At 62.5% G+C, this 54,584-nt stretch carries 47 protein-coding genes, 1 pseudogene and 1 riboswitch; of the genes and pseudogenes, 23 read left to right on the forward strand and 25 right to left on the reverse strand.

The annotated features are described in order from the left end of the window. The first annotated feature begins 39 nt into the window (after nucleotides 1–39). The 3 genes from B3349_RS15470 (at nucleotide 40) to B3349_RS15480 (ending at nucleotide 3,379) form a co-directional block, all read left to right on the forward strand. Complete coding sequence (locus B3349_RS15470; protein WP_291590149.1) at nucleotides 40–1,386, forward strand: SIR2 family protein; 1,347 nt, start codon at nucleotides 40–42, stop codon at nucleotides 1,384–1,386. A 537-nt stretch (nucleotides 1,387–1,923) separates the two neighbouring features. Beyond that, nucleotides 1,924–2,457: a restriction endonuclease gene (locus B3349_RS15475; RefSeq protein ID WP_291590067.1), complete on the forward strand. Its 534-nt coding sequence runs from the start codon at nucleotides 1,924–1,926 to the stop codon at nucleotides 2,455–2,457. A 64-nt stretch (nucleotides 2,458–2,521) separates the two neighbouring features. Next, nucleotides 2,522–3,379: a hypothetical protein gene (locus B3349_RS15480; RefSeq protein ID WP_291590069.1), complete on the forward strand. Its 858-nt coding sequence runs from the start codon at nucleotides 2,522–2,524 to the stop codon at nucleotides 3,377–3,379. A gap of 436 nt (nucleotides 3,380–3,815) precedes the next feature. On the opposite strand, the gene B3349_RS15485 is transcribed toward B3349_RS15480, so the two are convergent. The 5 genes from B3349_RS15485 to B3349_RS15505 all read right to left on the reverse strand — a co-directional run bounded on the left by B3349_RS15485 (nucleotide 3,816) and on the right by B3349_RS15505 (nucleotide 7,972). Then, nucleotides 3,816–4,493: an alpha/beta fold hydrolase gene (locus B3349_RS15485; protein WP_291590071.1), complete on the reverse strand. Its 678-nt coding sequence runs from the start codon at nucleotides 4,491–4,493 to the stop codon at nucleotides 3,816–3,818. A 213-nt stretch (nucleotides 4,494–4,706) separates the two neighbouring features. Then, nucleotides 4,707–5,924: a pyridoxal phosphate-dependent aminotransferase gene (locus B3349_RS15490; protein WP_291590073.1), complete on the reverse strand. Its 1,218-nt coding sequence runs from the start codon at nucleotides 5,922–5,924 to the stop codon at nucleotides 4,707–4,709. After that, on the reverse strand, nucleotides 5,921–6,580 hold the full coding sequence (locus B3349_RS15495) for an RraA family protein (RefSeq protein WP_291590076.1): 660 nt from the start codon (nucleotides 6,578–6,580) through the stop codon (nucleotides 5,921–5,923). Before B3349_RS15495 ends, B3349_RS15490 begins: the two co-directional genes overlap by 4 nt. Beyond that, nucleotides 6,577–7,287 (reverse strand): RraA family protein, encoded by a 711-nt coding sequence (locus tag B3349_RS15500; protein WP_291590078.1) that lies wholly within the window; start codon nucleotides 7,285–7,287, stop codon nucleotides 6,577–6,579. Before B3349_RS15500 ends, B3349_RS15495 begins: the two co-directional genes overlap by 4 nt. A 25-nt stretch (nucleotides 7,288–7,312) precedes the next feature. Further along, on the reverse strand, nucleotides 7,313–7,972 hold the full coding sequence (locus B3349_RS15505; protein ID WP_291590080.1) for an RraA family protein: 660 nt from the start codon (nucleotides 7,970–7,972) through the stop codon (nucleotides 7,313–7,315). A 117-nt stretch (nucleotides 7,973–8,089) separates the two neighbouring features. On the opposite strand from B3349_RS15505, the gene B3349_RS15510 reads away from it, so the two are divergent. Then, complete coding sequence (locus B3349_RS15510) at nucleotides 8,090–8,998, forward strand: LysR family transcriptional regulator (protein WP_291590082.1); 909 nt, start codon at nucleotides 8,090–8,092, stop codon at nucleotides 8,996–8,998. A 388-nt stretch (nucleotides 8,999–9,386) separates the two neighbouring features. On the opposite strand, the gene B3349_RS15515 is transcribed toward B3349_RS15510, so the two are convergent. Together B3349_RS15515 and B3349_RS15520 are read right to left on the reverse strand one after the other, a co-directional pair. Continuing rightward, nucleotides 9,387–10,214: an AraC family transcriptional regulator gene (locus tag B3349_RS15515; protein ID WP_291590084.1), complete on the reverse strand. Its 828-nt coding sequence runs from the start codon at nucleotides 10,212–10,214 to the stop codon at nucleotides 9,387–9,389. A gap of 109 nt (nucleotides 10,215–10,323) precedes the next feature. Beyond that, the gene (locus B3349_RS15520) at nucleotides 10,324–10,971 is read right to left on the reverse strand and encodes a YbhB/YbcL family Raf kinase inhibitor-like protein (protein ID WP_291590086.1); all 648 of its coding nucleotides are present in this window, start codon (nucleotides 10,969–10,971) and stop codon (nucleotides 10,324–10,326) included. Nucleotides 10,972–11,468: 497 nt separating this feature from the next. Here B3349_RS15520 and B3349_RS15525 point away from each other — a divergent pair, with 497 nt between their 5' ends. Then, nucleotides 11,469–11,879, forward strand: a complete 411-nt coding sequence (locus tag B3349_RS15525; protein WP_291590087.1) for a VOC family protein — start codon at nucleotides 11,469–11,471, stop codon at nucleotides 11,877–11,879. A 769-nt stretch (nucleotides 11,880–12,648) separates the two neighbouring features. On the opposite strand, the gene B3349_RS15530 is transcribed toward B3349_RS15525, so the two are convergent. Then, nucleotides 12,649–14,334, reverse strand: a complete 1,686-nt coding sequence (locus B3349_RS15530; protein ID WP_291590089.1) for an ATP-dependent nuclease — start codon at nucleotides 14,332–14,334, stop codon at nucleotides 12,649–12,651. Nucleotides 14,335–14,699: 365 nt separating this feature from the next. On the opposite strand from B3349_RS15530, the pseudogene B3349_RS15535 reads away from it, so the two are divergent. Beyond that, nucleotides 14,700–15,296: pseudogene (locus B3349_RS15535) on the forward strand (tyrosine-type recombinase/integrase). 259 nt (nucleotides 15,297–15,555) lie between these two features. Here B3349_RS15535 and B3349_RS15540 read toward each other — a convergent pair. From B3349_RS15540 to B3349_RS15585, 10 genes are all read right to left on the reverse strand, one after another. Then, nucleotides 15,556–16,563, reverse strand: coding sequence for a DUF4365 domain-containing protein (locus B3349_RS15540; protein ID WP_291590091.1), 1,008 nt, complete (start codon nucleotides 16,561–16,563; stop codon nucleotides 15,556–15,558). A 674-nt stretch (nucleotides 16,564–17,237) separates the two neighbouring features. Continuing rightward, entirely contained in the window at nucleotides 17,238–17,750 is a 513-nt protein-coding gene (locus B3349_RS15545; RefSeq protein ID WP_291590092.1) for a CbrC family protein, read from the reverse strand. 257 nt (nucleotides 17,751–18,007) lie between these two features. Beyond that, the gene (locus tag B3349_RS15550) at nucleotides 18,008–19,015 is read right to left on the reverse strand and encodes an LLM class flavin-dependent oxidoreductase (protein ID WP_291590094.1); all 1,008 of its coding nucleotides are present in this window, start codon (nucleotides 19,013–19,015) and stop codon (nucleotides 18,008–18,010) included. Then, nucleotides 18,999–19,853, reverse strand: a complete 855-nt coding sequence (locus B3349_RS15555; protein ID WP_291590096.1) for an ABC transporter ATP-binding protein — start codon at nucleotides 19,851–19,853, stop codon at nucleotides 18,999–19,001. The genes B3349_RS15550 and B3349_RS15555 overlap by 17 nt, the downstream gene beginning before the upstream one ends. A gap of 14 nt (nucleotides 19,854–19,867) precedes the next feature. Further along, nucleotides 19,868–20,860 carry a FecCD family ABC transporter permease gene (locus B3349_RS15560; protein WP_291590098.1) on the reverse strand — a complete coding sequence of 331 codons (993 nt, stop codon included), beginning with the start codon at nucleotides 20,858–20,860 and terminating at the stop codon, nucleotides 19,868–19,870. Further along, nucleotides 20,857–21,864: an ABC transporter substrate-binding protein gene (locus B3349_RS15565; RefSeq protein WP_291590099.1), complete on the reverse strand. Its 1,008-nt coding sequence runs from the start codon at nucleotides 21,862–21,864 to the stop codon at nucleotides 20,857–20,859. The genes B3349_RS15560 and B3349_RS15565 overlap by 4 nt, the downstream gene beginning before the upstream one ends. Nucleotides 21,865–21,875: 11 nt before the next feature. After that, nucleotides 21,876–24,062, reverse strand: coding sequence for a TonB-dependent receptor (locus B3349_RS15570; RefSeq protein ID WP_291590100.1), 2,187 nt, complete (start codon nucleotides 24,060–24,062; stop codon nucleotides 21,876–21,878). 236 nt (nucleotides 24,063–24,298) lie between these two features. Then, nucleotides 24,299–24,553: riboswitch (cobalamin riboswitch) on the reverse strand. 142 nt (nucleotides 24,554–24,695) lie between these two features. Beyond that, on the reverse strand, nucleotides 24,696–25,886 hold the full coding sequence (zigA, locus tag B3349_RS15575; protein WP_291590101.1) for a zinc metallochaperone GTPase ZigA: 1,191 nt from the start codon (nucleotides 25,884–25,886) through the stop codon (nucleotides 24,696–24,698). Nucleotides 25,887–26,411: 525 nt separating this feature from the next. Further along, complete coding sequence (locus B3349_RS15580; protein WP_291590105.1) at nucleotides 26,412–27,386, reverse strand: Bug family tripartite tricarboxylate transporter substrate binding protein; 975 nt, start codon at nucleotides 27,384–27,386, stop codon at nucleotides 26,412–26,414. Nucleotides 27,387–27,420: 34 nt separating this feature from the next. Then, nucleotides 27,421–28,545, reverse strand: coding sequence for a mandelate racemase/muconate lactonizing enzyme family protein (locus B3349_RS15585; protein WP_291590107.1), 1,125 nt, complete (start codon nucleotides 28,543–28,545; stop codon nucleotides 27,421–27,423). A 120-nt stretch (nucleotides 28,546–28,665) separates the two neighbouring features. Here B3349_RS15585 and B3349_RS15590 point away from each other — a divergent pair, with 120 nt between their 5' ends. Both B3349_RS15590 and B3349_RS15595 read left to right on the forward strand, forming a co-directional pair. Next, nucleotides 28,666–29,550: a LysR family transcriptional regulator gene (locus B3349_RS15590; protein ID WP_291590108.1), complete on the forward strand. Its 885-nt coding sequence runs from the start codon at nucleotides 28,666–28,668 to the stop codon at nucleotides 29,548–29,550. A gap of 199 nt (nucleotides 29,551–29,749) precedes the next feature. Next, nucleotides 29,750–30,256, forward strand: coding sequence for an arsenate reductase ArsC (locus B3349_RS15595; protein WP_291590109.1), 507 nt, complete (start codon nucleotides 29,750–29,752; stop codon nucleotides 30,254–30,256). Between the two features lie 207 nt (nucleotides 30,257–30,463). On the opposite strand, the gene B3349_RS15600 is transcribed toward B3349_RS15595, so the two are convergent. Continuing rightward, a complete protein-coding gene (locus B3349_RS15600; RefSeq protein WP_291590111.1) occupies nucleotides 30,464–32,905 on the reverse strand; it encodes a membrane-bound PQQ-dependent dehydrogenase, glucose/quinate/shikimate family in 2,442 nt (813 codons plus the stop codon). A 276-nt stretch (nucleotides 32,906–33,181) separates the two neighbouring features. On the opposite strand from B3349_RS15600, the gene B3349_RS15605 reads away from it, so the two are divergent. From B3349_RS15605 to gorA, 8 genes are all read left to right on the forward strand, one after another. Continuing rightward, nucleotides 33,182–33,817 carry a TetR/AcrR family transcriptional regulator gene (locus tag B3349_RS15605; RefSeq protein WP_291590115.1) on the forward strand — a complete coding sequence of 212 codons (636 nt, stop codon included), beginning with the start codon at nucleotides 33,182–33,184 and terminating at the stop codon, nucleotides 33,815–33,817. A gap of 17 nt (nucleotides 33,818–33,834) precedes the next feature. After that, complete coding sequence (locus B3349_RS15610; protein WP_291590117.1) at nucleotides 33,835–34,512, forward strand: type 1 glutamine amidotransferase domain-containing protein; 678 nt, start codon at nucleotides 33,835–33,837, stop codon at nucleotides 34,510–34,512. A 13-nt stretch (nucleotides 34,513–34,525) separates the two neighbouring features. Further along, on the forward strand, nucleotides 34,526–35,503 hold the full coding sequence (locus B3349_RS15615) for a zinc-binding dehydrogenase (protein ID WP_291590119.1): 978 nt from the start codon (nucleotides 34,526–34,528) through the stop codon (nucleotides 35,501–35,503). 228 nt (nucleotides 35,504–35,731) lie between these two features. Next, nucleotides 35,732–36,706 (forward strand): magnesium/cobalt transporter CorA, encoded by a 975-nt coding sequence (gene corA, locus B3349_RS15620; RefSeq protein ID WP_291590122.1) that lies wholly within the window; start codon nucleotides 35,732–35,734, stop codon nucleotides 36,704–36,706. 140 nt (nucleotides 36,707–36,846) lie between these two features. Next, nucleotides 36,847–37,110, forward strand: a complete 264-nt coding sequence (locus B3349_RS15625; RefSeq protein ID WP_291590124.1) for an MDR/zinc-dependent alcohol dehydrogenase-like family protein — start codon at nucleotides 36,847–36,849, stop codon at nucleotides 37,108–37,110. Nucleotides 37,111–37,147: 37 nt separating this feature from the next. Beyond that, nucleotides 37,148–37,996: a DMT family transporter gene (locus B3349_RS15630; RefSeq protein ID WP_291590125.1), complete on the forward strand. Its 849-nt coding sequence runs from the start codon at nucleotides 37,148–37,150 to the stop codon at nucleotides 37,994–37,996. A 110-nt stretch (nucleotides 37,997–38,106) separates the two neighbouring features. Then, nucleotides 38,107–38,325, forward strand: a complete 219-nt coding sequence (locus B3349_RS15635; RefSeq protein ID WP_291590127.1) for a thioredoxin family protein — start codon at nucleotides 38,107–38,109, stop codon at nucleotides 38,323–38,325. A 148-nt stretch (nucleotides 38,326–38,473) separates the two neighbouring features. Continuing rightward, nucleotides 38,474–39,829, forward strand: a complete 1,356-nt coding sequence (gene gorA, locus B3349_RS15640; protein WP_291590128.1) for a glutathione-disulfide reductase — start codon at nucleotides 38,474–38,476, stop codon at nucleotides 39,827–39,829. Between the two features lie 205 nt (nucleotides 39,830–40,034). Here gorA and B3349_RS15645 read toward each other — a convergent pair whose 3' ends face one another. Beyond that, the gene (locus B3349_RS15645; RefSeq protein WP_291590129.1) at nucleotides 40,035–40,511 is read right to left on the reverse strand and encodes a hypothetical protein; all 477 of its coding nucleotides are present in this window, start codon (nucleotides 40,509–40,511) and stop codon (nucleotides 40,035–40,037) included. 208 nt (nucleotides 40,512–40,719) lie between these two features. Between B3349_RS15645 and B3349_RS15650 the strand changes: the two genes are divergently transcribed. Further along, on the forward strand, nucleotides 40,720–41,154 hold the full coding sequence (locus B3349_RS15650; protein WP_291590130.1) for a hypothetical protein: 435 nt from the start codon (nucleotides 40,720–40,722) through the stop codon (nucleotides 41,152–41,154). 128 nt (nucleotides 41,155–41,282) lie between these two features. Next, entirely contained in the window at nucleotides 41,283–41,636 is a 354-nt protein-coding gene (locus B3349_RS15655) for a hypothetical protein (RefSeq protein ID WP_291590132.1), read from the forward strand. A 1,078-nt stretch (nucleotides 41,637–42,714) separates the two neighbouring features. Here the strand turns inward: B3349_RS15655 and B3349_RS15660 are convergent. From B3349_RS15660 to B3349_RS15670, 3 genes are read right to left on the reverse strand one after another with little or no spacing between them, the layout of a single operon-like run. Next, nucleotides 42,715–43,557: an MBL fold metallo-hydrolase gene (locus B3349_RS15660; RefSeq protein ID WP_291590134.1), complete on the reverse strand. Its 843-nt coding sequence runs from the start codon at nucleotides 43,555–43,557 to the stop codon at nucleotides 42,715–42,717. A 42-nt stretch (nucleotides 43,558–43,599) separates the two neighbouring features. Continuing rightward, nucleotides 43,600–43,923 carry a hypothetical protein gene (locus B3349_RS15665; protein WP_291590135.1) on the reverse strand — a complete coding sequence of 108 codons (324 nt, stop codon included), beginning with the start codon at nucleotides 43,921–43,923 and terminating at the stop codon, nucleotides 43,600–43,602. A gap of 16 nt (nucleotides 43,924–43,939) precedes the next feature. Further along, nucleotides 43,940–44,491 (reverse strand): sugar ABC transporter, encoded by a 552-nt coding sequence (locus B3349_RS15670; protein ID WP_291590137.1) that lies wholly within the window; start codon nucleotides 44,489–44,491, stop codon nucleotides 43,940–43,942. Nucleotides 44,492–44,648: 157 nt separating this feature from the next. Between B3349_RS15670 and B3349_RS15675 the strand changes: the two genes are divergently transcribed. From B3349_RS15675 to B3349_RS15695, 5 genes are all read left to right on the forward strand, one after another. Further along, entirely contained in the window at nucleotides 44,649–45,548 is a 900-nt protein-coding gene (locus B3349_RS15675; RefSeq protein ID WP_291590138.1) for a LysR substrate-binding domain-containing protein, read from the forward strand. A gap of 204 nt (nucleotides 45,549–45,752) precedes the next feature. Continuing rightward, a complete protein-coding gene (locus B3349_RS15680) occupies nucleotides 45,753–46,844 on the forward strand; it encodes a tripartite tricarboxylate transporter substrate-binding protein (RefSeq protein ID WP_291590141.1) in 1,092 nt (363 codons plus the stop codon). Between the two features lie 187 nt (nucleotides 46,845–47,031). Then, nucleotides 47,032–47,520, forward strand: a complete 489-nt coding sequence (locus B3349_RS15685) for an OsmC family protein (RefSeq protein WP_291590143.1) — start codon at nucleotides 47,032–47,034, stop codon at nucleotides 47,518–47,520. Nucleotides 47,521–47,982: 462 nt separating this feature from the next. Beyond that, nucleotides 47,983–48,759 (forward strand): SDR family oxidoreductase, encoded by a 777-nt coding sequence (locus B3349_RS15690; protein ID WP_272971476.1) that lies wholly within the window; start codon nucleotides 47,983–47,985, stop codon nucleotides 48,757–48,759. 286 nt (nucleotides 48,760–49,045) lie between these two features. Beyond that, nucleotides 49,046–50,668, forward strand: a complete 1,623-nt coding sequence (locus B3349_RS15695) for a sensor domain-containing diguanylate cyclase (protein ID WP_291590145.1) — start codon at nucleotides 49,046–49,048, stop codon at nucleotides 50,666–50,668. Nucleotides 50,669–50,781: 113 nt separating this feature from the next. Here the strand turns inward: B3349_RS15695 and B3349_RS15700 are convergent, their stop codons facing one another. Both B3349_RS15700 and B3349_RS15705 read right to left on the reverse strand, forming a co-directional pair. Continuing rightward, a complete protein-coding gene (locus B3349_RS15700) occupies nucleotides 50,782–50,934 on the reverse strand; it encodes a hypothetical protein (protein WP_291590146.1) in 153 nt (50 codons plus the stop codon). Between the two features lie 458 nt (nucleotides 50,935–51,392). Continuing rightward, a complete protein-coding gene (locus tag B3349_RS15705; protein WP_291590148.1) occupies nucleotides 51,393–54,230 on the reverse strand; it encodes an HD domain-containing phosphohydrolase in 2,838 nt (945 codons plus the stop codon). Nucleotides 54,231–54,584: the final 354 nt, after the last annotated feature.

A 54,584-nucleotide genomic window follows, 5' to 3' on the forward strand; every position in this document is an offset into this window, starting at 1 on the left:
ACAAAACTCTGGTCGATTCACATTGCCGACATCATCAACGTGCTTGGTGATGCGGAGTGCCAACCCATTTTGTTCGTCGGCTCCGGTTTTTCGAAACGGTACGCACAAGGTCCGAACTGGGAGGAGCTGCTGGCGATGCTCGCAGAGAAGTGTCCTGAGATTGACAAAGACTTTGCGTATTACAAGCAGACTTACAAAGGGGATCTCAAGGCTATAGGTACGGTGTTTACGGATCTGTACCGCGAGTGGGCGTGGGGCGAAGGCAAGTCATTGTTTCCACCGGAATACTTCGATGCCAGCGCTCCTCCCGATATTTTTATCAAGCACACTGTTGCAGAACTTCTCAAAAATCTTGGCCCTCATGCAGAAGGGTCTTATGGATCAGATAGCCTAAATGCAGAAATAGAGGCGCTTAAGAATATAAGTGCTCACGCGATCATCACGACGAACTATGACCAAGTAATTGAGCCTCTTTTTCCTGAATATGAAGTAGTCGTTGGTCAACAGATTATTCGAAAAGGCTACCTCGCGATAGGAGAGATATTCAAGATTCACGGCTGCTTGACTCAGCCACAGTCTCTAGTTCTAAATGAAGCCGATTACCTACGCTTTGATGAAGATCATAAATACCTTAGTGCAAAGCTATTAACTTACTTTATCGAGCATCCTCTGCTGTTTGTTGGTTACAGAGCTGACGACCCTAATATAAAGGCGATCCTATACGACGTATTCCGTATGGTACGTGCCTCGACTTCAGATATCGTCCCAAACATCTTCATTCTCCAATGGGATCCAACTCTGACGGAGTCTTCGCCGCCACCTGCTCGTGAGCATGTAATTTCTGTTGCGCCGGACATCAATATTCGCATCAAGAGTATTACTTCAGCCTCTTTCGAGTGGGTTTTCAAGGCATTTGGTCAGGCTGGAAACCTCGAAAAAATCAACACAAAACTGCTTCGTGCTCTTATGGCCCGATCGGTAGAGCTAATCCGATCTGACATCCCGAAAAAGCACGTTGAGATTGATTTTACACAACTGTCGCAAGCTGTAGATTCTGGAGAAAATTTTGCAAAACTTTTCGGTGTTACATCGCTGTCAGATCCGTCGAAAGTCAACTTGGACTACAAGTACGCAATCAGCGGTGTTGCACAAGAGCTTGGTTTCACACATTGGTACAACGTGCGCAAGATGATCTCGGCGATTGCCGAGCAGACGGGCTTTAACATTACGTCAACGGACAATAAATATCACATCGCATACAAGCTCGGACATAAGTCAGATCAGCTAACTCACAAGTACACGCAAGCAACTGTGGACCTTTTAAAGCGTTACATGAAAGGTGAGCCGTTAGATCTCAATATGGAAACAGTCCAAGTCGATAAGTAAAACAGCTCTTAAATAAACCGGTGGCATGGAATATTTTTTCATTGCTTTACTCATGCAAGGGATTCAGTCAATAAATATGCGGAATGACCACATTTGAGAATTTCAGGAATTTACGCTTATCCAGCGATTTTCTGCAACAAGCTTGAAGCATCCGCCTGGGCGAATGCCTTCAAGCACTGCTTTTGGCCGAAGCCTGGCCTAGCCACGTCTGTGCGCAGCGCAGCACCGCAAAGCTGACATTCGGGGTTGCACCTTGAGCGTCCGGTTTAGGACAAGCAGTCAACGCAGCAGGCCGTCTTCAGTCGGCCAGGAGTTGTCATCTGGCAAGTGCTCGCGCACGACAGATCCAGGCTAAATGCAGACGATGCCTTTCGCATTTCCAGTGCTCTTTCACCGATGAATGCAAACGCTGATGTACTTGTAGCGTCCTTCAAGCGTCATTTCACTGCACTGTGAAAATCCCTTGCCACTTCCCCGGTAGTGAGCGAGCTAATTTCGGCCATACTGCCCCTACACTAGGTACAACAAGGAGATAACATGTCGAAAAAAATGGATCCATCCTGGAAGACTTATGAGGAGATCGCTGCCCTCGTCTTGAATCAATGCGCTACCGACTTCGGGATTGAGCGAGTTGAGGGCAAGCAAAAGGTCGTCGCCAAAAGCGGCACTACGTTCGAAGTCGACGCCCGCGCCTGGACGGAGGGCGATACCGCACACCTGCTTGTCGAGTGCAAGGAGCACAAGAACACCAGGATAAACCAAGCCATTACCAGCGCTCTCGCTTGGCAAATCTTCGACACAGACGCGAAGGGTGGCTTCTTGGTCTCCCCCAATGGGCTTCAATCAGGCGCGAGGTCAGTGGCCAAAGCTGCCAACATCCACGAGATCAAACTCAACCCTGCGTCCACCGCTTCCGCTTGGTTCGGCGAGTGGCTTGGGAAGCTGCGTGCTGGCTTCACCGACGAGGTGAACATTGGAGTATCCGAACACCTGGAGATCATGGAAATCGATCAGCAAGGAAAAACGACAGTCGTTTACGACTCGGCTAAAGGTGATTCGAGCAAATTCTGACAATTCGCTTGCGGCCGCCTAGCGCCGCAGTAAGGCCTCGGCCTCTTACTAATATGCAACGTCGATGGACCTTAAACCTTACAGCAGCCGACTTGAGAAGTTCTTTGACCAAGTCGCCGTCATTCAACACTATCAGCGACTCTCCGCGAACGTTGCTAAGCAGACGATCGCTGACCTGCAGGCTCGCGACCGAGACTTAACTCTTCTGGACTCGGAGACTCACGAGTTGCTAGGCCATAGCATCAACGTGTTCTCTTTTTACAGTCCATACACGGGAATGATCAGCCCCTACTCGCACGCAAGGCTGACGCCTAAAGAGATGGCGAGGCTCGTCCACCTTCACAAGAACAAGCAGTATCAATGGTTACTCGTCGAGGCCTACGAGTTGTTTGAGGACTTCGTGGTGTCACTCTATGAGCTCGTCAGACGCGACCATACGCATTTTCGCTTAAGCAAGGATGCTAATGCAGTAATGCCCCCGTCAGAACTCAAAAAGAAAGTGCCTCTGATCATCGATATGCTTCGGAAAAAGCTACCTGAACTCGCGAAGATTGAAGTCAACAACCAGATCAATACCAATCTGCGGCTTCATTCCCGTATGGCTGAGAAGTTTCGGCACGTCATCGTCCACAAGAACGGAAAAACTGACAATGTAGAAACGATGATCGAGGACATCCTCAATTGGGCTAATTTGGCGGGCGATAAGGCCCGGGGACCTGCAGCCAGAGCCCATGTTGCCAGCTATATCGGTGGAGGCGACGTAGCCGGTGTGATCGTTTTGGTAGAACAGCCAATCTTCCAAGCTGACGGGCTCACCATGAATATCAACAGGCATGAGAATCTGGTCAATGCGCTGATGTCCCATGCTCTTGTCATGTCGCAAAGCCTGGTTGACCATCTTGGCAAAGCGAGCCCAGAGTGAATCGCAGCATACGATGCCCGGTGAGTGTTCGACACGAAACCAAGACTTGAGATCCTTGGCGAGAGGATTTGGTAGCATCGCGAGCAGAAGCCTCAACTTGATGGCATTCGTGATTAACTCAAAAAATAGCCAGATGACCGATTCTCACTGAGCAACCCGGATGCGACTGCCGTGGTCCGCTTTGGTGCAAAGCAGGCACCTACTGATAAATCACGAACGGCAGCAACGGGTCGATTGCTGGCTGACGCGGACGATCGCTGACGGGTAGTTCAGGGCTATCTCGCAGATCCGAGGCGAAATACCGCAAACGTTGCACAGCAGACATAGGCTGGCGCCAATTTTCAGCGAGCGTCGCGCGGCCTTGTCTGCTCCAAATAGGCTCTGCCATACCGTAGACAGGCCACCAGTTCACGCCGCGATGAGGCCATGCACTACGCTAATGCAGAAACCCCGCCAGCACCCCTTGCGTCTCCGCCGGAACCTCCATCGGGATCATGTGCCCGGCGTCCAGCACTTGCAGCTGTGACCCCGGGATGCCTTGGTGCAGTTCCTGCGCTTCGTCCAGGCTGCGCAGGCGGTCTTGCTGGCCGGCAATGACCAAAGTGGGGCAACGGATGTCGCCCAGGCGGTTGGTGTCGCCATCACGGCGGAGCTGGGCCTGGCGGCGGAAGGCGTCGCCGCCCAGGCGCAGGCTCATGGCGTGGATGCGGTTGACCAATACATCATCATCCTCCCGCGCGGGCGCCAGGGATTGGCGGATGGAGCGCTTGCTGACCCCCGCAAAGGTCTGGGGCGCGGCCAGCACTGCGTCGGCTTTGCGGCGCGCTTGCAGCTCTGTATCCCCACGCGACGAGGTGGCGATCAGCACCAGTTGCTGCACCCGATCCGGCGCGATGCGGGCGATTTCACGGGCCACGTAGCCGCCCATGGAGAAGCCGATGACGTCAAACACCCCGTCCGGCACGGTGCGCAGGACTTGGGCTGCCATGTCTTCGATGGTGCTGGCGGTGCTGAGGTCTGCATGCACCAAGGGGCCACGGGTCTGCAGATAGGGCTGGATGTCGGTCCATAAATCCTGGTCAAGCATGAAGCCAGGGATCAGAACGGTGGTCAATGGTGACTCCTGCTGTGTGTGGGATGTGTTGTCCTATTTGCTGCTTTCATCGCTTTCACCGCTTCTACCGCTGCTATAGCTTTTGCAGCTTCTGCCGTGCTCGCCATGTTCGCCGTTTTTACCGTTCTTGCCGTCTTCACCCTGCTCTCCATCTTCGACCTCTTCGCCCTTCTTCTTCGCCCATCACCTTCTTTCCGCCATTTGGGCTGTACCCTACCGGGACAGCGAACGGCAGAACGCCTGTATGGCCTGGCAGGCAGTGTGGAGCGATGCGTCGTCCAGCGCATACGCCAGCCGGACATAGGGGCCGAGCCCGAACGCGCTGCCGTGCACGGTGGCCACACCCGCCTCGTCCAGCAGGGCGTTGACCACGTCTTCGTCGCTGCCCAACAGGGTGCCCGCCGGGGTGGTGGTGCCCATCAGCCCTTCGCAGGAGGCAAAGGCGTAGAACGCGCCTTGCGGCACTTGGCAGTGCAGCCCGGGCGCCTGGTTGAGGGCGGCGACCACGGTATCGCGCCGGCGTTGGAACACGGCGCGTGATTGTGCAATGAAGTCCTGCGGCCCGGTCAACGCCGCCAGCGCGGCGTGCTGCGAAATCGTGCTGGCGCCCGAGGTCTGCTGGCCTTGCAGTTTTTCCATGGCCTCCACCAGCCAGCCGGGGCCGGTGCCAAAGCCGATGCGCCAGCCGGTCATGGCATAGGCTTTGGATACGCCGTTCATGGTCAGCACGCGGTCGCGCAGGCGCGGCTCCACCTGGGCCAGGGTGAAGAATGCAGCGCCGTCAAAGATCAGGTGTTCGTAGATATCGTCGGCCAGCACCAGCACCTGGGGGTGGGCACGCAGCACTTCGGCCAGCGCCAGCAGTTCCGCACGGCTGTACACCGCACCGGACGGGTTGCTGGGCGAATTCAGGATCAGCCAGCGCGTGCGCGGGGTGATGGCGGCCTGCAGTCTGTCAGGGCTGAGCTTGAAGCCGCTGGCGGCGTTGCACGGCACGGTGACCGTGCGGGCGCCGCACAATTGCACGATTTCCGGGTAGCTGACCCAGTGCGGCGCGGGCACGATCACTTCGTCCCCTTCATTGAGGGTGGCGGCCAGGGCGTTGAAGATGATCTGCTTGCCGCCGTTGGCGACCAGCGTGTCCTGCCAGCGCACCGGCAGCCCGTTTTCCTGCTGGAACTTGGCGGCAATTGCCTCACGCAGCGCACGCAGGCCCGCCACCTGGGTGTAGCGCGTGTGGCCCGCGCGGATGGCGGCAATGCCGGCTTCGCGCACATGGGCGGGGGTGTCAAAGTCGGGCTCCCCGGCACTTAAAGAGATCACGGAGCCCCCCGCAGCGCGGCGGGCGGCCACCCGGTCCATGACCTGGTAGGTGGCCGAGGGCTTGGCGGCCGCCAGAAAGCGGTTCAGCGAATGGACGGGGGCGTTCATGGTGCGTCCCTCCAGCGGGACAGGCCCAGCAGATCCAGCGTGGTCTGGCCCTGGCGCAGCGCGTCCATGATGCGGGCTTCCTTGTCAAACCGTTCCTGGCCGCGCGCCAGGCAGGCAGGCACCTGCGCAGCGGGCAGGATGACGACACCGTCATCGTCCGCCACCACCAGATCGCCCGCCGCCACGGGTGTGCCGGTCAGTTGCATGGGCTGGCCCACGGACGGTGCGCTGGCCTTGATGGTGCCCCGCACCGAGATGCCGCGTGTGAACACCGGAAAGCGCCGCGCGGTAAGTGCAGCGATATCGCGCACCCCCCCGTCGATCACCAGGCCGGCGATGCCGGCGGCACCTGCCGCCACGGTCAAGACCTCGCCCCAGTACCCCGCCACAAAGCCGGCGGCAGATACCACCAGCACGCTGCCGCGCGGTGCTTTTTCCATGGCCAGGTGAATCGCCAGGTTGTCGCCGGGCGATACCTCCAGCGGGTAGGCGGCGCCCGCCACCGAGGCCCCGGGCCAGATGGTGCGGATGGCCGGATCAACTGCGCTGTTGGCCAGGCCCGATGCTTCGTACAGGGTGGAGGTACCCAGCTTGCGGGCCTGCGCCAGCTGGTCTGCGGAGTACATGGCGGAAGTGATCTGAGTGGTGTGGGTCATCCTGCTTTCCTTTGCAGCGTGTGGTAGCCCAGTGCGGTGCGCGCTTCGCGAATAGTGGCGCCTTGGGTGATGCGTTCGCGGATGGTGGCTTCGACCTGTTCGATCTGGCGGGCGGTGTCTGCCACTTCGCGCGCCCGTGCCCGCGGCACGATGACCACGCCGTTGGCGTCTGCCACCACGATGTCGCGCGATGCCACGCGGACGGTGCCTATGCCGACGACGGCATTGACCGCTTCCACCTGTACCCGGTCTTTGCCGGTGCGCATGAAGCGCCCGGCGGTGAACAGCGGGTAGCCATCGCCCAGCGCCTTGTTCACGTCACGGCAGACGCCATCGATCACGGTGGCGGCGATGCCGCGCAGGCCGGCGTACTGGGTCAGGATGTCGCCCCAGACCGTGGCGTCCGCGCGGCCGCCGTTGTCGATGACGATCACATCGCCCTCGGCCACGTCGTCGATGAAGTCACCCACGGTGCCTGCGGGCAGGCTGGCCGGGGCGTAGCGCACCGTGTAAGCGGGGCCAACAATGACATGGGGGTAGTTGGCCAGCGGGGCAATGCCCAGGGCCTGGCCGTGCAGGCCGAGCTTGTCCAGGGCGTCGGAAACGCCGGGCGTGTCCAGGCCGGCGAACAGGGCCACCAATTCCTGGTCTTCGGGGTTGGGGGCGTGCGGGTTGCGCAGGTTGCGGTATGTGTGTGGGGTGTCCATGAAGGAATCTCCAGAGAAAGAACGTTTACTGCGCCCGAATGGCTTCAAATTCCTTGTCGTGCATGACTTCGGCCACGGAGCGGCCGGCACGCACGGCGGCGACCATGGCGTCTTGTCGTGTGGCAATGCGCTCGCCCAGGTCCAGCACCTCGTCAATCCGCGCCGCCGGCACAAACACGGTGCCGCAGCGGTCGGCAATCACGTAGTCGCCCTCTTCCACGGTGACTCCGGCCATCTGCACCGGGGTGCCCGCAGCGATCTGTACCACCCGGTTGCGGGCGCTCACCATGGTCACGCCCCGGCCGTACACGGGGTAGCCAATGGATTCGCTGCCTTCAATGTCACGGCTGACGCCGTCGATGACGGAGCCGCGCACCTGCCTGGCGGTGGCCGCGTTGGCCAGGATGTCGCCCCAGCAGGAGATGCCCTCTGCACCGCCGGCAATGACCAGCACCCGGTCTGCCGTGGTCACCGCATCGATCACCGGGGAGATCAGGTGCACCGTGGGCTGGGTACCGGCCTTGGGGCCCAGCTGGATGGTGCTGGCGCGCCCCACGATCTTGGGACAGTCCCACAGCGGGCGCAGGCCGTAGGTGGCGCCAGGCAGGCCCAGAAAATCCAGGGCGTCGGAGACGGTGTTGGTGTCGAGCGCGGCAAGGCGGTCAAGTGGTGAGGGCTGGGTCATGCAGAGAACTCCAAGGAAGACACCGGCATCCTCATGCTGCGGCCCTGATATGTAAATTTCTAACTTCGTATCTTGTTGATACGATAAGCGGAACAAGAAACACCGAGGATGACTGGCGTGAGCACCATCGACTTTCGACTGATTCGGCAACTGTGGATGTTCCTGGCCGTGGCCGAGGAACAGCATTTCGGGCGTGCCGCCGCACGGCTGGGCATGTCGCAGCCGCCGCTGACCGAGCAGATCAAGGTGCTGGAACAGTCGCTGAAGCTGCGCCTGTTCGATCGTTCACGCCAGGGGACGCGGCTCAGCCCTGCGGGTGCGGCCATCCTGCCGGCGGTGCGGCAGTTTGCCGGGCAGGTGGAGCAACTGGAACGCGTGGTGCGCGAAGTGGCGGCCGGGCAGTCCGGGGTGCTGCACGTGGGGGCCATCACCTCGGCCATGCTGGACACCATCCCGCCCCTGCTGGACAGACTGAAGGCGCTGCACCCCCACCTGACGGTCTTTGTGCGCGAAATCGACAGCGTGGAAGCCATACCGGGCCTGGAAGCCGGAGAGCTGGACCTGGCCTTTGTGCGCCTGGAAGAGGAAGCCGGCAGCGGCATTGCCACCTTGCCGCTGACCGAAGACCGGCTGGCCGTGGCCCTGCCCAAGCACCATGCGCTGGCCGCCCTGCCGCGCGTGCGCCTGCAGTCGCTGGCCAGCGAGCAGTGGGTGATGTCTGCACGCCAGGTCAGCCCGACCTACTTTGACATGCTGACCTCGGTGTGCCGAGCGCATGGCTTTACGCCCCGGGTGATGCACGAGGTGCGGTCGGTCACGTCACAAATTGCCTATGTCAGCTGCGGCCAGGGGGTGGCGCTGGTGCCATCGGCCATGCGCAAGCTGGCGCCCGAGAACGTGGTGGTCCGCCCGCTGAAAGAGAAGGTCACGGTCGTCACCGCCGCACTGGCCTGGAACACCCACCGCCACCATCCGATGGTGGATGTGGTGGTGGAATTGCTGCAAAAGCAGCGTGGCAAGGGCTGAGCGAGAGGCTGAAGCAAGGACTGGTTCAGAGCGGCTCACACGGCACGGCAAACCGCAGGTATGGGGTCAATACGGGCGTGGTGTGGTGCCACGCAGCGCACTTCGTACAACAAGGGCGAGCGACCACGTATGCGGGTGATGCCAGTGATTCCAAGGGGCCGGCAAAGAGGCAGACGATGGGTATGCCGCAAGGACACGATGCCATGGTGGGCGGCAACACCTGACCTGTTGGCGGCATTGGCATGTGATGCCGTAGCCCAGCCGGCCCGCAGCGAAGACTCCAGATTCCTACGCCGGTGCATCGCCCTACCCTCTCTCCCTCTGCCCTCTCCTTCTGCGCTTCCTTGGCCCTGCTGCATCTCCCGCGTTCAGGGCAGTGAGCAGCGCATCAACGCACAGCCGAAGGCAGATAGCCAAAGCGCGCCCGAAAGCGTTCGGCAAACCGCGCGCGGGACTTGTAGCCGCAGGCCTGGGCAATCTCGGGAACACTCCAGGACGTGGTTTGCACCAGCATCATGGCGTGGTGCATGCGCACGTCGATCAGCACATCTTCAAACCGCGCGCTTTCGCCCGCCAGGCGGCGGCGCAGCGTGGCCTCGCTCACGGCCAGCGCTTTGCCCGCCGTCTGCGCCGTCCAGTGCTGGCTGGGGGCTTCGCCAATCAGGGCGCGCAAACGCCCGGACAGCCCCTGTGACTGGGGCGGCCTGAACACGCCACCGCGCTCAGCCAGCGCCGCCAGCAAATCCATGGCGCGGTACCGCAGGCGTTCGTCACTGAGCTGCCCATCTGCGGTGCTGGCCAGCACATGCTGCAGCGAGGACGCCAGATCCGCGTCCAGCGGAAGCTGCTGGAAAGGAGCGGCCACCTGCGCAGCCTCTGCCCCCGTGGCACGACCCAGGCGGAAAGCGTCCAGCAGCTCCGGCGACAGTGTCAGAAACACCGACCGGAAACGCTGCTCCATGCCGCCCGGCGTCTTGCGCAAATCGGCACAGGTGCTGGCATCCACCAGCAGCAGGGACGCCGACGCATCGACACCGATGCGGTGGACGCCGCAGTCCATATCCAGCCGCCCCGCCGCAATCAGCAGCACTGCCGCGTCCTGAAACAGGAACCGGGGCGTGTGCTGCACCTGCTTCAGACACGGCTGGGCCACGGTGCACAGGCCCCGCCGCCAGATGGGCGCGCCCGCAGGCAGCAGCCATGGCAGATCGTCCACAGCGGCTGCATCAGCTGCATCGGTGGATTCCGCCAGCGGGGCTGCCAAAGGAGCGGTCTGAGGGGCGACCCGGAGAGTTTCCTGCGCAAACGCCATGGCCGACCGGTCTTTACTGCGCGCTGGTCTGCAGCGACACCGCAGGGTTCAGGCTGTAGACCCCGGTGAGGCTGGCCTGCCCCAGCACCTGGGCCGATGCCAGGGCTGCGCGCACATTCGCGCCCGTCAGCGGCCCGGTCACGGCCAGCGTGGGGGTTGCCAGTGCGTAAATGGTGAACACGTAGTGGTGCAGCAGCGTGTCGTTCCATGGGGGGCAAGGGCCGTCATAGCCGTGGTAGCCGCCCTTCATCTGTTCGTCCGCGGCAAACCATCCGGTGTAGTCGTTCAGACCGTGGCGCCACCCTGCGGGCGCGGCGGGGCCGGCTTTGCCCCGGGGGGTCACCCCATCCGAATGGGAGCCCGCAGCAATGTGCGTGACGTTGGCGGGAATGTCCAGCAGCAGCCAGTGAAAGAAGTCCACGCGCGGCAAGGAAGATGGAACCTCACGGCCCTCCTTGCTCACATCGTCGCCCTTGCTGGGCACGTCGGGGTCATGGCAGACGACGACGAACGACTGCGTGCCCGCCGGCACATCGCTCCAGGCGAGGTGCGGGTTCCGGTTGGCCGACAGGGCCACATGGGATGCGGCATCAGGCACCGCAAACGCGAATTCACCGGGAATGGCCTGGCCGTCTTGAAAACTCTGGCTGATAAGTTGCATGGAAATCCGTCCTGCAGTGGGTTGGGCTGATGCGACGTGCATCCACCATCCTGCAGAAGTGTAGGGAGTCCAGCGCACGCCAAAGCACCAAATCCGATCAATCACGGCAGCATAGCCGGTCAATTTGCGTGCATTTGGTTCTGGTGCGCAGTTGCCGGCCCTTCGATCATCCAGTTTCAGAACGCCTGCTGCCGCAGGTACTGTGGGCCAGAAGCAGGCCCACATGCATCCCGGAAAGTGATGGCTCCTGGCTGGCTGCGGCCATTGTCAGCCTGCGACCGGAACGACAGAAAACGCCGTTAGCTGACACTGGTACAGCCAGACATGGTGCCTTAATGGGCTGTCCGCCCGCTTCGACACGGGGGGAAGCTGCTGTGACCACGCCATCGCGACTCTGGACAGGAAGGCGGCCACACCTTCATGCGGCTAAGCGCCCTGTTGACGCCGCCTTTCCATGCCTGAAGGTTCTCTCTCCCTACAGAACTTGAAAGTCTCAGATGCCCAAGCAAATCTTCGTCAACCTGCCCGTCGCTGACCTGCCGAAGGCCAAGTCCTTCTATGAAGCCATCGGCGCCGTCAACAACCCGCAGTTCAGCGACGACACCGCCGCCTGCATGGAGATCTCCGACACCATCTACGTGATGCTGCTCACCCACCCGAAATGGGCCACATTCACCCAAAAGCCTATCGTCAACGCCCACGCTGCCAGCGAAGTCATGCTGTGCCTGAGCGCCGACAACCGCGCGGCGGTTGACGACATGGTGGCAACCGCTTCCGCCCACGGCGGCAAGGCGGACGTGAACGCCTTGCAAGACCTCGGATTCATGTACGGGCGCAGCTTCGAGGACCTAGACGGCCACATCTGGGAGATCATATTCATGGACATGAGCCAGATGCCCCAAGGCTGATGCAAGCCCGACCATAGGCAGTGCCTGTTGATGGCCACCTTCTGACCTTGCCTGTGAGGAAATGAAGCGGCCGCCTGCTCCTGCCTGGAGCATCTATCGCGGAAGTCCGCTTTCTGGCATGTCCGTGTTTACACAATGTCGGTCAGCAGGAGCCGGTCAATACGCTTGCTTGGGGGCGGCTTCAGGCTGATCTGAGTCACTCAAGGCCTCGTCACCCACACCAGCCATTGCGCGTCGTCCACATCGAAGGGCCGCTTTGCGCTCAGATCCTGTCCCCGATTGCGTGGTTCGCCGCTTACCTAAACGAAGGACCGCTTCTACTTGCCCCGGCAGGCTTGTGTCGACCCAGAGCAGGCATCCACTAACGAAAAAGCTAAGCCGACTGCCGAAGGCGGGTCGGCTTGAGCGCCGGATTAGACCCAGCACAAGAAAACGACCATGACCGCACAGGCCAAAGACTACGAAAACAAGAGCTACTAGCCCCAGTAAAGTAAGGGCTAGAGGCCAAAAACACTAATAACTAACCTAAAGCCGCCACCGCCACTCACAGGCGAAGCTCAAGCGAATGCCAAACACCCAGCAAAAAACGCTTGCAAAGGTAAATGGCGCATGCATATGCAGGGGCTGAAATGGGCCGAAATAAAGGCAGACTAACGAAAAAGTTAAACAGCACCTAAAGCCGAAAAGAAGCAACAATTGCCATTAAAATGCCGAAAGAATGGCAATTGTTTGCGTCCGTGTTGAATGCCAAGCTATATTTACAGAGCAGTCATTTGTTATTTTTTTTTCCGACTTTTTTTAGGTTTTCGTGCAAATCGGCAAGTGACTTATCAATTACACCGCAGACGGCAATAAACCTGGTTGCCCAATTTAAGTTATTTTCGGCCTCTGCTTTTGCTATAAGAGAGCGCTGAATGTTGCTTTTGTGACTATCTTTGATTTTAAATGGTTCCAGTTCGCCTGAAGCGTCGATTGAAAATGAGTCAAACCATGCTGAATTTTCTTTTTGAATATTTATTAACCATTCATCAGGGAATAGTCCTTCAATAGCAAATCTAGATCTTACAGATACAAAGTGCTTATTCGCCTCAAAATCTATTTTGCAATTTCCAAAGTAGCCCTGAAGGGCTTTTCTTTCAATTTCACCAGCTTCATCACCATCAAATACAGTTACGCAAGCGTATTCATTTTTTATGAATTGATATGTTGCACGAAGAAACCCAGACAAGTGCTTAACGCCTCCAAAGTCCTCGAATTTTGCTTTTCTTAGAGTAGGAAATTGATGTTTCTCTGGAGGGATGATATTTAGCAACCACTCAAATATCTCGCGATCTGACTGTCCCTCAACTAAAACATTAAATACCGCAAGATTGTAGAAATCACCAAATTTAATACCTAGTGCAGATCGAATCGAGGATACGGCTTCGGTGAAGGTTTTGTATTGCTTTATTTCTGTTCTTTTTGCAGTGTTGAGATACGTCCCGGATACGAGGTTGGGATCCTGCGGAACGAATGCCATTGAGTGAGTTGTTTTGATGACGCTTGCTTCAGTTGCAAGGTTTTCTAGGATTGTGTTGCAACTCTCGGCTAAATTTGGGTGAAGGTATGACTCAGGCTCTTCGAGTAGCCACAAAACGCTCCTGCCTTCTGATATTTCTTGTTTGGTGATCCAGCGAAATGCAGCCAGAAGAGCAGTGGTTTGGATACCCATGCCTTTTTCTTGTATTGGTGTTTTTTGTGGATCCGATAACAAGAAATCAAAACCAGATACTAGCTTTTCAATTGATTGACTTGGGAGAGAGAAGCTTGCAACTAAATCATGAAGACCGGCGATCTCTAGCTCTTTATTCAATGAAAAGGCTGCATCATTCAGGCTTTCATCAATTTTATTTATGTAAGGCTCAATTACTTTTGATACTCTTCTTCTTAAGAAAGGTGCTAATAATTCACTATAGATTTGATCAACGCTTTTTGCAGATGGAACATAATGGAGGCTAAAAGATCCCAATACGCGATTTACAAGGCTTATATGTGTTCTTGAGTATTGAACTGATTTTGCTCCTTTCGGTCTTTTTGCATTTGGAAAGAAACTGTAGACAGGAGTATTAGTGTCTGTGAAGTACAAATTTAGGTTTATTTGATTCCCAGATCTAGTTGTTCCTTGCAGTTCGTGTAATTCATCTATGGCTTCATATATTTCATTTTCTTTGCTTGGATCCCCCTCAAATGTCGCAACAATACTTGTACGTGACTTGCTGGCGCCAAAGGAAAGATCCGAATCTCTTGTGTAACCGTAAGAATTATTTAAGCCTGTGAAGAGTAGTTGCACCGCCTTTAGTAGATTAGTTTTTCCAGAATTATTTGGGCCAACAATAGTCATGCTTCCTGGAATTCTGAGGTGCTGCTCAGTCTCTATAGTTCTAAAATTCTTAATTCGTATTTCTTTCAGTTCCATTTATATTCCAATGATATTTTCGGTTTGTCGGTACTTTGGGTGAAAATATTTAATTTATCTAACTAGATTTAGCCGATAGAAAAAATAGGCTCGTCGTTCTTATAAAAATAAATCTATCCGAAATTCTGAGAGTGAGCAATCGCAAGCAAAATTTTTAGGCAAACCTAAAAATTTCGAGATTGGAGCTTGTTGCATGTAGTCCAAAGACCAATGAAGGAATGACGGCTTATGGCCGAGATGTTGAATTCATGGCTACGCCAGGAAGCTGACGGTCATAAGGCTGTGGCAGCCGAACATCACTAGTCGCTCAGGCGAGTTGAAGCCTGCGCATCCTGTGTGCCCCCTCAACTCGATGGGAGACCATCATGGGATCGATAGGTAATACCGCTCATCGCGAGCCGTGAACAAAGGCAAGATCGTCGGGCAGAAGGCTCCGTTCAAGCTCAAGGACATATGGGCACTGCACGTAAGCTTCAGATGGAAGGCCGGGTGCGCGAGCCTGCTATCTCAACTTAGGCATCGATTGCAAGCTGCGAGGGTGCGACCTCGTCGCCCTCAAGGTTTGGGATGTGTGACACGGCGACCAAGTGGCATCGCTCGCTGTCGTCATGCAGCACAAGACTCAGCGTCCAGCGCAGTTTGAGATCACGCAGGCTGCCCGTGACGCCTTGCAAGCCTCGATCAAGCTTGCTGGGTTGAAATCAGAGGACTTCCGGTTTCCAAGCAGGCTACACGAATCGCCACATCTATGGACACGGCAGTACGCCCGAATCCTCGGTCACTGGGTTGACGAGCTAGGCCTGGACCGCATGGAGTACGGGACACACTTGATGCGCAGGACAAAGGCGACACTGATCTACCGCACCACCAAGAACCTGCGCGCTGTGCAGTTACTGCTCGGCTACTCGAAGTGGGAGTCAATAGTGAGGTACCAGGGAATCGAAGTCGACGATGCCCTCTAGATCTCTGAACAGACGGAGATTTGAAGTTACCGCTGGCGGTCACCCTGGAAACTGCGGCAGGGAGGGCTTCCTCAACGGCCGCAATGTGGCGCTGGGCCAAACTGGCACTTTTGGCCAATACAGGCCAGTGACAGTTAAAGAAAGCGGACGCTCAACGTTGCAGCTCACAGACGGACTGAGGCTTGCCGGAGGACGTGTGGTGGAGCGATCGGTTAGGCGTCGCTTCCGCCTGAAAATGACAACGATGACATATAAGACATCACTGATGGGGAATCTCCATTGCGTCCAGTACCGCAAAGGAAATTCTCTTGTTTTCTTCAATTGGCATGCCCAGTCTATCTGTCATCGCATTCAATTTTGGCCAGTTTCTCTCAAGAACTCTCGCTCGCTCGCGGTTATCCATGAAAACCAGCATTGTTCGAGTCTTCGCTCCCGATTGATCAGGTGCTCGTTGGGTATTGCTGAGGCAAGCCACATATGCTTTGAAGCCATATGCAGGTAGCGCGACGTTGCAAAAATAAAACCAGTTTATCTTCGAATCGGCCTTCTTGAACCACTTGCACACCTCCCGAATTTCCCACAGCTCCCTCCGGTCTGCGTCATAGCCGGAGATGCTCAATTCGACACGGCCTTGGAATTTCCGGCACAGTGCGTCACTGGTTTCGATCCGACGAAAGAAGTCAATGACTGGACCAACGTTCCCACCTTCAATGTCTTCCCGATCGACTGCGTAGTGGATGAAATCGTAACGAGACAGCTTGTCATTGAAGGCCCAATGTGATTTCAAACTTTCTAGGTGATCCTTGGGTGGGCCCACAATTTCGAGTAATCGGGACTTGTCGCTCTCGAAAATGTTTTCCCTGGGAATTGACATCTTCCATCCTGTGGGAGTTCCGTCAGTCCGAGACTGGCTGAAATGCTGCCAATAAGTTTTCCCGCTTGTGTCGTCATGAATGACAATCAGAACCGGCATAGGGATATTCAAGTAGTAGTTCAGATGTTTCAGTTCGCCATAAAATGTGAAACCCGCTGCTCCGCCATCTCTGAGGAAGGACTTTCCAGTCTTAATCTGAATTGCGAGGCATTGACCGGTGACAGCTCCGCTGTCAGTGACTACGTCGATATAGCCATCAATGCCGAAGTCATGCTCGTTGTGATTTCTTCGAAATATCCATCCGAACTTATTGTTTACCGTGGAGGAAACAGCGTTGACGCCCTCTTCACCGGTTCGTGTGCTTTTGCGAATGCTTGGAAATCCGTCTGTCATGTGAGATCACTCTTGATATTTATTCTTTTGCAACCGAAAACTCAAGGAGTTTGAATGAGCGTGTGCGGCAACGGTGAATTTTGTGACGCCTAACTTAATGTAGACCATAAAGCCTGCGGGATACGCTGGGCGATGCGAATTATTCTAGATACTGATTCCTCCTAGAAGCGACTTGCAGTCTGGGTTTGTGATCAGTCTCACTGGACAAGAACCCGGCACGCTTGTACTGGAGAAAATATAGCTTGCGAAGCGGCGGAATCAAAGTGCAACGTTCGAACTGCGGCTGTGCTTAGTAGTGCATCGCAGACCGTTTTGGGGGCACGGTGCCCCCGTCGCCTTAGGGTCGCAAGCTCCTGCTCACACTACGTGACTACGGACATCCAGCGACCTATCTGTCTAAACTTGACGGCCGCTGTGCGCTGCACGCCTAAAACCCGTCATTGGGCAGTCGTCCGCGTCGACGCTCGGATGGGCCGCGATGGGGCAATGACCGATAGGTTGCCATTGCCGTCGTTCTTCGGCGGAATCTGCGCCCAGGGGCACCCCTTTCTGGCATCCATGCGCACGGCGCTAATGGCCCATCAGCGTCCGGAGGATCACTTCGCAGCGGGCCATCGGGGAAGATACTAGCGCATGCGCTGACCGGACAGGCCAGCCAAGATCAGGAACCATAATCAGTCCAGATCAAGCACCGCGCGATAGCGGTCACCATTCAATTCCTTGAAGATCAGCAGATAGGGGGAAGGCCCGGCGGGCTCCGTCCAGCCGACCTCTGCGAAGGTCTCGCTGACAGCTGATCGCACCGCATCGATAGCCAGCAAGCCCTCATCCTCTCCGTAGCCGACAAACGCCATGGGCATGTTGTCCAGCACCGGCCATTCAAAGGGGTTGAAACAGGCAACACCGGGCGTGCGCTCTAGCAGTTCTTGCTCCAACGCGGGCTCCGCGCCATCGAGTTCGACGTCGTGAAAACTGAAACCGTCCCCCTCCAGGAAAACGTCCAACCGACCTTCTGCGATGCAGCATGCGCATATGGTCGGGCTGTCGGCACACATGTAGATGTTGCCTCGGTACTTCCAGCCACAGGGCTGCGCACAGACACCGCAGGTGTCGTCAGACGGCTCGAAAGCACGGCCTTCTTGGTAGGCGCCGGGATTGAAACGGAAAAAGGGCTGTCTCTCGCTCATGGTGACTTGATTGTCACGCCGATTGCAGCACCTGGACGCGTTGCACGCTAGGGAGCTGTCTGCTTGGTGCACTCAAGCAGACACTGACTGGTGCAGTGAGAACGACTGTACCTGCGGGGCCTTCAGTGCAGCGGCAGACCGGCCTCCGCCGCACCCACAGCGGTCATGTGCGGAGCGGTGCAGTGCTGCGTGGGCAGCACACTTCCCTGCAGCCGCCACGCACCACCGAATACCGCCGGACAAGCCAGCCCCCCGCCCTACCGCACCGCCGGCAGGACCTCTTGCGCAAACAGTTCCATGCCGGCCAGGGCGGTGGCGTTGCTCCACAGCCCGTTGGCGTTGAACACGCAGCGCAGCTGGTGGATGCCGGTGCGGCTTTCCAGTGCCTGGATCTGGGCGATGCAGGACTCGGGCGTGCCGTGGATGAACAGGTCGCGCAGCAGTTGGGCGGTGTCCAGGGGCGGCACGTCGGCAGGCGCTATGCCGCGCTTGCCGGCAAAGTACACCCTGCGCTGGTAGTACGGGGCCCACAGCGTGTCCAGCTGGGCTTGCACCTGGGCGTCGGTGGCGCCGATGCACACATAGCGCGCCAGGGAGGAACGGGCGCGCAGCGGCGTGCAGTCCCGCTCCGTTTGCTGCGCCACCTGGGCTAGGCGTTCCAGCTGACCGGTTTCCGGGGGTTCCAGGCTCAGCAGCAGCGGCAGGTCTTCGCTCAGCGCAAAACCCAGGGTTTCGCTGGTGGAGCCGGCCACGTAGATCGGCGGGTGCGGGCGCTGCACACCCGTGGACGCCAGGGTGCGCGGGGCAAACTGCCACGGGTCCTGCGGGCCGCCGGCGATGGTCGCACCGCTCAGGCCGGCGCGGATCAGGCGGCATGCGGTTTCGAACCGCTCCCGCGTCTGCGATGGGTCGATCTGCAGGGTCTGCAGCGATGCGGGCTCGGTGCCGCGCCCCACCCCGATGTCGATGCGCCCGCCGCTCTGGTAGTCGACCTGGGCAATCTCTTCGGCCAGCATCAGGGGGTGGTGCAGCGGCAGCACCAGAATCGATGTGCCCACGCGCAGCCGCTGTGTGCGGGCCAGCAAGGCGGAGGCCAGCAGCAGCGGCGACGGGTAAGGCCAGTGCGCATCGGGTACGCGGAATTCGCTGAACCACACGCCGTCAAAGCCCAGCACGTCCGCACGTTCGAACAGCGCAAAAAAATCGCCGGGGTGGCCCAAGGTGGCCTCCCGGGTCCAACCGGCCAGATCAATCCGCACAGCCATCCTCCTTCTTGCGCCGTGCCCGCAGCAATACCTGGGGCGGCGCGTCGATACGGTCAAACTCCACCTGGAACACGGCGTCCAGTGCGGGGTCGGTCAGCAGGTCCTGGGCGGCGCGGTCCTGCACCACGCGGCCGCGATCCATGGCGATGACCCGGTCAAAATGGGCAAAGGCCAGGTCCAGGTCGTGCATGACCACCAGCACCAGTTTGTCGCGCCCTCTTTCGGCCAGTGCCTCGACCAGCTCCAGCCGGTGGCGCACATCCAGGGCGGCGCCAGGCTCGTCGGCCAGCAGCACCGGCGGGTCCGTGGCCAGCACGGTGGCCAGCAGGCAGCGCGCCTGCTCGCCCCCGGACAGCGAATTCCAGCGCCGGCTGGCAAAGGCCTGCAGCCCGTGCTGCTGCAGCACATCGTCCATGTCCACGGACGGACCCAGGCGCATCTGCAGCAGTTCGGCCAGGGTGACATCCCAGTACGGCGCAAACCGCTGGGGCATGTAGCCGATGCAGCGGGCGCGCTCCGCAAAGGACAGGCGCTGCAGCGGCGCGCCATGCCACAGCACCTGCCCCTGGCTGGGCGTTTGCAGCCCCGCCAGCATGGACAGCAGCGATGATTTGCCAGCCCCGTTGGGGCCGATCAGCGCGATGGCGCCGCGTTCGGGCAGCGCCAGCGAGACCTGGTCCACCACCCTGCTCCCCCGGTGCTGCAGCACCAGGCCCTGGGCGGCGAGTGCGGGCGGTGTGTCCGCTGCATCCGGTGCGACCAATGTGGTCGATGCGGCCGGGATGGCGGATATGCCGGATGTGGCCGGTCTGTTCGGCGCGTCCTGTGGGTTCTGCATGGGAAACCTCGCGGTCATGCCGCGCGCAGGCGCCGCGCCAGCAGGATGATGAAGAATGGGCCGCCGGCGATGGCCGTGATCAGCCCCAGCGGCACTTCCGCCGGGGGCAGCACGCTGCGCGCCAGGGCGTCGGCCACGGTGACGACGATGGCGCCCACCAGGGCGCTGGCAGGCAGCACCACCCGGTGCATGGGCCCCACCATCCAGCGTGCAATGTGCGGCGCGGCCAGCCCGACAAAGGCCACCAGCCCGCCGTAGGCGACGGCGGCGGCCACCACCAAGGAGCCCACCAGCACGGCCAGGGGAATGAAGCGCGCCGGATTCAGGCCAAAGCCCTTGGCCACCGCATCGCCCAGGCCCAGCAGGTCCAGGCCATGGGCCAGCGGGCGCGTGGCGACCACACAGCCCAGGGTGATGGCGGCCAGCACCAGCAGGCCGTTCCACGATGGGGTCTGGATGCCGCCCAGCACCCAGCTCATCACCACCTGCAGGCTGACGGTTTCATCGGACAGGGCCAGCATCAGGAAGGAGCGCAGCGCGCCCAGCATGGCGGCCAGCGCCACACCTGCCAGCAGCAGACCGGCCGCATCCAGTGCGCCCGCTGCCCGGGCCACGGCCAGCACCAGCAAGGTGGAACCCCAGGCACCCGCAAAGGCCAGCACCGGCAGCACCACGCCCTGGGGCAGGCCCAGCGGCACCAGCAAGGCCACCGTGGCGCCCAGGGCTGCGCCGCCGGACGCGCCCAGCAGATAGGGTTCGGCCAGCGGGTTGCGGAACACGCCTTGAAAGATGGCCCCCGACAGGCCCAGCAGCGCGCCCACGCAGGCCGCCGCCGCCACGCGCGGAAGGCGCCACTGCAGCAGCAGGCGGCTGTGCAGGGAATCGTCGCCGCTCAGCGCACGCCACAGCTCCGGCACGCTGGCCCACTGGTGGCCGGCGCAGGCCGCCCCCAGCAGGCACAGGGCCAGCACCAGCAGCGCGGCCCACCATGTTTTGCTTGAAGTCATATCGGGTGCAGTTGCCGGGCCAGCGATTCGATGCCGTCGAAGGTGCGCGGCCCGGGGATCAGAAATTCGGAGCGGGACACGGTCCAGCAGTGGCGCTGGCGCAGGGCCCGCATGTCGCGCCAGCCCGGCTGGCGCAGCAGATCGTCCAGCCCCGCCTGGTTGCCGGCGAACAGCAGCACATCGGGGTCGGCGGCCAGCACGGCCTCGGGCGACACCTGGGCCAGCACACCCAGCGCGGGCAGTGCGTGCTGGCAGCCGGCGCGCACCATGGCTTCACCGGTGTAGGTGCCCGGGCGGGCCAGCAGCAGCATGCCGTTGCCGGCCCGCCCGGTGACCATCAGCGCCCGCAGGTGCGGACGGCCTGCCACGGAGGCATCCACCGCCTGCAGCCGCGCATGCAGGGTGCCGGCCAGCGCGTCCCCGCGTTCGGGCTCCCCACAGGCCTGGCTGACCAGGCGGATGTTGTCCAGCACCTCCTGCAGGGTGCGGCTGAGCAAGACCATGATGGGCACTCCTATGCGTTCCATGGGCGCGACCAGCTGGGTGGCGGCCTGCCGCGCCGGTGTCACGATGACCAGGTCCGGACGCTGGGCCACCACGGCATCCACGGAAAAGCCCAGCCGGCCGCCGACCTTGGGCAGGCCCAGCACCTCGGCCGGGTAGCGGGTGAAATCCTCGACACCGACGATGCGGTCCACCAGCCCCAGGGAGGCGACCAGTTCGGTGTTGGACGAGAAGATGGTGACGATGCGCCGGGGCGGCCGGGGCAGCCAGACGGCGCGCCCCAGCGCATCCTTCAGGTGGATGCCCGAGGCCAGCTGCATGGCCTGCTCTGCTGCCCCCGCAGGCCCGGTTGGACCGACCGGGCCGGCCAGCACCGTGGGCACGGCAAGGCCGGGCAGCAGGGAGCCGCCCGCCACCGCCGCGCCCCAGCGGCGCAGCACGGCGCGCCGGGACAGCGCGTCCGGGAGTGCTTCCGGAGGGTGGTTGGCGGGCCTGTGCATGCGGCCTGGCCTCAGAAGTCGGCCTGCAGGCCGACCATCAGCTCACGCCCGGGCATGGATGTGCCACAACCACCGTTCTGGAAGCGCGCATCTGCCAGGCAGGGCGAGCGGTCCTGCGCGATGAAGATGGGGCTGCGGTTCAGGTTGAAGACATTGTTCACCGCCGCAAACAGCTTCACGCTGCGGTTCACCCGGTAGTCGCCACGCAGGTTCCACACCGTGAAGGCCCCCTTGCGGTGGATATAGGTGCTGCTGGGTTCGCCCTGCGGCACCAGCAGGTTCTCTTCGGTGTCGTACCACATCGGTCCGCGCAGCAGCGCGGTCAGCTGCATGCTCCAGTCGCCGGCATTGCGGTCCATGCCCTGGGCGTAGCGCATGCCGGCAGAGGCCTGGAAGCGGTACATGCGCTGCACGCGATCGGTGTTGGCGGTGGCCGCCGCGCCCTTGTCGCGCATGTCGAAGTGGTAGTAGCCGCCCGCAAAGGCGCTGAGCGACTGGCCCGGCAGGCCCAGGTTCAGCACCTGCTTGAGGTCGACGTTGGTGGTCAGCTCCAGGCCACGCGCCACGACTTCTGCGGCGTTGTTGGCATAGTCCGAGGTGTTGGTGCTGGGGCCCCGGGACACGGTGGTGATGCGGTTGGAGATGATGTTCTGGAACAGCGCGGCATCCACCTTCCAGCCTGGCTGCGTGAAGGTGGTGCCCACTTCGATCTGGCGGCTGGTCTCGGGCTTCAGATTGGGGTTACCGAAGGTGCGCCCGCCGCCCACGGCGGTGAAGTCGGCGGCCAGTTCGGTGGCGGTCGGGGCCCGGAAGCCGGTGGAGATGCCTGCGCGCAGGTTCCAGTCGTCGGTGGCTTTCCAGGTCGAACCCAGGGACCAGGTGTGCGTGTCGTACTTGCGCACATTGGACTGGGCAAACGCCAGATTGGGCGTGGGGTCGAAGCGGGTCTCCCCCCAGGTCTTGCGCAGGCCGGCGCGCAAGGTCAGCCGGTTGTCCAGCAGCGTGTGCGCGTCTTCCAGGTACAGCGCCTTGGTCTCTTCCGTCTGGTTGTTGTCGTACGGTGCCACCTGGCCTGCCGGGCCGCCGGGCATGGCCACACGGAAGCGGTCCGAACGCAGATGGCTGCGTTCCCAGTCCACGCCCACCAGCAGGTCGTTGGCGGCGGACAGGCGAAAGCGCGGCTGCAGGCGGATGCCGGTGGCGTCCAGCTTGCGGTCGTTGTAGTCGCGCGCCGTGCCCGGCACCGGGCTGGTGCCGCTCTTGATTACGGGGGAGGCCCAGTTGAATTCGTCCTCGTCCACAAAGTGGTAGACCTGCGCCAGCCAGCTGACGGACTGGTCGGCCAGTGCGCCGGTGTAGGTCAGGTCCAGCGAGCGGTTGTCGCGGTTATCCTTGCTGTAGATGTTGGCGCCGGATCCCCGGAAGCCTGCGTTGTAGATGCCGTCGGTGCGGGCCTGCAGCTCCACCCGGTTCAGGCTGTCTATCTGCAGCCCCAGGGCGGCCACCGCGCCACGGCGCTTCCAGCCGGTGTTCTGCATGACGGTGCCGCCGTCGCCGGACTTGTAGTCATCCCGGGCGCTGGTGTTCAGGCCCACATACCAGTCCAGCATGCCGCTGGCGCCTGCCGTCTGGGCCTGGGTGCTCCAGCCGCCCCAGGAGCTGCCAGTCACCGTGACCCGGTTCAGCGGGCCGCTGGCGCCGGTGCGCAGGATGATGTTGATCACCCCGCCCATGTTCTGGCTGCCGTACACCACCGAGGCAGGGCCGCGCACGATTTCGATGCGTTCCACATCGGTCAGGCTGAGCTTGGACAGATTGGCTGTGCCGGCGCGGCGGCCGTTGAGCAGCACCAGCACCTGGCCCTTGAAGTCGCGCCCCTGGCCGTCGGTGGCGGCACCGCGCAGGTTCAGCGAGGTCTGGGCCGCCGTCCATTCGCTGAGAAAGCCCACCGCATGCTCGGCCAGCAGGTCGGTGACGGAGCGGGACGAGGAGCGTTCGATGTCCTGGCGGTCAATCACCTGGGTGGTGGCCGCAATGCGGGCCCGGTCCTCGGGCCGGGCCGTGGCGGTGACGAAGACATCGCCCAGCGCCGCAGCCGGTGCGGTTGTGGTTGCGGTCGCCGCAGAGGCCGCGGTGTTTTCTACTCCCTGCGCATGCGCGCCCCACAGCGCGCAGCACAGGGCGACGCCCACGGTCACGGGCTTCAGGGCAAGGGGGAATGCGCCAGATGGTGCACGCGATGGTGCACAGGGCAAAGCGACAGGCCCGCAGGAAGGGCCATAGGAAATACGGGAAGGGGTGCGCATGCGCGGCTCCAGATGGCCTTGCTCTCCCGCAAGGCCGATTCAAGAAAACATCCGCAGGCAGGCATGCGCAGACAGGACAGCTCGGCGTGCGAACCCATCCCACCTGGACTGCGCGCTCACCCGCGGCGTCCAAAAAAAGTGACAAGGCCGGTATCCGGGCTCGCGAAATGCCGAAGTCCAGGGACATCCGTCCTGGGACTTTCGGCCCACTCCACGCCTTCCCACGCAGTGCGCAGTGGCTTCAGGTCTGACCTGTGTGCAGAGGGTGATTCGCTTACCGTTGCGGGGGCAGCGCAGGCATTGCGCTCTGTGGAGCGCACCTGCTTCCCGTTTAACTGCTGTGGCCTTGCGGCCAACGCAGCACCTCGAAACAAGCATTGAAATGTATCTCAATGCAGCGAGGAATTATCGCTCACGACACATGGCTGCAACGACCGGAATGCGCCGCATCGGTGCGCCGGGCTGGCCACACACCCGGTGCCATCCCTTCGGGGTGCCCACCTGCGCGCCGCTGTGCCCAGGCATTCAGTCCCACGCCGGAAACGGGTCGTGGAAGCCGGTCCAGGCCCGGGGGGCCAGGCCCATTTCGTGGTCGGTCAACAGACAGGCATCCAGCCGCTGGCGCAGCGCCGGCTCGTCCATGCCGATGCCGATCAGCACCAGTTCCTGGCGGGCGTCGCCCACGCTGTCATCCCAGTGCTGGGTGATGGTGGCCAGCGCCTCGGGCTCGCGCGGCCATTGCTCCCGGGGTACCGACGCCCACCAGCGCCCTGCCCGACCATGGCGGCACACGGCCCCGGCCTGCGACCAGTTGCCCGCGTAGATGGGGCGGCTGGCCAGCCAGAAAAAGCCTTTGGAGCGGATGACTCCGGGCCATTCGGAGCCGACCAGGGCATGAAAGCGCCCCGGGTGGAACGGCCGGCGCGAGCGGTAGACAAAGCTGCCGATGCCGTATTCCTGGGTTTCCGGGGTGTGTTCGCCACGCAGCTCTTTCAGCCAGCCCGGGGCCCTGGCCGCCTCGTCGAAGTTGAACAGCTTGGTGGACAGCACGGACGCCAGCGGCACTTTGCCGAAGGAGGACTCCACAATGCGCGCCCGCGGGTTCAGCGTCTTCAGGATGGCCATGAGCCGCTGGCGCTCTGCGCGGGTGATGAGGTCGGTCTTGTTGAGCACCAGCACATCGCAGAACTCGACCTGCTCGACCAGCAGGTCCACCACCTTGCGCTCATCGCCCTCACCCAGCGACTCCCCGCGCCCCCGCAGGCTGTCCCGGGATTCGTAGTCCTTGAGGAAGTTGAAGCCGTCCACCACGGTGACCATGGTGTCCAGCACCGCAATGTCCGACAGGCAGGCGCCCGACTCGTCGGTGAAGGTGAAGGTTTCGGCCACCGGCAGCGGCTCCGAGATGCCCGTGGACTCGATCACCAGGTAGTCGAAGCGCTTTTCCCGTGCCAGGCGACGCACCTCCACCAGCAGGTCTTCGCGCAGGGTGCAGCAGATGCAGCCGTTGCTCATTTCGACCAGTTTTTCCTCGGTCCGGGACAGATCGCTCCCGCCTTCGCGCACCAGCGCCGCGTCGATGTTGACCTCGGACATGTCGTTGACGATGACCGCGACGCGCAGGCCCTGGCGGTTGTGGAGGATGTGGTTGAGAAGCGTCGTCTTGCCTGCGCCCAGAAAGCCAGACAGGACGGTGACGGGGAGAAGCTTTGCCATCGCCGGTACCAAGAACAAGATTTGATAATGATAACTCATTATCAAATATGAAAGCAGCACACAGCAGCGAACACACCCCCACTCCCCTCCTGTTCCCCGGCTCCTTGCGGGACAGGGTCATCCGGCCCTGCATCCCCTCGCATGCTCCCAAAGGCGCTCGGCGCGCAGTGCACCATCTGGCACAAAGCAAAGCCCCTGCTGTCCGGAAACAGCGGGGGCTCTTGGTATCACCGGTTTCACTGGTGTCGGCAGTGCAAGCGACCGCTATCTGCATCCCGTACGGGGGCACCGCACACACAGCGCGATAGGCACCTTGGAGCCGCTCACACAAGCTTTGATACGTCCTTGCTTCGCCTTGTCGTACTTTGGTACTGCCGGCGGCTTCGCGCCCCGTCTCCAACGCAAACCTGCGGTGTGCCAGGTCGTGTCAGCGGCTCTTATGGGCCGTGGATGGGGTCGGCCAAGGGGGCCGCCAATCAGGCCGCGAGCCGGTCACGACCTGGGCGATAGCGGCCCTGCCCTGGCTCAGCCGTCCACCCGGATCCCGCGGGACTGGATGAGGGTGGCCCACTTGGCCCGCTCATCGCGCATGAAGGCATCAAAGCGCTGCGGCGTGCCGCCGCCGTCCTCGGCCCCGAACTCTTCCAGCTTGCTCACCACATCCGGCATGGCCAGGATGCGGTTGACGTCGGCATTGATGCGGGCCACCACTTCGGCCGGCATTTTGGCCGGGCCAACCAGCCCGAACCAGATGCTGGCGTTGAAGCCGGGGTAGCCCTGTTCCGCCACGGTGGGCACATCCGGAAAGGCCTTCACACGCTTGCTGCCGGTCTGCGCCAGCGCACGCACCTTGCCGCCCTTGATGAAGGGGGCTGCGGTGGTCATGCCTTCGAACGCATAGTCGATCTGCCCGCCGAGCAGATCGGTCATCACGTTCGATGCGCCCTTGTAGGGGATGTGGAGGGCCGACACCCCGGCCGTCTGCTCGAACAGCGCCAGCGCCAGGTGCTGGGCCGATCCCGTGCCCGACGAGCCAAAGCTGACTTCGCCGGACTTCTTCTTCAAGGCCGCCAGCAGCCCCGGCATGGAGGTGGACGACTTGGGGCTGGCCACCAGCACCTGCGGGGTCTGTCCCACCAGCGCAATCGCGGAAAAGTCCCGCTCCGGGGAAAAGCCGAGCTTGGGGTTCAGCGCCGGGGCAATGCCCAGGGCGTTGATGTGCCCCATCATCAGGGTATGCCCGTCGGCCGGGGCCTTGGCGACTTCGGCCGCCGCAATCAGGCCGGCCGCGCCGGGCTTGTTTTCCACGATGACGGGGATGCCCCACAGCGTGTTCAGCTTGTTGGCAATGATGCGCGCCAGGATGTCGGTGCCGCCCCCGGCCGAGAAGCCGACCAGGATGCGGACCGGCCCCGCCGGGGGCTTGCCTTGTGCGAAGCCGGGCTGCGCACAGAGTGCGCCCGCTGCGGCGATAGAGGACAGGAACTGTCTGCGTTGCATGGTGTGTCTCCTTGTTTTTATGGGCCGAGGGGTCTTACGCCACCTTGCTCCAGCGACCGAACTTGGCCACCTGCGCCTCGTCGAAGTTGAAGCCGAGGCCGGGTGTCTGGTGCAGGACGACGCGGCCTTTTTCCTGCGACAGCTGGCGGTCCAGCAGGCGGCGGAAGTTCAGGACCTGGTCATCCCAGAAGAATTCGACATAGCGCGCGTTCGGCGTGGCGGCCACCAGCGGTGCGTGCACATCGTGGAACCAGTGCGGGCACATCTGGATGCCGTAGCCGGCGGCCATGGCAGCAATGCGCTTCCATTCGGTGATGCCGCCGCAGACGGCAGCGTCGGTCTGCAAAATGGAGGCGGCCCCCATGTCGAGCAGGTGCTTGTGGTACCAGCGGCCATAGCCGATTTCCGCCGTGGCCACGGGGATGCGGGTGAGCTTGGCCAGGCGGGCATGGCTTTCGACGTCGTCGGGGCTGAACGGCTCTTCGATGAAATAGGGGTCGTACTGCTCCATGCGGCGCAGGTACTGCATGGCCTGCACGGTGTCGACCCAGCCGTTGTTGCAGTCCAGCATGAGTTCGACATCGGGGCCAATGGCTTCGCGGGCGGCCTTCACGCGCGACTCTTCGCCCTGGGGCGACCAGCGACCGGTCTTCATCTTGACGGCCTGAAAGCCCAGCTCGACATAGCTGGCCATTTCCTCGCCCAGGTGCTCGGCCGTCTTGCCTTCCACGTAGTAGCCGCCGCTGGCGTAGGCGGCCACGGTGTCCAGCTCCACCGCGCCCAGGTATTTGTGCAGCGGCAGCTGGGCCGTGCGCGCATTGAGGTCCCACAGGGCAATGTCCAGGGCGCTGAGCGCGCGCATGACCGTGCCCATGCGGCCTTGCAGCAGGGCTTCCTGGTACATCTCTTTCCACAGGCCTTCGACGGCCAGCGAGTCGCGGCCCAGCAGCACGGGGGCCAGCAGCTGTTCGACCGCCACGCGAAACAGCTCGCCGGCCGCATTGCCGACGTAGCAGAAGCCGATGCCTTCGACACCGTCGGTGCTGCGGATCTTGACCAGACCGTAGTGGCGGTCCACCACGGTGCGGTTGGACAGGTAGGTGACTTTGTCCAGCGGCACGCGTGCGACGCAGACTTCGATGGATTGGATGATGGGCATGCGGCCTCCTGAGGTGACGTTCTAAAAAGCAATGGGCGAAAGGAATGGCTGCACTGTGCGCCGCATGGGTTCCACAAAAAAGATGGTGTTTGATGGTTCAGATCACGCAAAATACGTTGTATGGATTCGCGTTTTCTTCAAAGCTTCATTGCGGTGGTGGACTGCGGTTCGATGGCCGATGCCGCGCGCCGGCTGGACCTGCCCCCGACCACGGTGGCGCAGCAGATGCGTGCGCTGGAGGCGGACGTGGGCTGCGCACTGCTGACGCGGGTGGGCCGCACCGTGCGCCCCACCGTGGTGGGAGCGCGCATCGTGGAGCAGGCCCGGGAGGTGCTGAAATCCGTGGACAACCTGCGGTCCGTGGCCTCCGCCACCGAACTGCCGGCGGGCCCGCTGCGCCTGGGCGCCACACCCACCGCCCTGATGGGGCTGGTGCCCCCGCTGCTGCGCCGCTGGATGCGTGCGCACCCTGCCATCCAGGTCTATATCGAGCCCGGCACCTCGTCGCTGCTGCTGGACCAGGTGCTCGCCGGCAATCTGGATGCAGCCATCCTGGTGCACCCCACGTTTGCCATGCCCAAGACCTGCGAGTGGCGGCTGCTGCGCAGCGAGGCGCTGGTGCTGCTGACCCCGCAGGACATGAAGGTGCAGGACCCGCTGCTCACCGCGGCGCGCGAGCCCTTCATCCAGTACGACCGCAAGGTGGTGGCCGGCAGAATGGCCGACGAGTACCTGCGCAGCCACCACATCAAGCCCAAGGTGCGGTTTGAGCTGGATGGCATAGAGCACATCGCCCAGCTGGTGGCCGAAGGGTTTGGCGTGTCCATCCTGCCGGACTGGCCGGTCATAGGCCCTGCCGATCCCCGCACGCGCCGCTGGCCGCTGCCGGCCCCCTGCCCCTCGCGCGAAGTGGGCATGGTGTGGCAGCGCTCTTCCATCCGCTCGCCCCTGGCTGCCGCCCTGTTTGACCTGGTCGGCCCGCTGCCGTCCGGCAGGCCGGACTGAGCGTCAGCGCCGGGGCAGTTGCACCTTGAGCCTCGTGCCGTGGGCCTTGGGCCTTGGGCGCCACCCGGTGACATGGTGCAGCCCTCTGTCATCAAGCGGCAAACATTGCCGTGTCAGATGGTGCGGCGGGCGCCGGCATGCACTGTGCCTACGCTGTACCTACGCACGCCTGTTCATTCCTGCCCCATCCCGAAGATCCATGACCGACACCACCGCCCCCCTGAATGTTCTGTTCCTGTGCACCCACAACGCGGGGCGCAGCATCCTGGCCGAGGCCTTGCTCAATGACATCGGCCAGGGCCGCTTCCACGCCTATTCGGCCGGCAGCAGCCCGCGCCCTGGCGAGCTGCCGCACCCGCTGGGCCTGCAGGTGCTGCAACGGGCCGGCGTGCCGGTCGACGGGCTGCGCAGCAAGAGCTGGGACGAGTTTGCGGCGCCCGGCGCGCCGCACATGGACCTGATCATCACGGTGTGCGATGACGCGGCCGAGGAAGTCTGCCCGGTATGGCCGGGCCACCCCGCCACGGCCCATTGGGGCTACCCGGACCCGGCCGCCGGCGATGCCCCGGACGAAGGCAAGCTGGAAGCCTTCCGCCAGACCCTGCACATGCTGCACCGGCGCCTGGAGCTGCTGGTCAACCTGCCCACCGACAAGCTGGAAAAGGCCCGCCTGCAGGGCACGGCCCGGGACCTGTGCCTGCACTGAGACAGCCCGTCTGCGCCCGCCGGGCGCTCCATGCCTGGTGCCGCCCCCCCCCAATGCAGCCACCCGACGCAGACACCCGACACGGATACCGGGGCACAACACCCCCGCCGGAACACCCCCCCGGATCGCCCATAAAAAAACCCCGGCAAGCCGGGGTGGGAAGGGAGCGCCAGCACGGGCTGCGGCGCTCCACAGGGGAATCGCACCTTACTTGGGGGGCAGCGCGTAGGCGATCACGTAGTCGCCACGGTCCGGCGAGTTGCGGGCGCCGCCGGCCGAGACCAGCACAAACTGCTGACCGGTCACGGGCGATTGGTAGCTGATGGGCGTGCCCTGGCTGCCCACGGGCAGGCGGGCCTTCCACACTTCCTTGCCGGTGCCGGTTTCATAGGCGCGCAGGTAGTAGTCCTGGGTGGCGGCGATGAACACCAGACCGCCTTGGGTGGCCATGGTGCCACCGATGGTGGGCATGCCGATGGGGATGGGCAGGCCCATCTTGATGCCGAAGGGGCCGGTGTCCTTGACGGTGCCGACCGGCACTTGCCAGGCGATCTGCTGGGTCTTGAGGTCCACCGCGGTCAGCGTGCCGAAAGGCGGCTTCTGGCAGGGAATCTCCAGCGGCGACATGAAGCGCACCTTGGCGTTGATCGCATAGGGCGTGCCGTCCAGGGGCACGGGCTTGGTGATGGCAGCGGCTTCGTTGCCGTCGGCCTTGGCGCCGGTGTCGGCCGGGTCGGCCTTGATCAGCTGCACTTCCAGGCCCACGCGCATGTCGTTGATGAACAGGTAGTTGTTCGTGGGGTCGACCGACACGCCGCCCCAGTTCATGCCACCCAGCGAGCCGGGCAGGTTCAGCGACGCATCGGTGCCCGGGGGCGTGAACAGGCCGGTGTAGCGCTTGGACTTGAACTTCACGCGGCACAGCAGCTGGTCGAACGGCGTGGCACCCCACATGTCCGATTCCTTCATGTCGGCAGCGCCGATGCTGGGCATGCCAACGGAGAAGGGCTGGGTGGGCGAATAGGTTTCGCCTTCGATGTTGCCGGCGGGCACGGCGCGTTCCTCGACCTTGGTCAGGGGCTTGCCGGTGGCGCGGTCCAGCACGAAGAGCTGGCCGGCCTTGGTGCCGAACACCATGGCGGGGGTGGTCTTGCCGCCTTCGCCGGGGAAGTCCACAAAGGACGGCTGCATGGGCACGTCAAAGTCCCACAGGTCGTCGTGCACGGTCTGGTAGACCCACTTTTCCTTGCCGGTGCTGGCGTCCACGGCCAGCATGGAGGCGCCGTACTTGCGGTCCAGGGCCGTGTGCTTCACGCCCCACAGGTCCACGGCCGCGCTGCCCACGGGCATGAACACGGTGTTGGACTGGGGGTCATAGGACATGGGGGCCCAGACGTTGGGCGTGGAACGGGCGTAGGTCTTGCCTTCGGCCGGAGCGCTTTGCTGCCCGGGGTTGCCGGGGTCAAAGGCCCAGCGCAGCGCGCCGGTGACCACGTCGAAACCGCGCACCACACCGCCAGGCATGTCGGTGCTGACGTTGTCGGCCACACGGCCGCCGATCACGATGGTCGTGCCGGCCAGCGTGGGGGCAGACGTGGGGTAGTACTGGCCCTTGTCGGCGCCCTTGCCCATGCCGGCGCGCAGGTCCACGCGGCCGTGGGTGCCGAAGTCTTCGCAGAAGGCGCCGGTGTCGGCGTCCAGGGCGATCAGCTCGGGGGCCACGCTGTTCATCAGCACGCGGCGCTGGCAGGCGGCACCGGCCGGCACGGACACGGCCTTGACGGGGGTAGCGCCGGCCACGCTGGGCTGCACCTGGGGCTGGGTGGCATCAAAGTACGCCAGACCGCGGCAACGCATCCACTTCTTCTGCTTGGCGTTGATCTCGGTCTTCCACAGTTCCTTGCCGGTGGTGGCGTCCAGGGCGATCACGTTGTTGTGGGGCGTGCAGACAAAGACCTGGTTGCCGATCTGCAGGGGCGTGAGCTGGTCTTCGGCACCGCCGCCGCCAGGGCTGACGGGCACATCGCCGGTCTGGTAGGTCCAGGCCAGCTGCAGGTCCTTGACGTTGCTGCGGGTGATCTGGTCCAGGGCCGCAAAACGGGTGGCACCGGGGGTGCTGCCGTAGTGGGCCCAGTCGGCAGGTGCCTGACCGGGGGCCACGGGCTGCAGCACGGTGGCATCGGCCTTGGCCGCCACGGAAGCGTGGGGCAGGAACATGCCGCCCACGGTGGCCAGGCAGCCCAGCGCCAACACGCCTGCGACGGCGAACGATGCGCCCCGCAGCGATGGCAGGGCATGGGCGCGGCGCAGCACAGGGAAGGTCAGTGCCACCAGGATGCCCAGGCCGGCCAGCAGCAGCACGCGCGAGACCAGGGGCCAGAAGTCCAGACCGGCATCCGCCAGCGCCCAGACCGCAGTGGCCACCAGGGTGGCGCCATAGATCACGGCACCGCTGGGGCGCCGGCGTACCAGCTGCACGCCGGAGACCACCAGGGCCACACCGCTGAGCAGGAAGTACCAGCTGCCCTTCAAGGCCACCAGCTGGTAGCCGTAGAACGCGAAGAACAGGCCTGCGGCCAGAAGGCACAGTCCCAGAACGAGCAACCACACCTTGGCAGCCAAGGAGGGTGGCGTTTGTTGTTTTTTCATTTTTACATCCGATTGGGTGTGCGAGGCGCCGCGCCGCCGTGGGTGGGGCAGCAAACGGGCCTGGGCTGTCGACCACGCGCACAAGCTATGAGGCATCGGCCTTGATCTGCGTCAAGATCCGAGGGCGGATTATTGCGCCCCCGGAAAATCATCTATTGACAAGGTGAATTCGATACGCAAAAACGCGTAGCCGCTGCCCACCACGCACCAAAGACCCTGCCGGCATTGCTTTTTAATGAAATAGACGACCGGTCTATTTTTTATACAATGCACGCCATGACACTGAGCAAGAAAGCAGAAGCGACACGCCAGCACATCCTGGACACCGGCTACCAGCTGGTGCTGCACAAGGGGTTTGCCGCAGTCGGCCTGCTGGAGATCCTGAAGTCCTGCAACGTCCCCAAAGGGTCGTTCTATCACTACTTCCCGTCCAAGGAAGCCTTTGGCTGCGCGCTGCTGCAGCAGTATGTGGACGGCTATGGCCGCAAGCTGGACGGCCTGCTGGCCGCCGAGGGCAACGGCCATGAACGGCTGATGCGCTACTGGGATGCATGGATTTCCACCCCCGACGATGCCGCATGCGGCTGGGCAGAGGAATGCCTGGTGGTCAAGCTGGCCGCCGAAGTGGCCGACCTGTCCGAAGACATGCGCCGCGTGCTGGATGCTGGGGTGCAGCGGCTGCTCGCCAGGATTGCTGCGCTGATCGATGCGGCACGCGAGGACGGCTCCTTGCCGGCCGGCCCGCCATCGCCCGCGCTGGCACGCGTGCTCTACCAGATGTGGCTGGGCGCGGCGCTGCTGGCCAAACTGAGCCAGAACAAGACCTCGCTGGCGCAAGCACGCGATGCCACGGTGCTCTTGCTGAGCTGCGAAGCGGCACGGGCAGCCCATTCCCTCCCCTCCCATTCCTGAACACCCAAGGAGCCCCCATGAAAGTTCTGTTCGTACTGACATCGCACGACCGTCTTGGCGACACCGGCCACAAGACCGGTTTCTGGCTGGAAGAGTTTGCAGCGCCCTACTATGTCTTCAAGGATGCCGGCGCAGAGATCACCCTGGCCTCCCCCGCAGGCGGACAGCCTCCGCTGGACCCCAAGAGCGACGCGCCGGAGGCACAGACCGCGGCCACCGAACGCTTTCGCAGTGACCCACAGGCACAGGCCGCGCTGGCCGCCACCACGCCGCTGGCCCGCATCAACGCCGGCGATTTCGATGCTGTGTTCTACCCCGGCGGCCACGGCCCCCTGTGGGACCTGGCCAACGATGCCGCATCCATTGCCTTGCTGGAAACATTTGACCGCGCAGGCAAGCCGCTGGGCCTGGTCTGCCACGCACCGGGCGCACTGATCAAGGTGCGTGCCGCCAACGGCCAACCCATTGTCAGCGGACGGCGCGTCACCGGCTTCACCAACAGCGAAGAAGCCGCTGTCGGCCTGAGCGCGGTCGTGCCCTTCCTGATTGAGGACGAGTTCACCCGCCTGGGCGGTCACTTTGAAAAAGGCCCCGACTGGCAGGTGCATGTCGTCACCGACGGCCGCCTGGTGACCGGCCAGAACCCCGCCAGCAGCGAGGCAGTCGCCCACGCCTTGCTGTCCATGCTTGCTTGAAAAGGAAATCACCATGCGCAGCGCTATTCACACGAGCTTCGGCGAACCCTCCCAGGTGCTGGAGCTGAGCGACCAGCCGGTACCCAACCCTTCCACCGGCGAAGTTCGCATCAAGACTTTGCTGGCCCCCATCCACAACCATGACCTGTGGACGATTCGCGGCAGCTATGGCTACAAGCCGGTGCTGCCCGCCATTGGCGGGAGCGAGGCCGTTGGCGTGGTGGATGCCGTGGGCGAAGGCGTAGAAGGCGTCACCGTCGGCCAGCGCGTGGCGGTTGCCGGTGTGCATGGCACGTGGGCGGAATACTTCCTCGCCCCCGCCAACCAGCTGGTGCCCATGCCGCAGGCCATTCCGGATGAAGTGGCCGCCCAGCTCATCGCCATGCCGCTGAGCGCCCTGATGCTGCTGGAGTTTCTGAACGTCAGCCCCGGGCAATGGATTGTGCAGAACACCGCCAACGGTGCCGTTGGCAAGACACTGGCCATGCTGGCCAGCGCACGCGGCGTTCAGGTGCTGAACCTGGTCCGCCGCGATGCGGGTGTCCAGGAACTCACGGACCTGGGCATTGCCCATGTGCTGTCTACCGCGCAAGCTGATTGGAAGCACAGCGCCAGCGCCCTGCTCGGCCCCGCGCAGGCGGTGGCGGCGGTCGACTCCATCGGCGGCCAGGCCAGTGCATCGCTGCTGGAGCTGCTGGGTGAAGGCGGGACGCTGGTGTCATTTGGCACCATGGCCGGGGAGCCCATGCAGATCAGCTCCGGCGCCTTGATTTTCAAGCAGGCGACCGTCAAGGGCTTCTGGGGCAGCAAGGTCAGCCAGGCCATGGCGGCGCAGGACAAGCGGCGCCTGCTGGGCGAGCTCTTGCAGCGCACACTGAGTGGCGAGCTGAAGCTCGCGGCGGAGAGCATCTACGATCTGGGCGACGCCGCCCAGGCCGCTGCCGCCAGCCTGCAACCGGGCCGCAAGGGCAAGATTCTGCTCAAACCCTGAAAGCGCCATGGCGCCCTTGGAGGTGGGGCCACCCAGCTTCAGAGGGAGGCTGGGCGGCCGCCATGGGTTGGCCTGCGGCAGGCGCAGTTCGGCCCGGTGCTGCCGGTGGTTGCGCCCCCGCTCTCGATGGCAGGCAAGTTGCTGCGCGCCGAGAGGCTTTGAACTCTGCCGCGGCAGCGACAGCGGCATGGCACCATACGGCTTTTGGACAGCCTGGAAAGGGTGCTGATGCTGATCAACTGCGTTGCCTACGAAAAGGGATCCAAGCTGGCCGATATTCCGGTGGCGGACATCAGCGAATACATTGCGCGCCCTGGCTGCTTTGTCTGGGTGGCCTTGTCCGATGCGACGGCGGCTGAACTCGACGAAATGCGTGAAGAGTTCGACCTGCACGAACTTGCGGTGGAGGATGCCCGCAATGGACACCAAAGGCCCAAGATCGAGGAATATGGGCAATCACTTTTCGCCGTGATGCAGCTGCTGGAGCCTGATCCCGACCGACCGGGCCACTTCAATCAGGGGGAAGTGGACGTTTTTGTGGGCTCCAACTATGTCTTGTCGGTGCGCAATCGCAGCACCCAGGGTTTTCTGGGGGTTCGAGACCGCTGCGAGAGAGAGCCCGAACTGCTGAAGCACGGCGCGGGATTTGTGCTGTATGCACTGATGGATGCGGTGGTTGACCGTTACTTCCCCGTCATCGAGGCCTTGGAGGCCGAGCTTGACGCCGTCGAGCTGCAGATTTTCACGCACCGTGCTGCCCGCGACAACATCAAGCAGCTTTATGGTTTGAAGCAGCGCGTCATGGACGTCAAGCATACGGTTGCGCCGCTGCTGGAGGCCGTGAGCAAGCTGTACGGCGGGCGTGTGCCGCAGATATGCGCGGGATCACAGGAATATTTCCGCGATGTGGCGGACCACCTGGTCCGCATCAACGGGCTGATTGACGGGATGCGCGACACCATTGCAACGGCGATGCAGGTCAACCTCGCCTTGGTCGCCATCGATGAGAACGAAGTCACCAAGCGGCTCGCAGCCTGGGCCAGTATCTTTGCGATCTGCACCGCTTTTGTGGGCATCTGGGGGATGAACTTCGAGCACATGCCGGAACTGAAGTGGCAGTACGGTTACCCCGCCGCATTGCTGCTGATGGTCAGTGTCTGCAGCTATGTCTATCACCGCTTCCGCCGGGCAGGTTGGCTGTAGTTCCGGCTTCGCCCTCTGCCAACGACAGCAGGCGCTGGTCGATCGCGCAGGCATGTCTGGGCATCGTTGCGCCGCGGCCAGCCGCGTCGCCACGGAGTTGATCACACAGCGCAGAGGCCTCCTCCAGGCTGATCCACGGATTGGCGCCGCAAGGCAAGTTCCTGGTGGTGGGCGCGGGCCCGATGACCGTGGCGCCCGGCTTCATGGTGGTGGGCGAGCGTTCGCTCCAGGGGGCCATCACCGGCACGCCATTCGCGCCGGAACGCACGCTGGACTTCAGCGTCATGGAGGACGTCCATCCGATGATCGAAACCATGCCACTTAAATGTGCTGCCGAGGCCTACGCACAGAGGAAGTCGGGCGGTGTCAAATTCCGCATGGTGCTGCTCACGATGGGGCATTGAGGCACCGCCAATCCACCCACACCATGCAAAACTGGCCATGACGAACTCCATTCGCTCCCGCCTGGTCGTGGCGGTGCTGACCCTTGTCACGATGCTGGCCTTCGCCGGCAACTCGCTGCTGACACGGCTGGCCTTTCAGACCACGCACATTGACGCGGCACTGTTCACCGCCGTGCGCCTGGGGGCTGGCGCGGTGGTGCTGTTCGCCCTGCTGCGCGCGCGCCCACGCCCCCGGGCCAACGCCCGGGAAGCATGGCTGTCCGCCGCACTGCTGTTTGTCTACGCGGCGGCCATGTCCTATGCCTACCGGGGCATCGGCACCGGTGCGGGGGCACTGGTGCTCTTTGCCGCGGCACAGGTGCCCATGGCGGTCTACGGCTACCGGCACGGCGAACGCACCAGTGTGCTGGGGGCCGTGCTGGCGTTCGGGGGGCTGACCGCCTTTCTGCGCCCCTGGAATGCCTCCCCCACGCTGGGCGCTGCTGCCCTGATGGCGGTGGCGGGCGTCGCATGGGGGCTGTACTCGCTGCGCGGACGCGCTACGGAGAGTGCACTCCAGTGGACAGCCAACAGCTTCATCTGTACCGTGCCCATGGCCCTGGGCTGGTTGCTGGTCACCGCCGATGCGATCTCGGTCGATACACAGGGAATGGCCTATGCCGCCTTCTCCGGCGGCATCACATCGGCCCTGGCCTATGTACTGTGGTACTGGGTGCGCACCCGGATGTCGGCCACCGGCGCGGGGGCCGTCCAGCTGTCGGTGCCGGTGTTCGGCGTGCTTCTGGGAGCCTTGATCCTGGATGAACCCGTCACCGCCTACAGCCTGGCGGCAGGCGCCGTCACGCTGGCGGGGGTGGCCCTTGTCTCCATCAAAACCAGGCGTTGAGCCGCGGCGCGGATGGCTGCGGATAACCCCGGCATCGCCCCCTCCTCCCCTTTGCCACGCTCTTGCAAAAACACCCATGTGTGCCCAACCCACCACCTCCCGGACTTTTTTTGTCGCTGACGTCCTTTCCGCCAGCCACGCCGTGCTGGTGGATTTCTGGCCCCGGGTGCGCCCCCTGGCGCGCCATTGCCCCGGCGCTGGATGCCATCGCGACAGCGAGCCAGGGCACACTCGCGGTGTACCAGCTCAATGTGGATGAACACCTGGAGTTGTCTGCGGCCTTCCGTATCCGCAGCATTCCCGCGCTGCGCGTGTTCCAGGGTGGGTAGCTTGTGAAGGAGTTTGGCGGCACCATGCCCCCAAGTGCCCTGGAGCAGCAGCTGGCTGAATCTCTGCAATGAACGGCGCCATGCCCGGCCCTGCGGGCTTCAACCGCCTGTACACGCAGGCTTGCGCTGCGTATTCTTGGAAGCAACTATGACCCAGTACGACAAAGATCTTCTCGTTATCGGTGGCGGCTCCGGCGGCGTGCGTGCCGCGCGCATCGCGGCCCAGCATGGAGCGCGTGTCGCCATCGCTGAAAGTGCCAATTTTGGCGGCACCTGCGTCAACCGTGGCTGCGTGCCCAAGAAGCTGATGGTCTATGCCAGCCGCTTCCCCGAGCAGTTCCGCGCCAGCCAAGCCTTTGGCTGGACGCAGAGCGAGCCGCCACGCTTTGACTGGGCGCATTTCCTGCAGCGCAAGGACACCGAGATCGCTCGGCTGGAAAGCATTTACGAGCGCAACCTGCAAAGCGCGGGGGTCGAGACCCTGGCCGACCATGCAGAGATCGTCGACGCGCACACGGTGCGCCTGCGCGACAGCGGCCGGGTGGTCAGCGCCGGCACCATTCTGGTTGCCACCGGGGGACGCCCGTCGGTTCCGCAGTTCCCCGGCAACGAACTGGCGATCACGTCAGACGAAGTCTTTCACCTGTCCGAGCGCCCCGGGCGGGTGCTGATCGTGGGCGGCGGCTACATTGCGGTCGAGTTTGCTGGCATCTTTGCCGGGATGGGCAGCGAAGTGACGCAGTTTGTCCGGGGTCCGCACCTGTTGCGCGGGTTCGATCAGGACATTGCAGCGCTGCTTGCCACCCACATGGAGCAGCGCCATATCCGGGTGCGCTACGGGCAGGAAGTGCGCCGCATCGACCAGGTCGCTGGCGGACTGCAGATCAGCGCCAGCAATGGTGATGTGCTGGAAGTGGATGCCGTCATCCTGTGTACCGGCCGCCAGGCCCAGACATCCGGGCTGGGGCTGCAGTCGGCCGGGGTGGCAACCGCCGCCGATGGATCCATCGTGGTGGATGACTTTGGTCGCACCAACATCGACTCCATCTATGCCATCGGCGATGTCACCAACCGCGTCAACCTGACGCCCGTGGCCATCCGGGAAGGGCATGCCTTGGCAGACCGGCTCTTTGGCGGCATGCAGGTGCCCCCGCTGAACTATGGGTTGGTGCCCACGGCCGTGTTCTCCACCCCGGAAATCGGTGTGGTAGGCCTGACAGAAGCAGCCGCCCGGGCGCACTTCCCCGCATTGCGGGTACTCACCACCCAGTTCCGGGCCATGGGGCAGGCATTTGCCGGCTCCCAGGAGCAGGTCTTCATCAAGGTGCTGGTGGACGGAGCCACCGACCGCGTGCTGGGCATGCACCTGCTGGGCGATGGCGTGGCCGAGATGATCCAGCTGGCGGGTGTCGCCCTCACGGCCCATGCCACATGGAGCGACTTCCGTGCCACCGTGGCGCTGCACCCCACGATTGCGGAAGAGATCGTGACGCTGCGGGGCTGAACCGCGCCCTGCCCCACCGGCCCGGCCCACCCGGCGCCGTGCAGCGCCAGCGCACGGCTGCGGAGGCCCTGCACGGCATGCGCCACGGACGCTGCGCCTTGGCCGGAAAGTGAAGGCGATGGCTGCAGCAGCCTCCTACGGCAAGGTGGGTGGTATACGACAGCCGCAGTTCGGCCAGTAACTGCCCGGTCACCCACTGTGCAGGCTAGTGCCACTCTTCATCCGTCAGTCGTTTCAATTCATCAACTGCCGCACGAAAATCTGCCTTGTCAAATACAGCTTTTTGGCTGGGCATCTCCCATTCAACTGAAACAACGATGCCATTGCGCACATCCGTAGCGCGACCGATTCTGAGCCATGACACTGTTTGAGTATCAACCTGTTGCTCCACCACAGCAACGGTGCAGCTCATGTCCATATCGTCTGGACAAATCAATACTGGCACTATCGTTGATGAGCTTTCATCTTTGGGTTCCAAGAGATACCAGGCATTCTGTAAATCAGATTCATCAATCAGCCACCCTTGAGCAGGCACAAGTGTGTCAGTTGAATCAGTCCCCAAAGCATCGGAAGAAATTACCCCTTTAGCCCACATCTCAAGCGGTGTTCCATCAATCAAAAGGACAGGATGCGGAGCTTTTGCACAGCGTGACCTATGCATTCCAGCGTCAATTTTGTTCATACTTGGGGCACAGCAATTTTTAGAAATCCGACGAAAGTCGCGGATGCATGCTAGCGCAATAAACTGAAAGACAGCTCTGGGTCGGGCAGCGACATCCACAGCCAAAAACCGCCATTCGGTCACTCACTATGATTGCCATGGCCAAGGTTCTTTATCCGAGTGGCAACCCCGTGTGGTTGATCGTTTAAAAATCCAGTGATGCGCACCGATGCAAAAAGGTATCTCAATTTCACAAGCTTGGTCCGATGACGATATTGTCCAGTTGCATATTTCCGTTACTGATCAAGCTTCATCCTTCAGCCATGCTGCCTACATTGGCCATGGACAGTTGGGAGAACTGGTTAAGCAACTCCGCATCTTCAGAGACCACATTCACGGCGGAATACAGGACATTCGCTTTGGAGAGTTTGGCCCCGAGTACGCTAGTGGCGCATTCCATGCAAGGTTGCATTTCCAGTCACCGGGGAAGCTCTATGTATCCACTCACCAACAGTCTGAATTCACTCAATTTTCTTTAGGCAAAGTTGCTAGTGAGGCCAAGCTGTATCTGGTCAGTGAACCGGTCCTCCTGGACAACTTTATCGTGGAGCTTGGTGGCCTCGCCAACGGGGCAAGCAAACAGGCAAATCTAGTCTGCGTCTAACAACTCATTCAAGCCGACGCGGCTACGATGCTCGGCTTAGCTCGGGTGCCACTGTCCGCTCAACGTCGAGCAGCGACATCCGCAACCGGCCTGGAGCAGACTTTCAACTTGAGGACTCAGAATTCGACATGAGCAACGACTTCAATGAAGAGCATCCATGGGACGCGTCCCTTGCGGCGACACTTCCGGGGAAAATGATTCTCGTTGGACTGAACTACTTTGAAGAGAGTTCTGAGGAGCCTTTTGATCAGCAACAGCTATTCGGTCGCGTCGTCTATGCGGATGAGCGTGAAGGAATTCTGCTGTCACTGGAAGGCATACGAGCCGGTGAACAATTCAACCTACCTCCCGATACGCGTTCGTTTCGGGCGGCACAGCCCGGTGATTACAGGCTTCAGACCACTGGCGAAGTCGTGGTGAACCCGGACTTTACGGTAACGTTCTCGATTCAGAAAAAAGCGAAGAGTTCGGGCGACGGCTGAAAACTGCCAGAAGCAATCGGGCGCGGCAAAAGAAAGCGGGCGCTCAAAGTTGGAGATCAAGGGCATGACCCGGCTTGCCGGGGCATGCCCCTTCGATAGCAGGGTCAGGCAACTTCAGCACTGCCAGAGGAACTTGGGACTTGCGTTTCCGCATGCGCACCTGAAAACGTAAGCACAGCCGCCTCCGCCGAAGTTCATCTCCGTTTTCCCATCGGGTCCTTGTTCCAGCTGGGCGACAAAAGCCATGGGCTCTGCACATGCACTGCAAAGAGGTACTTCTTCCCCTTGCATCCATGTGGGCTCGCCGCCTACCTGGCCCAGAACTTTTCGGGGACTCACGCCATTGCCCGCTGCATATGCGGCCCTCGCGGAATCGTAGTCCTCTTCGCCCTGCTCCACGATGTGCGCTTCGTAGCGGACGGGTCTCACGACGTCCCCCGACGAGGGTGGGCTGACCAGCTGAAGGTTGCGGCTGGAGACGGCCAGCACCTTGTTGCCTCCGGCCTCTGCATCCCATTCGTCACACATACCAGGCTCGTTCTGGCACATGAAGAGCAAGAGCAATTCGTTGGACTCACCCTGAGCCAACTGACCAAGGAACTGCATGTGCCCCTCACATGAGAGGCAAACAGGCCACTCCACAACGCCATGGGGCGCACTGGGTCTGCCGCCAAAAGCTGTCTGGGATGTGGCGATCTCGGGGCAATCGTGAACGTGAACGAGCAGTGTGGTCATGGCAGAGAGGAGTCTTCGATTCAAAGATGCCTATCGTAATTTTTCCTGCGAACCCTGCGGGCAATCCTGGCCACCCATTCCGCATGGAAGTGGATGAGGAGCAAAACCATGGCCGGGGCAACAAGGCCTCCAGCGCATCCAGGTCCACGGAGTCGCGCTGTTCGAAAGGCATGAAGCGCAGGGTAAATTCATGAAGCGCAGGACCAAGCCCCCCCCACAGGCGGCGGTGCGGGAAATAGCGGAACAGGCCGAGCGCAGGCGCTGCTCCTTGCACAGCAAGGCCATGATCCGCATCGGGTCCGCTCAAGGTCTTGGTCGATTTGCAAAGGCTGTCGGTCATCGGTCAGTTGCGGTCGTACTGCAGGCTGAAGCCGCTGCGCTCGCGCTGGATGCGGGCAAATCCCAGTTCGCCCAGGTGCATGCCGGCAATCAACAGCTGGTCGGCACTGGCCATGTCCAGCATGTGCGAACGGGTGCTGGCAGACAGGGTGGCGTCCTGGTCAAAGGCGATGGTGACCTCGGGCCGCTGGATCTGGATATGGGGAAAGTGCACGATGTCACCCCACACCAGCAGATTCTGCGCGGCCGAGGTCAATAGATAGCCTGTGTGGCCTTGGGTGTGGCCCGGCAAGGGCACGGCCTGCACGCCAGGGAGCACTTCTTCCGTCTCGAAGGTGCGCAGTTGCTGGTGGTAGCGTTCAAACACGGTGCGGGCGATCTGGAAATTGCCACGTGCGCGTTCGCTGGCGCGGCTGAGGTGGGCGTCGTCCCGCCAGAAGTCCCACTCACTGCGGTGCACGACCAACTCGGCATTGGGGAACACGCGCTCACCTGCTGCGTTGAGCAGCCCGCCCACATGATCGGGATGGGCGTGGGTCAGCAAGATGGTGTCGATATCGCCGGGCGACACCCCCGCCAGCGCCAGGTTGTGCAGCAACAGGCCGCCCCATTGCCGGATGCCGCCGGCCCCCGCATCGATCAGCACGGTGTGCCTGGCGCTGCGCAGCAGATAGCAGTTGATATGAATGGCCTCAGGCGGCCGCTGCCCTGCACGGCTTTGCAGTTGCGTGGCGTCGGCAAGGTCGATGTTCGACAACAGACCCAACGGGGCCTGGAGGTAGCCATCGCTGATGGCCATGATGTGGAAGTCACCCACGCGGTGACCGGGAAAGATGTGTTCGAGCATGGGTCTCTGCAATCTGGATAAGCAGGTCAGTGGGTCAGTGGGTCAGTGGAGTGCATGGATCTGGCCGGCGCCGTACCCAAAGCACCGGATGCGCGCCTCAGATGTCGTGTGGCGCACGATGGATGCCTGCAACTTGTGCATGAAGCGCTGCAGCACCTCGGGCGTGCGAAACGGCTCCAGGCGGTACTGCACTTCCACATGGATGGGCAGCCCATGCCCGGGGCGGGCCGCGACAAAGATCACATGGACGTTCTGCTGCTGTGCTGCCAGCACCCCGGTGCACAGCTGCATGCAGTCGTCAGACAGATGCGCCAGATCGGCTTCGGACGGCATGGGCGCCGAGATATAGAAAGTCAGGTTGGGCATAAATCGCCTCACGGTCTCAGCAGACGCTTTGTGGGATATCGGTGCTGCGCAGCTGCTCCGTCATGGCTTCATAAGCCTGGACGTCTGGCGGCAATGCGGCCATGGCAGGGCGCTGCGCCGCAGGCAGCCTGGCTATCCAGCGTTGCGGCGGAAATCCCTCCAGCGCCACGGCCTTCAGGGCCAGTGTGCACAGACCCAACTGCTGCAAGGTATCGGGGCCATGCGGGCTCACCAGCAGCCAGTCCCCCGCCTGCAAGGCGGGTGCGACCTGCGCACAGGCATAGAGGTTGCGGTGCCAGTCCGTGATGTGCTGCTGCCAGCGTGCAAAGTTGCCGCCGCCTTTTTCCCGGTAGTCGTCGCCGGTCAGCACGCCAAGCCCATCAATGGTGTGCAGCGCCAGGTAAACAGGCACAGCGGCCGGGACACCCGCATCCAGCGCCTTGAGGCGCTGCGAGGTCTGAAAGCCGGCCACAGAGATCAGCGCGGGCAGCTTCTGCAGGCTGTAGAAGTCATTCCATTCGGCTTCGGTCTGCGCATCGGCGTAGCTGCATTCAACGGTGTAGATCATGGTGGTTTCCTTGGAGAGCGGTGGCTGCTTGGGCGGTGCAAGCTGCGTTTGAATTGCCATAAAGTCATGCTATCCAAAGGAAATCGGGCTATATAGCGATATAAAATCGATCTACATTGATGTTTGGTCAAGCTGCGCTTTGGGCTTGCCTTCAGCCATGCGACGCAAGATTCCCAGCAATTCCGCCCTCCAGGCCTTTGAAGCCGCCGCACGCCACGGCAGCTTTGCCCGTGCCGCGCAGGAACTGGCGCTGACGGAAGGCGCCATCAGCCGCCAGATCGCCAGGCTGGAAGAATTTCTGGGGATGGCGCTGTTTGAGCGCGTGGGCAACCGCGTGCGGCTGGCGCCCAGTGGGGTGCGCTATGCCGCGCAGGTGGGCGAAATCCTGGATCGTCTGGAACGGGAAAGCCAGTACCTGATGGGGCAGCCTACGGGCGCGGCCAGCTTGCAATTGGCCGTCATTCCCACGTTCGCCACACGCTGGCTGATTCCGCGCCTTCCGCGCTTTCAGCGGGACCACCCGCATATCACCCTGCACATTGCCGAACGCATGGAGCCCTTTGTGCTGGCGGGCAGCGGCTTTGATACGGCGCTGCATTTCGAGCACCCGGCCTGGGCGGGCATGCGCACGCACCGCTTGCTGGAAGAAGTGCTGATCCCCGTCTGCAGCCCCTCGCTGTTGGCCAGGCACCCTCAGGAGGATGGCGGACTGGATGCCCTGCCCCGGCTGCACCGCATGCAGAACCCGGATGCCTGGCAGCGCTACGCGGAAGAGACGGGCGTGGCGCTGACCCACCCCGCCGTGGGGTCGCGCTTTGATTTGCACGCCATGCTGATAGAGGCTGCGCTGCGCGGACTGGGCGTGGCCCTGGTGCCGCGTCTGTATGTGGAAGCAGAACTGGCGCAGGGCCGTCTGCTCGCCCCCTGGCCGCCGAGCCCGTCCGTTGCCAAAACCTTTTGCCTGGTGCTGCCGGAACCCCTGGGGCTGAGCGAAGCACCGTTGCAGGCCTTTGTCCGCTGGATGCTGGCGGAGGCGCAGACGGCCCGTTCTGCCTGAGCACGGGTCTGGCCCCAGCCCGTGGTGACCCGGCATCGCTATGTTTCTGATAGCGACTATCGCTGCAGCAGTGGCTTCAAAGACCCAGCGCGGGCCTCCGCCGGCAGGCAGTCACCGCCAGCGAGAGGAATAGAATTTGTCGCTTCCGTCGCATGGGCTCTCGCCCATTGGCATGTATGCCATGTGCAACTGTGAGTAATCGTGATGAAAAATACTGCCCCACTTCTGGCGTCTGCTGCCGCAACTGTCGATGCCATTTCCGCGTTGGTTTCCAACACCTGCGTGCAGCCGCTGAATCGGCGCAAAGCCATGGGGCTGCTGCTGGCCGGTGCGGCCGCAGCCCACCAGGTGCAGGCCCAGGTGCTGGTGCCCAGCACCGCTGGCACTGCCAACGCTGCTGGCGCCGATACCAGGTTTCCCCGCAACAAGATTGTGAAGATTGTGGTGGCCTACCCACCTGCCGGAGACACCGGCATTCTGGGCCAGCTGATTGCCGAATTGCTGAGTGCCCAATGGGGCAGCAACGTGATGGTGGAATACAAGCCCGGTGCCACCGGCATCATCGGTACGCGCGAAGTCATTGCCAACGCCCCCGATGGCTATACCCTGCTGGTGGCCCCCAACTCGGTGGCCATTGCGCCGCACCTGACGCCGTCGTACGACGTGCTGAAAGACCTGACACCCATTGCCAAGCTGATTGACCAGCCCATCATTGCCGTGGTCAACAGCGCATCGGGCATTACCGATTTGCGCAATCTGGTGCAAAAGGCCAAGGCCGGTGCCCTGCCCGGTTACGCCAGCCCCGGCCACGGCTCCACCATGCACATCGTGGGCGAGCTGTTCAACCAGGTCGCAGGCATGCAGCTGCAAGAGATTCCCTACAAGGGCACCATGCCTGCCATCACCGACCTGGTGGGCGGTCAGGTGCCCCTGATGTACACCACACTCAACCCGGTGCAGAACTTCCTGAAGACGGGCCAGTTGCGCGCCATCGGCGTCATCGCCCCCCAGCGGGTGCCGTTCCTGCCCCAGGTTCCCACCTTTGCCGAAAGCGGCTACCCGCAGGTGGATATCTCCACCTGGCAGGCGCTGCTGGGCCCTGCCAATATGCCGGCGGCGCTGGTGCAACAAATCAACCGCAGCGTGAATGCGGCGCTGCAAACCCCCAAGGCCAAGGCCTTGCTGCAGCAATGGGCCATGCAGCCGGTGACCGAAAGCCCCCAGGCGCTGAAGCACACGCTGGAGCAGGACTACGCCCGCTACGGCAAGCTGATCAGCCAGCTGCACATTTCCTGAGACAGTCACCCATTGCCTGCGGGACAGGGCTGGATACACAACGTGTCTCCCTAACCTGTGCCTGCTCCCGTACCGCTGACTGCACCCGGCACTGAGCGCCCGGCCACGCCAGACCCTTCCCTGCTTTCGCTGTTCTCTGTTCTCTGTTCATTGGGCCCCACTGCGGGGCTGAGAAAGGATTTGCTCCATGGACTGCACCCTCACCTTGCTGACCGACGGCACCACGCCCTTCTTTCAGGTGCAAAACTCGGGCCCCGAGCCCCTGCGCATTCGTGCCCCGGCCTTGCAGCAGGTGTCCACCACGGCGCCAGACGCTCCCGCGCCCGCTGGCACGGTGCCCGCAGCCACCTCCGGCACGGGTGCGCCGGTGCTGGCATCGCCGCTGGAAGTGATGCTCTCGGGCGCCACCGGCTGTTCGGCCTACGACATCACCAACCGGCTGCAGGAGCGTGGCATCCACGTCACCGCCATGACGGTGCACACCCAGGCCGAGCGGGCGACGACCGCGCCCCGGGTCTTCACCTCGGTGCACCTGCACTACCGCATCACCGCGCCCCAGGCCGACCGCGAAACAGTCGCCTCCGTGGTCGACATGTCGGTGCACGCACACTGCTCCGCGCTGGGCATCCTCAAGCACACTGCCCAGATTGGCTACACCTTGGATCTGACGGTGTAACGCACCGCCCAGGATCAAGTGAAACCACAAGGGGCGCAATGCAGGGGGCACAGCGGGGGCCTGCCCCCCTGTGCGGGCTATGGTGCGAAGCCCTTTCGCCACCTTCCGCCATCCATTGCCGGCACGGACCGCCACCTGAGCGGCAGCAGCCGCCGACACCAGACGTCGCATGCGGCCTGTCTTGAACGGCCGCTTACGGCCAATTGGCCACTTGGCCACTTCCACCACGGAAGCAGCCGCTCCATGGCGTGGTTCGACACGCACCGGCCCGCAGGGCCGCTTCAGGGTGTTGCAGCAGGCTCAGGTCAACCCGTTGCGGTCACCTGAGGTGGACCCGTCCACACCTGCCATGCCCCTCACCCGACTTCTGCGCTGTCAATTCTTAACAATTGAAATTAACAATCGAAATTTGAGTATCGATATTCTTCAGCTTCCACATCACCTGTTTGTTGGAGAAAACTGATGACCCATCGCCATGCCATCAAAGACAAAGTTGCTCTCATCGCAGGAGGCGGCAAAAACCTGGGCGGACTGATTGCGCGCGATTTGGCACAACAAGGTGCCAAAGCCATCGCCATTCATTACAACAGTGCAGCCAGCGAAGCCGAAGCCCTGGCCACGGTTGCGGCCGTCAAGGACCTGGGCGCCCAGGCCATTGCCGTGCGTGGCGATCTGACCAAGGCAGCGGCGGTGCAAAAGCTGTTTGCGGACACCGTTGCCGCCTTTGGCCGCCCGGATATCGCCATCAACACCGTGGGCAAGGTGCTGAAAAAACCGATGCAGGAGATTTCCGAAGCCGAGTTCGACGAGATGTCGGATGTCAACAGCAAAGCGGCATTCTTCTTCCTCAAAGAGGCTGGCATCCATGTCAACGACCACGGCAAGGTGGTGACGCTGGTGACCTCCCTGCTCGGCGCCTTCACGCCGTTCTACGCCTCCTACGCCGGCACCAAGGCGCCTGTCGAGCACTACACCCGCGCTGCCGCCAAGGAGCTGGGGGCCCGTGGCATCTCCGTCACCGCAGTGGGTCCCGGCCCCATGGACACGCCTTTCTTCTACCCTGCGGAAGGCGCAGATGCGGTGGCCTATCACAAGACGGCTGCAGCGTTGTCCGGCTTCAGCAAGACGGGGCTCACCGATATCGAGGATGTGGTTCCGTTCATTCGCCACCTCGTCAGCGACGGCTGGTGGATTACGGGTCAAACCATTTTGATCAATGGTGGCTACACCACCAAATAGGCCGCCGATCTGATCGCACTGTGAACCTGCGGCCTGGCGGGGCTCAAAGAACCTGAGCCCAGCCAGGCCCATGTCGGTACCGAAGGGTGTCGCCCCCAAGCGGGAACAGTAAGCGGGCCCGGCGCAGCATCGAAACAGGCAGGCGCCATGCAGCGAGAGCGCCCTGCTGCCCTGATGACCTTTCCTGACTGTTCGCTGGGAGGGTACTTGTTACCATTTGCTCATAACGGCCTGGAGGGTGTACGTGAGCAAGGCATTACCGCAGCAAGCCCAGCACAGACGGTCCATGCGATCCAGCGTGCGCATGGTGACGCTGGGGGTGGCGTTCGCCTGGCTGGCCTTGGTGGGCAGTCTCGGGTGGTGGATGTCACAGAAAATTGTGGCGTCGGAGTTGGACCGTTTGGCGGCCAGCGCTGAATACGAAGCCAAAACCACCGCACGCATCATGGATCGGCTGTTCACCGAGATGGTGAGTGTGGCCAACATGGTGGCACGCCAGGGACTGGTGATCCAGCTCGCCACCCGCTATCGCACGGATCCGCCCGACCTGGCAGAGCTCACACGCCAGCAGCGTGCAGCGCAATTCACGCAAGACCCGTTGGTGCGCAAAGTGGGCGACTTCATGAATGCGCTGTCTGGCGATCTGCGCTATGCCCGCATCTACATGAACAACATGTCGGATGACACGGTCACCGCCAGCAACTGGGCGGAGTCCGACAGCATTGTGGGAATGATCTACTCCGGTCGCCCCTATCTCGTCGACGCATTGCGTGAGGGCAATGGCCATTCCTTCGGCATCGCGCGCCTGAACAAGACGCCATCCTATTTCGTGGCAAGCCGTATTGAGAGCGAGGACGACCAGCCCCTGGGTTCCGTCACGGTCAAGTTCGATGCCCCAGATATTGTTCCCTACCTGTCCGGGAGCCACATTGCCCTGATCCTGGATCGCCAAGGTCGGGTGACCACCACATCTTCCGCGCCATTCATGCTGCGCAACGCGAGCGCGCTGCTGCCGCCTGGTTCTGCGCCGGCTGCAGCAAGGACCAACGCCTTGGACAGTGATGAGCAGCCAGGCGAGCCCCTGGATGCACGTGTAGTGACCGGCTCGGATCAGTGGATCATTGACGGCAAGCCCTATCTGCTGCGGCATGAGCCGCTCTCCAACACCCAATATCAATTGATCACCCTGGCGAGCTTGGATCACCTGCCAGCCATGCGCAGGCTGCACCTTGGCTTGGCCGGACTGGTCGCGTCAGTGGGTCTGCTTTTCATTCTGCTCTGCGGTCACGTGATAGGACTGATGGTGGAGCGGCGGCAGGATGAGTGGTACGCGGCGAACCATGATGCGTTGACCAATCTGCCCAACCGACGCAACGTGCTGGGCCACCTGGAGCAGCTGTTCGCCCAGGCCAAGAAAACGCAGCAATGGGTGGTGGTGGCTTTCGTGGATCTGGATGGGTTCAAAGCGATCAACGACAGCTATGGCCACGAGGTTGGCGACCAATTCCTGGTCGAAGTCGGTCGGCGCTTGACCATGGGCTTGCGTCAGAGTGACATGCTGGGACGGCTGGGGGGTGACGAGTTCGTCGTCATTGGACTGATCGATCCGCCAAGCCCCGCAGACCAGGACCAGGCCCTGGAGGCCATGCGCAGCCGCTTGGCCCCTCTGCTGATTGGGCGGTATGCGTTTCCGGAGTGCTGCCTCGACTATCCGGGTGCCAGCTTCGGCATTGTGAGTGTCGACCCATCCAACAGCTCGACACAGACCGTGCTCAGGGAGGCGGATCTGCGCATGTATGCGGACAAGCAGGCCAGGCGGACGTCGCGACGGGATTCTGCAAAGGGTGACGCAGCCTGTGAAACAGGCGAACTGCCAGGGCACGATCCCCGGATGCCGCTCCCAACCTAGGTCTGGCCACCAGACATTCGCCGGGCATGCCAAACTGACCCGCCGGGGCTAGTGGGTCACTTCTGGGTGGAAATCAACAGGTTTGCTCCCTGTAGCAACCGCTTCCCATCGCATCACTTGCCCAGCTTCTCGGCGAGCATTCGCAGCAGAAGCAAATAGGTGATTGCGCCAGCGAGGAAGACCGGTCCGCTAACGAGCGCCTTGAGCGGCTCGTAGAAGAACGCGAACGGCACAACCCCGGCGATGTATATCCAAATCTTCTTCATTTGCGGCAAGTGCAATCATTCGTGCCACTGGCACCGGTGACTTGCTTTCCGATTGCTTTCACGCCGTGGAAGGCCACCTGCGAATCCACAACTCCCGACCAAGAATGAACTGAAGAAACGTAGCCCATCTATTTGATCCTTTCAAACAAGCGGACGTCGACTCTACAAATAGTCGCGAAACGAGGTGGATGACGATGCCAAGCCATTGGTAGCACAGTGGCACCGCCAACTTAATTTCGCTCAATGCATCCAGCGTGGGCTTCAGAGGATCTAGCGTCAAGATGATTTCGCCAGATGGCTATGACCTTCTGCGGCGCATCGCGCCAGCGAGCTTCCAGTCCGGAATCGATTGCTGTCCACGGTCAATTCCGCCCCTCCAGGAACCAGACCAGCCATTGCCCATCCCGCCACCGCCGGGCCTGTGGCACACAACCGATGCCCCGGCTTGGGAAGTAAACCTATGGCTTGGGTAGCAATGCCTCCAGCGCATCCAGGTCCACGGCGTCGCGCTGCTCGGGCTTCATGAAGCGCACGGCAAACGCTTCCCACAGGCGGCTGCGCAGGAAGTAGCGGAACAGGCCGGGGTCCAGGTGCTGCTCCTTGCACATGAAGGCCATGATGCGCAGGGTTTCACTCAGGGTCTTGGGTGGTTTGTAGGGGCGGTCGGCGGCGGTCAGGGCTTCGAAGACATCGCACATCGCCATCACACGGTCCAGCACGCCCAGGCGTTCGCCGGGGATGCGCCGGGGGTAGCCCTTGCCGTCCAGGCGCTCGTGGTGCGTGGCGGCCAGCTCCGGCACCTGCTCCAACCCCGGCGGCCAGGGCAGCCCCTTGAGCATGATGTAGGTCTGCACCATGTGGTCGTTGATCTTGAAGCGGTCCTCGTCGGTCAGCGTGCCGCGGCGGATGGCCAGGTTGTGGAGCTCGCCCAGGTTCTGCTGGTAGGACGGCAGCTTCATGTCGAAGCCGTATTTGTTGCGCGGATCGCCCGCCTCCACGGCGGGGCGGTCCTCGCCCCAGGGAATGCGGTGTTCGGGCAGGTCGGCCAGCAGGGCTTCGGTGGCGGGCAGCGACGGGGTTTCGGGCCGCAGCTGCTGCAGCTGGCGCAGTTCGGCATCGGACAGGCCCAGGCGGTCGTCGAAATGGCGTTGCCAGCCTTGTGCCCCGATGGCCTGCAGCCGGGCGATGGCGTCGTCGGACAGGAATTCGCCGCCCACATTGCAGGTGGCCACAAACGTGAAGTCGTCGATCAGCTGCTGCTGGCGGGCGGCCAACTGGGCGGCGTCCAGTTCGCCGCGCGCGGCCGCCAGTTCGGCGTCGCGCCACAGGATCTCGAAGCGCAGCCGCACCTCGTGGATGCGGTTGCGGATGGCTTCCAGCTTGGTGGCCTTGTCGACGATGTGTTCCGGGCTGGTCACCTTGCCGCAGTCGTGCAGCCAGGCCCCCAGGCGGAAGGCATAGCGCTCGTTCTCGCTCATCTGGAAGTCGGCATAGGGCCCGTCGGCGGCTGCGTGCAGGTGGTCCGCAAATTCGATGGCCATCTGCGGCACGCGCTCGCAATGGCCGCCGGTGTACGCGCTCTTGGCGTCGATGGCGTCGGCAATCAGCTGGATGATGGCATCGAAAAGGCGCCGCTGCGATTCCAGCAGCTGGCGGGTCTCGATGGCCACGGCCAGCATGCCCGAGAGTCGGTGCGCAAAGCGCTGGAAGGCTTCATCCTCGTGCGCGGCGTCGGCCTTGAATTCCAGCACCAGCAGCCCCTGCAGACCGCCCTGGCGGCCGCGCAGTTCCAGGCCCAGCCGGCTCACGCTGCCCGCTCCTCCCGCGCTATGGGGCGCGACCGGCAGCGGCGGGTAGGCAAAGTGCTCCGGCAACGGCGTGACCAGGCTGCCGGCTTCTGCGGCCCACTGCATGCTGCCCGCCTGCGCATCCCACAGGTAGACGGCTGCGGCCTGCGATTGCGTGGCCTGCGTCAGCTGCTCCAGCACCTGCTGCAGCATGCGCTCCACCTCGGGTACCGTGGCCAGGCGCTCGGTCAGGCTCAGAAAGGCCTCGATGGTGTCGCCCATGTGCTGCATGGCCTGGGACAGCTCGCCGACCTCGCTGACACGGCTGGCCGGCAGGCGGCTGCCCGTGAAGTCGAAGCGGGCAATGCGCAGGCTGCGCTCGCGCAGGCGGTTGATGCTGCGGCCTATGGCCTTGCCCGCCGCCCAGCCCAGGGGCAGCAGCAACAGCGCCAGGATCACGGCCAGCCCGATGAAGTACAGCGCGCGCTGCCGGGCCTCGGCGGTCAGCTCGTCCAGCGGCAGCATCTGCAGCAGCTCGAACACCCCACTCAGGCCAATATCGATCTGGGTGTGCAACCCCACCCATTGCCGACCATCGATGGTCAGGATCTGCGGTTTGCCGGTGTGCCGGGAGGTCTGCTGCAGGCGCAGCAGTTCGGGCTCGCCGATGGCGTCCAGCATGGGCTGGGTGTCGCGGTCGCTGCTGTTCAGGTTCACCGTGGCCGCCATCACCTGGCCGCTGCTGTGCAGCAGGGCCAGCCGTGTGCCGGGGGTGGTGCGCAGGCCCACCAGCATCTGTTCCAGGTCGTCAAAGGCCACGTCGATGCCGACCACGGCATCGCCCGAGGTGGCCTGCTGGCTCAAGGTGACGCCCAGGCGCTGTGTGGTGGCAAAGCGGTACGGCGCGGACAGCTGGGCAGCGCCCGGGTGTTCGCGCGCCAGCGCATACCAGGGGCGGGTACGGGGATCGAACTGGTAATCGGCCCGCTCCTGGCTCTGCTGCAGCTTGCCGTCTTCGCTCAGAAAATGAAAACGGCCGACGCTGCGGCCATCGGGCTGGTGGCTGATGGTCTGCACCAGGTAGACCGCACTTTCCGGCACGTTCAGGCGCTGGCGGATGCTGGCCAGGCGCAGGGGCCGCCCCAGCAGAAAGTCCCCGTTCGGGTAGGCCACATAGATGGCGGCTTCCAGCGGGTTGGCACGCAACTCGCCCAGCAGCACGTTCAGGGCTTGCAGCCGGGCGGGCTCATCCGCCGCCAGCGGCAGACGGCCTGCGCCGATCTGGCGCAGCGCGCCCTGGGCGGGGATCAGCTGCAGGCGGATCTGTTCACGCAGCAGCAGGGTGTCGCGCACCGCGCGCTCGCCCGCATCCTGCACCAGTTGCCGGGTGGTGGCCACCCACCCCAGGCCGATCAGCAAAGCGGCCACCAGCCCCATGCAGGCCATCGTCAAGGCGGCAATGTGCACGCGGATACGGAACTGCTGGGGGACAGACAGGATGCGGTTCATCAGACCGACTTTCCGCAGGTGGACGCACCCGCCATTGCATTCAGTTTACGGTGCATCCCAGCAGACCGTGGAAGCTACATGCATGGATCGCCAGGGCTGCGTTGCAAAAAAGCAGCGGGCTGCCTGCCGCCCTATGCAGCCTCCTCGGCGGGACCTCGTGCCGCGTTCCCTGCCCCTGGCATGCGGCGGCCACCTTTGATGAGGGTCGCTCTGCGCCCGAGGGGGCAAGTCCGCCTGGGCCAAGCGCCTGCCCTCTTGCTTCCGGCCCGCCCAGAAAGAGATACCGCACAACAAAAAACCGCTGCAGCTTGCGCTGACAGCGGTTTTTAAATCTGGCGGAGTGGACGGGACTCG

Origin of the sequence: Comamonas sp. UBA7528, assembly GCF_002479375.1 — a bacterium.
Lineage (GTDB): Bacteria > Pseudomonadota > Gammaproteobacteria > Burkholderiales > Burkholderiaceae_C > Comamonas.

Excerpts from the sequence above, each read along its gene's own strand:
- B3349_RS15475 (WP_291590067.1), top strand. The coding sequence starts at position 1,924 with ATGTCGAAAAAAATGGATCCATCCTGGAAGACTTATGAGGAGATCGCT.
- B3349_RS15480 (WP_291590069.1), top strand. The coding sequence starts at position 2,522 with ATGGACCTTAAACCTTACAGCAGCCGACTTGAGAAGTTCTTTGACCAA.
- B3349_RS15490 (WP_291590073.1), bottom strand. The coding sequence starts at position 5,924 with ATGAACGCCCCCGTCCATTCGCTGAACCGCTTTCTGGCGGCCGCCAAG.
- B3349_RS15495 (WP_291590076.1), bottom strand. The coding sequence starts at position 6,580 with ATGACCCACACCACTCAGATCACTTCCGCCATGTACTCCGCAGACCAG.
- B3349_RS15500 (WP_291590078.1), bottom strand. The coding sequence starts at position 7,287 with ATGGACACCCCACACACATACCGCAACCTGCGCAACCCGCACGCCCCC.
- B3349_RS15505 (WP_291590080.1), bottom strand. The coding sequence starts at position 7,972 with ATGACCCAGCCCTCACCACTTGACCGCCTTGCCGCGCTCGACACCAAC.
- B3349_RS15520 (WP_291590086.1), bottom strand. The coding sequence starts at position 10,971 with ATGCAACTTATCAGCCAGAGTTTTCAAGACGGCCAGGCCATTCCCGGT.
- B3349_RS15525 (WP_291590087.1), top strand. The coding sequence starts at position 11,469 with ATGCCCAAGCAAATCTTCGTCAACCTGCCCGTCGCTGACCTGCCGAAG.
- B3349_RS15530 (WP_291590089.1), bottom strand. The coding sequence starts at position 14,334 with ATGGAACTGAAAGAAATACGAATTAAGAATTTTAGAACTATAGAGACT.
- B3349_RS15540 (WP_291590091.1), bottom strand. The coding sequence starts at position 16,563 with ATGACAGACGGATTTCCAAGCATTCGCAAAAGCACACGAACCGGTGAA.
- B3349_RS15545 (WP_291590092.1), bottom strand. The coding sequence starts at position 17,750 with ATGAGCGAGAGACAGCCCTTTTTCCGTTTCAATCCCGGCGCCTACCAA.
- B3349_RS15550 (WP_291590094.1), bottom strand. The coding sequence starts at position 19,015 with ATGGCTGTGCGGATTGATCTGGCCGGTTGGACCCGGGAGGCCACCTTG.
- B3349_RS15555 (WP_291590096.1), bottom strand. The coding sequence starts at position 19,853 with ATGCAGAACCCACAGGACGCGCCGAACAGACCGGCCACATCCGGCATA.
- B3349_RS15560 (WP_291590098.1), bottom strand. The coding sequence starts at position 20,860 with ATGACTTCAAGCAAAACATGGTGGGCCGCGCTGCTGGTGCTGGCCCTG.
- B3349_RS15565 (WP_291590099.1), bottom strand. The coding sequence starts at position 21,864 with ATGCACAGGCCCGCCAACCACCCTCCGGAAGCACTCCCGGACGCGCTG.
- zigA (WP_291590101.1), bottom strand. The coding sequence starts at position 25,886 with ATGGCAAAGCTTCTCCCCGTCACCGTCCTGTCTGGCTTTCTGGGCGCA.
- B3349_RS15580 (WP_291590105.1), bottom strand. The coding sequence starts at position 27,386 with ATGCAACGCAGACAGTTCCTGTCCTCTATCGCCGCAGCGGGCGCACTC.
- B3349_RS15585 (WP_291590107.1), bottom strand. The coding sequence starts at position 28,545 with ATGCCCATCATCCAATCCATCGAAGTCTGCGTCGCACGCGTGCCGCTG.
- B3349_RS15590 (WP_291590108.1), top strand. The coding sequence starts at position 28,666 with ATGGATTCGCGTTTTCTTCAAAGCTTCATTGCGGTGGTGGACTGCGGT.
- B3349_RS15595 (WP_291590109.1), top strand. The coding sequence starts at position 29,750 with ATGACCGACACCACCGCCCCCCTGAATGTTCTGTTCCTGTGCACCCAC.
- B3349_RS15600 (WP_291590111.1), bottom strand. The coding sequence starts at position 32,905 with ATGAAAAAACAACAAACGCCACCCTCCTTGGCTGCCAAGGTGTGGTTG.
- B3349_RS15605 (WP_291590115.1), top strand. The coding sequence starts at position 33,182 with ATGACACTGAGCAAGAAAGCAGAAGCGACACGCCAGCACATCCTGGAC.
- B3349_RS15610 (WP_291590117.1), top strand. The coding sequence starts at position 33,835 with ATGAAAGTTCTGTTCGTACTGACATCGCACGACCGTCTTGGCGACACC.
- B3349_RS15615 (WP_291590119.1), top strand. The coding sequence starts at position 34,526 with ATGCGCAGCGCTATTCACACGAGCTTCGGCGAACCCTCCCAGGTGCTG.
- corA (WP_291590122.1), top strand. The coding sequence starts at position 35,732 with ATGCTGATCAACTGCGTTGCCTACGAAAAGGGATCCAAGCTGGCCGAT.
- B3349_RS15630 (WP_291590125.1), top strand. The coding sequence starts at position 37,148 with ATGACGAACTCCATTCGCTCCCGCCTGGTCGTGGCGGTGCTGACCCTT.
- gorA (WP_291590128.1), top strand. The coding sequence starts at position 38,474 with ATGACCCAGTACGACAAAGATCTTCTCGTTATCGGTGGCGGCTCCGGC.
- B3349_RS15645 (WP_291590129.1), bottom strand. The coding sequence starts at position 40,511 with ATGAACAAAATTGACGCTGGAATGCATAGGTCACGCTGTGCAAAAGCT.
- B3349_RS15650 (WP_291590130.1), top strand. The coding sequence starts at position 40,720 with ATGCAAAAAGGTATCTCAATTTCACAAGCTTGGTCCGATGACGATATT.
- B3349_RS15655 (WP_291590132.1), top strand. The coding sequence starts at position 41,283 with ATGAGCAACGACTTCAATGAAGAGCATCCATGGGACGCGTCCCTTGCG.
- B3349_RS15660 (WP_291590134.1), bottom strand. The coding sequence starts at position 43,557 with ATGCTCGAACACATCTTTCCCGGTCACCGCGTGGGTGACTTCCACATC.
- B3349_RS15665 (WP_291590135.1), bottom strand. The coding sequence starts at position 43,923 with ATGCCCAACCTGACTTTCTATATCTCGGCGCCCATGCCGTCCGAAGCC.
- B3349_RS15670 (WP_291590137.1), bottom strand. The coding sequence starts at position 44,491 with ATGATCTACACCGTTGAATGCAGCTACGCCGATGCGCAGACCGAAGCC.
- B3349_RS15675 (WP_291590138.1), top strand. The coding sequence starts at position 44,649 with ATGCGACGCAAGATTCCCAGCAATTCCGCCCTCCAGGCCTTTGAAGCC.
- B3349_RS15680 (WP_291590141.1), top strand. The coding sequence starts at position 45,753 with ATGAAAAATACTGCCCCACTTCTGGCGTCTGCTGCCGCAACTGTCGAT.
- B3349_RS15685 (WP_291590143.1), top strand. The coding sequence starts at position 47,032 with ATGGACTGCACCCTCACCTTGCTGACCGACGGCACCACGCCCTTCTTT.
- B3349_RS15690 (WP_272971476.1), top strand. The coding sequence starts at position 47,983 with ATGACCCATCGCCATGCCATCAAAGACAAAGTTGCTCTCATCGCAGGA.
- B3349_RS15695 (WP_291590145.1), top strand. The coding sequence starts at position 49,046 with ATGCGATCCAGCGTGCGCATGGTGACGCTGGGGGTGGCGTTCGCCTGG.
- B3349_RS15700 (WP_291590146.1), bottom strand. The coding sequence starts at position 50,934 with ATGAAGAAGATTTGGATATACATCGCCGGGGTTGTGCCGTTCGCGTTC.
- B3349_RS15705 (WP_291590148.1), bottom strand. The coding sequence starts at position 54,230 with ATGAACCGCATCCTGTCTGTCCCCCAGCAGTTCCGTATCCGCGTGCAC.